40 protein-coding genes (2 of these 40 only partly in view) are annotated in these 57,671 nt (G+C 58.2%); 22 read left to right on the top strand and 18 right to left on the bottom strand.

Features of this window, described 5'->3' with window-relative positions:
• Together JOE34_RS08040 and msrA are read left to right on the top strand one after the other, a co-directional pair.
• Positions 1–1,487 carry the 3' portion of a GGDEF and EAL domain-containing protein gene (locus tag JOE34_RS08040; RefSeq protein WP_003427484.1) on the top strand. 1,207 nt of this gene lie to the left of the window's left edge, so 1,487 of the gene's 2,694 nt are visible here — the last part of the coding sequence; its start codon lies beyond the left edge, outside the window; the stop codon is at positions 1,485–1,487.
• 150 nt (positions 1,488–1,637) lie between these two features.
• A complete protein-coding gene (gene msrA / locus JOE34_RS08035) occupies positions 1,638–2,285 on the top strand; it encodes a peptide-methionine (S)-S-oxide reductase MsrA (RefSeq protein WP_003427481.1) in 648 nt (215 codons plus the stop codon).
• A gap of 259 nt (positions 2,286–2,544) precedes the next feature.
• Here msrA and rlmJ read toward each other — a convergent pair whose 3' ends face one another.
• Positions 2,545–3,381, bottom strand: coding sequence for a 23S rRNA (adenine(2030)-N(6))-methyltransferase RlmJ (rlmJ, locus tag JOE34_RS08030; protein ID WP_003347252.1), 837 nt, complete (start codon positions 3,379–3,381; stop codon positions 2,545–2,547).
• Positions 3,382–3,760: 379 nt separating this feature from the next.
• On the opposite strand from rlmJ, the gene JOE34_RS08025 reads away from it, so the two are divergent.
• Positions 3,761–3,991 (top strand): DUF6124 family protein, encoded by a 231-nt coding sequence (locus tag JOE34_RS08025; RefSeq protein ID WP_003393667.1) that lies wholly within the window; start codon positions 3,761–3,763, stop codon positions 3,989–3,991.
• A 119-nt stretch (positions 3,992–4,110) separates the two neighbouring features.
• Complete coding sequence (locus JOE34_RS08020) at positions 4,111–4,377, top strand: hypothetical protein (protein ID WP_003393668.1); 267 nt, start codon at positions 4,111–4,113, stop codon at positions 4,375–4,377.
• A gap of 230 nt (positions 4,378–4,607) precedes the next feature.
• Here JOE34_RS08020 and gbcB read toward each other — a convergent pair whose 3' ends face one another.
• Positions 4,608–5,708, bottom strand: coding sequence for a glycine-betaine demethylase subunit GbcB (gbcB, locus tag JOE34_RS08015; RefSeq protein ID WP_003393669.1), 1,101 nt, complete (start codon positions 5,706–5,708; stop codon positions 4,608–4,610).
• 309 nt (positions 5,709–6,017) lie between these two features.
• Here gbcB and gbcA point away from each other — a divergent pair, with 309 nt between their 5' ends.
• The 3 genes from gbcA (at position 6,018) to JOE34_RS08000 (ending at position 17,818) form a co-directional block, all read left to right on the top strand.
• Positions 6,018–7,316, top strand: a complete 1,299-nt coding sequence (gene gbcA / locus JOE34_RS08010) for a glycine-betaine demethylase subunit GbcA (RefSeq protein WP_003393670.1) — start codon at positions 6,018–6,020, stop codon at positions 7,314–7,316.
• Between the two features lie 178 nt (positions 7,317–7,494).
• Positions 7,495–9,918 carry a fibronectin type III domain-containing protein gene (locus tag JOE34_RS08005; RefSeq protein ID WP_209995520.1) on the top strand — a complete coding sequence of 808 codons (2,424 nt, stop codon included), beginning with the start codon at positions 7,495–7,497 and terminating at the stop codon, positions 9,916–9,918.
• Between the two features lie 769 nt (positions 9,919–10,687).
• Complete coding sequence (locus tag JOE34_RS08000) at positions 10,688–17,818, top strand: PI-PLC X phosphodiestherase-like domain protein (RefSeq protein ID WP_209996845.1); 7,131 nt, start codon at positions 10,688–10,690, stop codon at positions 17,816–17,818.
• Positions 17,819–17,820: 2 nt separating this feature from the next.
• On the opposite strand, the gene JOE34_RS07995 is transcribed toward JOE34_RS08000, so the two are convergent.
• The 6 genes from JOE34_RS07995 to JOE34_RS07970 form a co-directional block, all read right to left on the bottom strand.
• Positions 17,821–18,618, bottom strand: a complete 798-nt coding sequence (locus JOE34_RS07995; RefSeq protein ID WP_209995501.1) for an electron transfer flavoprotein subunit beta — start codon at positions 18,616–18,618, stop codon at positions 17,821–17,823.
• A complete protein-coding gene (locus tag JOE34_RS07990; RefSeq protein ID WP_024665612.1) occupies positions 18,608–19,828 on the bottom strand; it encodes an electron transfer flavoprotein subunit alpha/FixB family protein in 1,221 nt (406 codons plus the stop codon). Before JOE34_RS07990 ends, JOE34_RS07995 begins: the two co-directional genes overlap by 11 nt.
• A complete protein-coding gene (gene dgcB, locus JOE34_RS07985) occupies positions 19,828–21,789 on the bottom strand; it encodes a dimethylglycine demethylation protein DgcB (protein WP_209995499.1) in 1,962 nt (653 codons plus the stop codon). Before dgcB ends, JOE34_RS07990 begins: the two co-directional genes overlap by 1 nt.
• A 153-nt stretch (positions 21,790–21,942) precedes the next feature.
• A complete protein-coding gene (gene dgcA, locus JOE34_RS07980; RefSeq protein ID WP_004415601.1) occupies positions 21,943–24,003 on the bottom strand; it encodes a dimethylglycine demethylation protein DgcA in 2,061 nt (686 codons plus the stop codon).
• Positions 24,004–24,018: 15 nt separating this feature from the next.
• Positions 24,019–24,549: a DUF5943 domain-containing protein gene (locus JOE34_RS07975; protein ID WP_003393682.1), complete on the bottom strand. Its 531-nt coding sequence runs from the start codon at positions 24,547–24,549 to the stop codon at positions 24,019–24,021.
• 84 nt (positions 24,550–24,633) lie between these two features.
• On the bottom strand, positions 24,634–25,611 hold the full coding sequence (locus tag JOE34_RS07970; RefSeq protein WP_209995489.1) for a dipeptidase: 978 nt from the start codon (positions 25,609–25,611) through the stop codon (positions 24,634–24,636).
• A gap of 227 nt (positions 25,612–25,838) precedes the next feature.
• Between JOE34_RS07970 and JOE34_RS07965 the strand changes: the two genes are divergently transcribed.
• Both JOE34_RS07965 and JOE34_RS07960 read left to right on the top strand, forming a co-directional pair.
• Positions 25,839–26,249: a lysozyme inhibitor LprI family protein gene (locus JOE34_RS07965; protein WP_003347277.1), complete on the top strand. Its 411-nt coding sequence runs from the start codon at positions 25,839–25,841 to the stop codon at positions 26,247–26,249.
• Positions 26,250–26,304: 55 nt separating this feature from the next.
• On the top strand, positions 26,305–26,724 hold the full coding sequence (locus tag JOE34_RS07960; RefSeq protein ID WP_032659344.1) for a DUF3010 family protein: 420 nt from the start codon (positions 26,305–26,307) through the stop codon (positions 26,722–26,724).
• A 1,576-nt stretch (positions 26,725–28,300) separates the two neighbouring features.
• Here JOE34_RS07960 and fba read toward each other — a convergent pair.
• From fba to tkt, 7 genes are all read right to left on the bottom strand, one after another.
• Positions 28,301–29,365, bottom strand: a complete 1,065-nt coding sequence (gene fba, locus JOE34_RS07955; protein ID WP_003316351.1) for a class II fructose-bisphosphate aldolase — start codon at positions 29,363–29,365, stop codon at positions 28,301–28,303.
• 113 nt (positions 29,366–29,478) lie between these two features.
• Positions 29,479–29,805 (bottom strand): MliC family protein, encoded by a 327-nt coding sequence (locus JOE34_RS07950; protein WP_003320832.1) that lies wholly within the window; start codon positions 29,803–29,805, stop codon positions 29,479–29,481.
• A 52-nt stretch (positions 29,806–29,857) separates the two neighbouring features.
• Positions 29,858–30,055: a hypothetical protein gene (locus JOE34_RS07945; RefSeq protein ID WP_003316353.1), complete on the bottom strand. Its 198-nt coding sequence runs from the start codon at positions 30,053–30,055 to the stop codon at positions 29,858–29,860.
• 84 nt (positions 30,056–30,139) lie between these two features.
• Positions 30,140–30,370 carry a lipoprotein gene (locus JOE34_RS07940; RefSeq protein ID WP_003316354.1) on the bottom strand — a complete coding sequence of 77 codons (231 nt, stop codon included), beginning with the start codon at positions 30,368–30,370 and terminating at the stop codon, positions 30,140–30,142.
• A gap of 27 nt (positions 30,371–30,397) precedes the next feature.
• Positions 30,398–31,561: a phosphoglycerate kinase gene (locus JOE34_RS07935; protein WP_004415593.1), complete on the bottom strand. Its 1,164-nt coding sequence runs from the start codon at positions 31,559–31,561 to the stop codon at positions 30,398–30,400.
• Between the two features lie 22 nt (positions 31,562–31,583).
• The gene (gene epd, locus JOE34_RS07930) at positions 31,584–32,627 is read right to left on the bottom strand and encodes an erythrose-4-phosphate dehydrogenase (RefSeq protein WP_003316356.1); all 1,044 of its coding nucleotides are present in this window, start codon (positions 32,625–32,627) and stop codon (positions 31,584–31,586) included.
• A 119-nt stretch (positions 32,628–32,746) separates the two neighbouring features.
• A complete protein-coding gene (gene tkt / locus JOE34_RS07925; RefSeq protein ID WP_209995487.1) occupies positions 32,747–34,744 on the bottom strand; it encodes a transketolase in 1,998 nt (665 codons plus the stop codon).
• Between the two features lie 258 nt (positions 34,745–35,002).
• Here tkt and JOE34_RS07920 point away from each other — a divergent pair, with 258 nt between their 5' ends.
• From JOE34_RS07920 to JOE34_RS07905, 4 genes are all read left to right on the top strand, one after another.
• Positions 35,003–35,998, top strand: a complete 996-nt coding sequence (locus JOE34_RS07920; protein WP_024662035.1) for a metalloregulator ArsR/SmtB family transcription factor — start codon at positions 35,003–35,005, stop codon at positions 35,996–35,998.
• Positions 35,999–36,018: 20 nt separating this feature from the next.
• Entirely contained in the window at positions 36,019–37,209 is a 1,191-nt protein-coding gene (metK, locus tag JOE34_RS07915) for a methionine adenosyltransferase (protein WP_002555698.1), read from the top strand.
• A gap of 461 nt (positions 37,210–37,670) precedes the next feature.
• A complete protein-coding gene (gene ligB / locus JOE34_RS07910; protein ID WP_209995478.1) occupies positions 37,671–39,356 on the top strand; it encodes an NAD-dependent DNA ligase LigB in 1,686 nt (561 codons plus the stop codon).
• Positions 39,357–39,396: 40 nt separating this feature from the next.
• Entirely contained in the window at positions 39,397–39,813 is a 417-nt protein-coding gene (locus tag JOE34_RS07905; RefSeq protein ID WP_003316364.1) for a DUF1090 domain-containing protein, read from the top strand.
• A gap of 46 nt (positions 39,814–39,859) precedes the next feature.
• On the opposite strand, the gene JOE34_RS07900 is transcribed toward JOE34_RS07905, so the two are convergent.
• The 3 genes from JOE34_RS07900 to JOE34_RS07890 all read right to left on the bottom strand — a co-directional run bounded on the left by JOE34_RS07900 (position 39,860) and on the right by JOE34_RS07890 (position 42,439).
• Complete coding sequence (locus tag JOE34_RS07900; RefSeq protein ID WP_024665665.1) at positions 39,860–40,261, bottom strand: MAPEG family protein; 402 nt, start codon at positions 40,259–40,261, stop codon at positions 39,860–39,862.
• A gap of 115 nt (positions 40,262–40,376) precedes the next feature.
• A complete protein-coding gene (locus tag JOE34_RS07895; protein ID WP_074909742.1) occupies positions 40,377–41,768 on the bottom strand; it encodes a heavy metal sensor histidine kinase in 1,392 nt (463 codons plus the stop codon).
• A complete protein-coding gene (locus tag JOE34_RS07890; RefSeq protein ID WP_003420115.1) occupies positions 41,765–42,439 on the bottom strand; it encodes a heavy metal response regulator transcription factor in 675 nt (224 codons plus the stop codon). Before JOE34_RS07890 ends, JOE34_RS07895 begins: the two co-directional genes overlap by 4 nt.
• 251 nt (positions 42,440–42,690) lie before the next feature.
• Here JOE34_RS07890 and JOE34_RS07885 point away from each other — a divergent pair, with 251 nt between their 5' ends.
• From JOE34_RS07885 to JOE34_RS07845, 9 genes are all read left to right on the top strand, one after another.
• Positions 42,691–43,917 carry a TolC family protein gene (locus tag JOE34_RS07885; protein WP_209995477.1) on the top strand — a complete coding sequence of 409 codons (1,227 nt, stop codon included), beginning with the start codon at positions 42,691–42,693 and terminating at the stop codon, positions 43,915–43,917.
• Between the two features lie 67 nt (positions 43,918–43,984).
• Positions 43,985–45,238: an efflux RND transporter periplasmic adaptor subunit gene (locus tag JOE34_RS07880; RefSeq protein ID WP_209995468.1), complete on the top strand. Its 1,254-nt coding sequence runs from the start codon at positions 43,985–43,987 to the stop codon at positions 45,236–45,238.
• A 24-nt stretch (positions 45,239–45,262) separates the two neighbouring features.
• Positions 45,263–48,415, top strand: coding sequence for a CusA/CzcA family heavy metal efflux RND transporter (locus tag JOE34_RS07875; protein ID WP_209995461.1), 3,153 nt, complete (start codon positions 45,263–45,265; stop codon positions 48,413–48,415).
• A 435-nt stretch (positions 48,416–48,850) separates the two neighbouring features.
• Positions 48,851–51,742 (top strand): type VI secretion system Vgr family protein, encoded by a 2,892-nt coding sequence (locus JOE34_RS07870; RefSeq protein WP_209995459.1) that lies wholly within the window; start codon positions 48,851–48,853, stop codon positions 51,740–51,742.
• A gap of 158 nt (positions 51,743–51,900) precedes the next feature.
• On the top strand, positions 51,901–53,766 hold the full coding sequence (locus tag JOE34_RS07865) for a phospholipase D-like domain-containing protein (protein WP_209995457.1): 1,866 nt from the start codon (positions 51,901–51,903) through the stop codon (positions 53,764–53,766).
• Positions 53,766–54,821: a DUF6396 domain-containing protein gene (locus JOE34_RS07860; protein WP_209995455.1), complete on the top strand. Its 1,056-nt coding sequence runs from the start codon at positions 53,766–53,768 to the stop codon at positions 54,819–54,821. Before JOE34_RS07865 ends, JOE34_RS07860 begins: the two co-directional genes overlap by 1 nt.
• 171 nt (positions 54,822–54,992) lie before the next feature.
• Complete coding sequence (locus JOE34_RS07855; RefSeq protein ID WP_122578906.1) at positions 54,993–56,015, top strand: DUF6396 domain-containing protein; 1,023 nt, start codon at positions 54,993–54,995, stop codon at positions 56,013–56,015.
• A gap of 413 nt (positions 56,016–56,428) precedes the next feature.
• Positions 56,429–57,397 carry a hypothetical protein gene (locus tag JOE34_RS07850; RefSeq protein ID WP_245227000.1) on the top strand — a complete coding sequence of 323 codons (969 nt, stop codon included), beginning with the start codon at positions 56,429–56,431 and terminating at the stop codon, positions 57,395–57,397.
• Between the two features lie 191 nt (positions 57,398–57,588).
• Positions 57,589–57,671, top strand: partial view of a glycosyltransferase gene (locus tag JOE34_RS07845; protein WP_209996841.1) — the 5' end (the start) only. The gene runs 979 nt beyond the window's last position; the window shows 83 of its 1,062 coding nt (coding positions 1–83); it begins with the start codon at positions 57,589–57,591; its stop codon lies beyond the right edge, outside the window.

Raw genomic sequence — 57,671 nt, 5'->3', positions numbered from 1 at the left:
TGGAAGCCAACTCCAGTCTGACCAACAGCAACAGCTGGCAGGGCGAGTTCAAAAGCCGGCGCAAGAACCTCGAACCCTACTGGGGCCAGCTGTCGATTTCCAAGGTGTATGGCGATAATCGCGAGCTGACCCACTATATCGGCATCTACGAAGACATCACCCAGAGCAAGCTGGCCCAGCAGCGCATCGAGCGCCTGGCGTACACCGATAACCTGACCAACCTCGGCAACCGTCCGGCCTTTATCCGCAATCTGGACGAACGCTTTGCACGCGACACCGATACGCCGATGAGCCTGTTGCTGGTCGACATCGATAATTTCAAGCGCATCAACGACAGCCTCGGCCACCAGACCGGTGACAAACTGCTGATCAGCCTGGCGCGGCGCCTGCGCAACACCTTGAGCCCGTCCGATGTGCTGGCGCGCTTTGCCAGTAATGAATTTGCCGTGCTGATCGACAACACCGATCAGGAAGCCGGACAGGCCACCGCCACCCAGGTGCTGGCCACGCTGGACAAGCCGATGTTCGTCGACAATCAGTTGATCAGCGTCACCGGTTCGGTGGGGCTCGCCTGCGCGCCGCTGCATGGTCGTGATCCGCAGACCCTGATGAAAAACGCCGGTCTGGCCCTGCACAAGGCCAAAGCCAACGGCAAACATCAGGTTCAGGTGTTCACCGAAGCATTGAATGCCGAGGCCAGCTACAAACTGTTCGTGGAAAACAACCTGCGCCGCGCCCTGACCCAGAACGAGCTGGAGGTGTTCTATCAGCCCAAGCTGTGCCTGCTGACCGGTCGTCTGCTGGGCATGGAGGCGCTGTTGCGCTGGAACCATCCTGAAAAAGGCATGATCCGACCGGACCAGTTCATCAGCGTGGCCGAAGAGACCGGCCTGATCATCCCCATCGGTAAATGGGTCGCGCGTCAGTCCTGTCGCATGAGCAAGGACCTGACCGCCGCAGGGTTCGGCAACCTGCAAGTAGCCATCAATGTATCGCCCAAGCAGTTCTCAGACCCGGAACTGGTGTCGTCGATTGCCGCCATCCTCAAAGAAGAAGAGCTTGACCCTTCGCTGCTGGAGCTGGAGCTGACCGAAGGCCTGTTGCTGGAAGCGACAGAAGACACCCGCCAGCAACTCGACTCGTTGAAGAAGCTCGGCCTGTCGTTGGCCATGGACGACTTCGGCACCGGTTACTCGTCATTCAGTTACCTGAAGAAATTCCCCATCGATGTGATCAAGATCGATCGCAGTTTCATCCGCGATATTCCGGATGATGAAGACGACATGGAAATCACCTCTGCGGTCATCGCCATGGCCCACAACCTCAAGCTCAAAGTGGTCGCCGAAGGCATTGAAACCGCGGCTCAGCTGGCCTTCCTGCGGCGCCATCGCTGCGATGTCGGCCAGGGCTATCTGTTCGACAGACCTATCCCCGGCGAAGAGCTGATCAAGAAACTGAAGCGTTACCCTCGTCGCCCATCCGCCTGACAACCTTCCCTGCACCCCGCTCTCTCGGGCACACTGTCAATCTGTTATTACACGGCAGCACTTGTTTCTGCGTGTAACGGGACCTATACATTTGTATTGATCATCCGTCCTGACCGCCGCTGCCTGTCTCCACACGAGAGGATTTGGTTCATGACTTTGCGCTCGGAAATTCTAGTGAATAAAAACGTACTGCCTACTGCCGAACAAGCACTGCCGGGGCGTGAAACACCTATGGCGCTTCCGGAAACCCACTTCGTCAACGGCAATCCGCTGTTGGGGCCGTTTTCGAGCGATGTCGAATTCGCCATCTTCGGCATGGGTTGCTTCTGGGGCGCAGAACGTCGTCTGTGGCAACAGGAAGGTGTGGTGAGCACTGTCGCCGGCTACGCGGGCGGATTTACCCCGAACCCGACTTACGAAGAAGTCTGCTCCGGGCTGACCGGCCACACCGAAGTGGTGCTGGTGGTCTACGAGCCAGCAAAAATCAGCTATGAAGCACTGCTGAAAGTGTTCTGGGAAGTGCATAACCCGACTCAAGGCATGCGTCAGGGCAATGACATCGGCACTCAGTATCGCTCGGTGATCTACTGCACCACTCCCGAACAGCTCGACGCCGCCAAAGCCAGTGCCGAAACGTTCCAGGCGGAACTGAACAAGGCCGGAAAGGGCACCATCACCACCGAAATCGAGCAGGCCCCGACGGTTTACTTTGCCGAAGCCTACCACCAGCAATACCTGGCCAAGAACCCACAGGGCTACTGCGGGCTGGGCGGCACCGGGGTGTGCATGCCGGCCTGATTCGCGCCTGGCGGCCCGAAAACAGCGTTTTTCAGGCTTCTGCCCGCAGGGCGCAGGAGCGAACTTGTTCGCGAAGATAGTAGTCCAGGTGACGCATTTTCACCGAATATACTGGCCCTTTCGCGAACAAGTTCGCTCCTACGATCTACGGTCAGAATCAAAAGCGGGCTTATGTATAACGCTGAGCTCCGCATGGGAATGCAGCTCTGGACGCTCTGCGTCCGCTAGGCAGCGCAACTCGGCCTTGCCATGAACACGCCTACTCCGCAATCAACCAGTCCATCTTCCAGCCGCCCTGGGTCTGGCCCAGTTTCTGGGCGAGGTACGGCATCAGTTCGCGCAGTTCTTCTTCCAGGCCCCATGGCGGGTTGGCGATGGCCAGGCCTGAACCGTTGAGGCTGGCCGGTGTGTCCAGCGGGTGGACGAACAATTCAACGCGCAACAGCTTGGGCGCGCCAGTTTCCGCCAGGTCCTGATAGAAGCGGCGCAGCAGGCGGGTATCCTTGATCGGGTACCAGATCGCCGCCACTGTCTGACGCATGCGCCCGATGGTTTCCTTGAGCGCAACCGCGCAACGCTTCATTTCATCGAGTTGCTCGAATGGCGGGTCGATGAGCATCACGGCGCGCTTTTCGGCCACTGGCAGCAAGGCACGCGGTACATGCCAGCCTTCTCCGAGATGCACCGCCACGCGGCGGTCGCCTTTCATGTTCTCCTTGAGCAGACGCCCGTCTTCGGGGTGCTTCTCGTTGAGCAGCACACGCTCGCGCTCGCGGGTCAGGCGGCGAGCCAGTTCCGGCGAACCGGGGTAGTAGCGCAGCTCGCCATCCGGGTTCATGTCGTGCAGCACTTGCAGATAGTCGGACGCCAGCGCAGGCAGATCCGTGGCGTTCCACAGGCGGCCGATACCTTCCAGCCATTCTCCGGTACGTGTGGCCTGATCGCCTTTGAGGTCGTACAGGCCGAGTCCGGCGTGGGTGTCGAGATAGGCGAACGGCTGCTCCTTGCGCGCCATGAGGGCGATCAGGCGAGTCAGGGTCAGGTGTTTGAAGACGTCGGCGTGGTTGCCGGCATGGTAGGCGTGACGGTAATTCATGGCAGCTCCTGGCAAGCTGCGCAGTTTAGCAAACCTGAGCAATGAACAAGAATTTGTAACGAATTTGCGGGACTCGTCCCTTTCACTTGAAGGAAATTTCCGAGAAACTCCCGGCCCCTTGTGCCTGTCTGTTTCGATCTCTACTCTGCGCCCGTCGCTGCATATTCAGCGGTGAGGATTAGTAGCCCTCGATGTGATTAGGCGCAATGCGCCACCTTGTGCAAGGCGCTTGTTTACGGCCTGCATCTTTATGGTGGCCGTGCGTGGGGCGTCTTCGGATGCACCGGTTCCTAATCACCGGGCTACTACCTGCGTGCGGCCGCCACCTTCGATTAGTAGCCGAAGTGACGACCTTCCAGAAATTGATTAGGAGTCTCACATGCTGAAAATCGTCCCCGATCCGCCCCTCTTCACCGCCAACCCCGATGTCAGCCCTGAAGACGCCCTGATGCATGCCAGTGACTTGCTGCGCTGCGCAGCCACCAGCGCCTGTGAATTCAGCGACAGCATGACCGGCACCCAGCGCGACATGACGCTGTCGATCATGCACCTGGTGGAAATGGCCAAGGTCATGGTCGACAGAACCATAGACAACCTGCAAACCGAATGACCGCATGAACTGAAAACGACGCACTTGTAGCCAATCCTGCCACTCACGACAGGCAGGGGTTGCCCGCAGGCGGTTGTCCTTCCAGAATCGGAAAAAGCCCGATCAAAGGAACAGACGTCATGATGCACGCGGATTTGATTGACCAGGAAGACCTGCTCGGCCAACTCAGAGCCCTGGGCTTCGAAGCACCCGGCGGCGCAACCGCTGAACAAGCCTGCGCAAACGCCGTCTGCGGCCTCAACGCCGAACGCGCGACCGCCTTGCGACGCCTGGTGGAACAACTCCTGACCGGCAGCGCCACCCTCCTCCCCGCCGTCCGCCAGGCGATCGACCAGCAACTGCTGCCCGCGCTGGCGGCTTATAAGCAGAGTCACAGTGGATCTTAGCCGATAGGCGCCCTCAAGAACGTCTATCGTACCCATGCTCCGCGTGGGTATGCCTTTCCGGACGCTCCGCGTCCTGCCTTGAGCCTGTAGCGCGGCGTAGATTTGTGACGCAGAGCGTCACGCAATGCATTCCCACGCTGGAGTGAGGAACGATAAGGCTCTGACTATCGTGCCCATGCTCCGTGGGTATGCCGTTCGTGATGCTCTGCGTCACAGGGTTTCAGGCGTGCTCAATACTCAATCCGCACATCGCCCTTCGGCACGCTACAGCAGGACAGAATGTACCCCTCTGCAACATCCTCGTCGGTGATGCCGCCGTTGTGCTCCATCTCGACTTCTCCGCTCAGTTTCATGACCTTGCAGGTCCCGCAGATGCCCATGCCGCAGGCTTTGGGGATCATCAGGCCGAGTTTGGCGGCGGCGGCATGCACGGTTTCGCCCGGTCCCACGCGGATGCTCTTGCCAGTGTCGGTGAACTCCACCTGATGCAGGTCAGCAGCATCGACATCCGGCGCGTCGGCAGCGATTTCGGCCTGCTCGACGGCGTCGGCCCTGGCCTCGGGCGGTGTCGCACCGAACGACTCTTCATGGTATTGCGCCATGTTGAAGCCGTTCTCCTGCAACAGACGCTTGACCGCGGTCATGTACGGCGTCGGCCCGCAGCAGAACACCTCGCGCTCCATGAAGTCGGGCGCCATCAGTTCAAGCATCTTCTGGTTCAGGTAGCCGCGATAACCCGCCCAAGGCTCGCCCAGCCCGTGTTTTTCACAGACCAGGTGCAGGTTGAAGTTGTCGATCCGCGACGCCATGTGCTCCAGCTCGCGATGGTAGATGATGTCTTTCGGTGAGCGCGCGCTGTGCACGAAAACCATGTCGACGTTGGCGTTGGTGTCGTAGAACCAGCGCGCCATGGACATCACCGGCGTGATACCGACACCGCCACTGAGGTAGAGAATCTTCGGGTTCGGGAAATCGATGGCGTTGAACAGCCCGACCGGCCCATGTACCGCCAGCTCCTGCCCTTCAATCAGCGTGTCATGCAGGTAGTTGGAAACCCTGCCGCCCGGCACGCGTTTGACGGTGATCGAGAAACTGTACGGTACCGATGGCGAACTGGAGATAGTGTAAGAACGCATGATCGGCAGGCCGTCGATCTCCAGCTCCAGGGTCACGAATTGGCCCGGCTTGAAGAAAAACATGATCGGCTGGTCGGCCATGAAGCAAAACGTGCGCACGTCCCAGGTTTCCTGGATGACTTTGACGACACGTACCAGGTGACGCCCGTTGGCCCATGTCTGGGTCGTGACCGGGCTCAGGAAACTTTGGGACATACTCGATCTCCACGGCCGACTGTCGGCCTCTCATGCTGCGGATTCTGCGTAACGCCCGAGGCGGCCATTTATCTATCAACGACATTCACGTACTTACCGCGACCAGCCCCGTCCAACAAGGCCTGTCGCGTCGGGAACGGATGCGGCCATGTCGCCCATGGATAAGGTTCACTGCGCGCCCGGCTCCACACTCGCCACCAAGGGTCATCAGCATGATCGACTGATCTATCCTCATGCTTGAAACGCGATCACACCCGTATCAGCCACATTCGCAGGCCGCCCATGCCGCGGTCATGAGGGATTCAATCGATGGACGTCACCGCAACCTTGAGCCTGGGCGATCCGCTAGAACCTGCACGCAAGGCCACTGCCGAGATGCTGCAGAATCGCGAGCGCACGTACTCGCTGCCGCAGCCCTTCTACAGTGATGAGCGACTGTTTGAAATCGACATGCAGGAAATCTTTCACAAAGAGTGGCTGATTGCCGGGATGACGTGCGAAATCCCGACCAAGGGCAACTACCTGACGCTGCAGATCGGCAAGAACCCGATCCTGGTCGTGCGTGGCCCGGACGGTGCCGTCAACGCATTCCATAACGTATGCCGCCATCGCGGCTCGCGCCTGTGCACGGCCGAAAAAGGCAAAGTCGCCAAACTGGTTTGCCATTACCACCAGTGGACGTATGAGCTGGACGGTCGCCTGCTGTATGCCGGTACCGAGATGGGCGACGACTTTGACATGAAGCAGTTCGGCCTCAAGCCGGTCCACGTCAAGACCGCGGGCGGCTACATTTTCATCAGCCTGGCCGAGAACCCGCCAGCCATCGACGAGTTCCTGTCGACACTGCGCCATTACATGGAACCCTATGACATGGAAAACACCAAGGTGGCGGTGCAAACCACCTTGATGGAGAAGGCCAACTGGAAGCTGGTGCTGGAAAACAACCGCGAGTGCTACCACTGCAGTGGCTCGCACCCGGAATTGCTCAAGACGCTGCTGGAATGGGACGACGTCACCGATCCCCGCGCCGATCAGACCTTCAAGGATCATGTGGCCGCGTCCGCAGCGGCCTGGGACGCAGAGAAAATTCCCTACGCCCACGCCAGTTTCGGCCTGCGTAACCGTATCGTGCGCATGCCGCTGCTCAAAGGCACAGTGTCGATGACCATGGATGGCAAGGTCGGCTGCAAGAAACTGATGGGCCGGATCCAGAACCCTGACCTGGGCTCGATGCGCATTCTGCATTTGCCGCACTCCTGGAACCACTGCATGGGCGATCACATCATCGTCTTCACGGTGTGGCCGATCAGTGCACAGGAAACCATGGTCTCCACCAAATGGATTGTGCATAAGGATGCTGTCGAAGGTGTGGATTACGACGTCGAGCGTATGCGCCAGGTCTGGGACGCCACCAATGATCAGGACCGTCGTCTGGCCGAGGAAAACCAGCGCGGCATCAACTCCAGCGCCTATCAACCCGGCCCTTACTCGAAAACCTACGAGTTCGGCGTGGTCAACTTCGTCGACTGGTACAGCTCGCGCATGCTGGAAAACCTAGGCGCAGAACCTGCGCCGTATTTGAAAGGCGTAGCGGTCAATCACGAGTAGCGTTTACCCCGCAACGCGATCCTCAAGGGCTGACTCACTTCATTCTGGAAGGGAGTCAGCCCAGACCAAGCCGACATAAAAGCCCTCCCGCCGATACCGTCATTTCTGACAGTTACGTGAAAAAAACTTTCGTGATCAACTCCCGTTGCAGTCAATCCAACGGACGGAGACACGAATCATGCTCAACCCAAAAATCATCAATCAATATAAAAACAAGAAGGTCGACGCCGCATCGACCATGACGGATATATCAGGGAAAAATATCCTCATGGGTTTCTGGCATAACTGGCCCTCCGAATCCGGTCAGGGTTACCAGCAAGGTATGTTCGAGGAAATGGCGCTGACAGGCATACATGAAGCGTACAACGTCGTGGCGGTGGCCTTCATGAAAGGCTCCGGCATACCGACCTTCAAGCCTTATAACCTGAGTGATGAAGCGTTTCGCGCCGAGGTAGCAGCCCTCAATGCACAAGGCCGTGCGGTGCTGATTTCTCTTGGCGGAGCTGATGCGCATATCGAGCTGCATGCCGGTCAGGAAGAAGCGCTGGCGTACGAGATCATTCGGCTGGTCGAAGTCTATGGCTTTGACGGCCTGGATATCGATCTCGAACAGACTGCCATAACCTTTGCCGATAACCGCACCGTATTACCCGCCGCATTGAGAATGGTGCGCGAGCATTACAACACCGAAGGCAAGCACTTCATTATCAGCATGGCCCCTGAGTTTCCTTACCTTAGAGCCAGCAAAAAACTTCCTGTATTGAAAGAAATCACTACGTACTTTCCGTTTCTAAAAGACTTCGTGGCGTTTCTGGAATCGTTGACAAGCGGCGGTGCTTACCTGGCCTACATCAATGCTCTCGAAGACATTTATGATTTTATCGCCCCCCAATACTACAACCAGGGTGGCGACGGTATATGGGTCGATGAAGCCGACAACGGCAGCGGCCGGTATCTTCGTCAAGACGACGACACCGTCAAGAAAGAGTTTCTCTACTACCTGACCGACAGCCTGATCCACGGCACGCGTGGCTTTACCAAACTCCCGGCGAACAGGCTTGCGATCGGCTTGCCCACCAATAATGACGCCGCCGCAACAGGTTATGTGATCAATCCGGACGACGTGAAATACGCCCTGGACAAACTGCAGGACGACGGCAACCCGATTCGCGGCCTGATGACCTGGTCGGTCAACTGGGACAATGGCAAGCCCAAGGTTGGCGACGCCTATAACTGGGAGTTTGCCAAACGCTACAGTTATCTCACTGGCGGCGAAACGCCTGTACCCGGCAAACCAACAGCCCCTGCTGACCTCAGGTCAATCGAGCAAACCCCAACGTCGGTGAAACTCGTCTGGTCGCTGTCAGTGGGCGTGCCCCCGGTATTGCGCTATGAAATGCGCCGCGACAACAGCGACAACGGCGTGTCGTTATTTGCGGACAGTCCTTCGTATGACGATATCGGCCTTCAGCCCGGCACCACTTACAGTTATCAGGTACGTGCCATTAATATCATGGGCAACACCTCCGCATTCTCCGCAGCAATCAGCGTGAGTACCCGAGGGGGGGAGAAACCGACCACACCGGTCTTGAGCCTGTCAGGCGTCACCGATAAAAGTGTATCGCTGAAATGGACACTGTCTTCCAGCGACATCGGGAACGGAATCGACAAGTATCAAATTGGCCGGGATGGCTGGCCTATTGCAGCGGTCCTCGCTGATCAGCCGCCCGAATATACCGATACTGGCCTGACAGCGGGTAAAAAGTACACCTACTACGTAGTTGCAAAAGACACACAGTCTCAGTGGTCAGAGGTCAGTAACCTGTTGGAAGTCTCAACCGATCCAGCACCCGAAAAACCTTCAGTGCCTGTCGACTTCAGGTCAACCGCACGGACCACCACATCGTTGACGCTGGACTGGAGTGTTTCAGCGGATGCCAACGGTCCGTATCACTACGAACTGTTCCGCAATGATATTTCGATAGGCACGGACAAGGTTCCCCCCTTTGTCGATGAAGGCCTTTGGCAAAGCCGACTTTATGGTTATCGCATCATAGCGACCGACGGTCTGGGCAACAGCTCAGAGCGCTCTGAAGAACTTCTGGCCACCACAGACTCCCAGCCATCCGTGGACCGTCCTAGCCCTCCACAAAATTTGCGCCACACAGGCTCGACGACCACCAGTATATCGCTTGCATGGGATGAACCTGCCAGTCACGGGGACCTTGCTTCCTACCAGATTCACACTTTCAACGCGCCTACTGTGTACGTCGACTCAACGGTACTCGCTTATACCGTCGAAGGCCTGAGTCCCGGCAAGAACTATCAGCATCTGGTCGGCGCGCGTGACGCAAATGCAGAATTGTCTGGGCCCAGCAATGTTGTGCAGGCCTCAACCAGCGCCGCATTGCCTGAATGGAAAACAGATACCGACTACGCCAAGGGGGATAAGGTGATGCATGCTGGTGCCTCTTACATCTGCCTCAATCCTCACCATTCACAAATAGACTGGTACCCAGGCGGTGCGCCGACGCTATGGGCGCCCTGGACCGAGCAAGCAGGCGGCAGAGGTTTCCGCGACTGGCCCAAAGAATGGCAGTGAACCTCGTGCATCCCTATCCTGGCTCATAAACAGACGGTGACGATGTAATAATTGAACGACTTATCCACAGCGCCCAAACAGCGTTTATGGGTAAGTCGTTTTTCATGGACCCGGAAATAGCCAGGACAACAACGACTTAACGTGGAACACCTTAGGCACAGAGCCTGTATGTTTTTTAACCAAATCTCTGTAGAGCTTCATTTCATTGGGCTACAGACGAGCACGAACACCTTATCCACAGAAGCGCCAACAGACTTTGGGTACAACTTTATCCAGATCCCTAATCCGCTGTGGACAATATCTGAAATGGCCAAAAAAACCTCGCTTTCTAGAAGATTTCACGAGCAACACACGACTCTGATCATTTTTTGAACAATAGTTCAAGACCCTCTAAATATAAGGCCTGCAGACAACCACGAACAAGTTGTCCACAGCCAAACCAACAGAGATTGTGGGCAAAGTGAGCGTTTGAAGGAACGCACCTGCACGCTTATCCACAAAAAGCTCAATGGAAATAACAACTTGGAATTGATCAATTTTTGAGCGCTATGACACAAGCCACGTCCCACCGGAGTTTCAGGGATTAACGAACACTTTATCCACAGGCACACGCACAGGGATTGTGTGTAAGTCCACCCAGGCGGGGAGTCACGTCAACCTATCAAGGTTGCGAGTATCTCGATGCGCGCCATGCGCATAGGTTCGTCTTAGCGCTCTTCTATTCAATCAAAGACGCAATTCCGAGCCACTGCGAATGGACGCGATCACCATGAAAAAATACCAAAGGACTGTATGGTCAGTGGCGTTCGTCACAGGCCTGCTAGTGGCCTGGCTCGTCAGTGCTGCACCAGATAAGGGCCCCTCCTCTACAGCATCACCAGCGGCGTCGGCTGCGCAGGTGCAGGCCGTCGGCGTAGAAGTGAATGCGGGCACGTTCGAACAACCACGACTGGCCGGAGAACCCGCTTTCAAGGGAGCCGTGTTCTTCGCCCAAACGGGCCAGTTTGCTGCGTTCTACATCGCAGCCTTCGACAGCCAGCCTGAGCAACTCGATCCAGCCCTTCCAGACACACCCCATTCGACGGAATTCTGGACCTATGCAGGTCAGCATTCAGGTCTGGGCCCTGACCTGAAGCCATTCGACGAGCCAACCCGAGAGGGGGCACTGCACCGGGCAATGATCGAAGGCAAAAACGCCTTGCTGAGCTCGAAAATCAACGGAGCCCCCGGTCCGCAAACGCCCTATCCGGTGACAGCACAGAGCAATGATTTTTGGGACTTCATCGGATTCTTTGACAAGCCCGGCACGCCTGAAGCGATGAAGACCGATCAGGATCTGGTATGGCCTGGCGTCTTCGTGTATTTCGAACAGTCCAAGACCGTATATCTGGCGCAGCACACCGGACGCCCAAGCGTCGATAGATGGCCTGCACCCGACACAGAGCAAGGCGCTGGGTACTGGAAGTTGGCGGGAACCCGGTCAAACATTCCGGCCGCCCTTACCAAGCCCTGGACCGACATGAGCGTGTCGCAAGGCTCTTATTACCGCAACCCGCTGACCCCGCTACGCAGTCGCTACTACGCCTCCACGTTTATCGGATTTGCGCCCCTTCTGAACGCAGAATTCCCAAGCGGCCCGCAAAGCAATCAGTACTGGGATTATCGGGGTGTACATGAAGGCTCAAACATAGACCAGAAGGCCTTTGGAGAAAACACGGCGAAAAAACTGCATCGGGCCAAAATGCAGGGCAAATGGGTTTCGTTCGTGGCCCATTTCTCAGGGCCGGTTGAACAGCCTTACCCGACGTCGCCCACCAATACCACTTATTGGGGAGTGCATCACATCACCCAGAATGCCGGAACCTGGTGGGACCCCAGGACTGATCTGGACACCGACACTTGGGTAGGCGCTATCCATTCAACACCGCTGGGCCAGGGGAAAGCACTGTACCGAGCGCTGAAATCCTGGACCGCGCCCGAAACCGGCTGGGATTACAGCCAGACCGACGAGTTTCAGTCACTGGGGACTTCCCTCCATGCAGGAACAGTAGCCGACCCGAAGACCCAACAAGAATTTACCTGGCCCGGTGCAGTGCATGAAATGCTGATCGACCACAACCCGGTCTATTTTGTCTCGCTGGCAGAAGGCTTTCCCTCCGAGCATGACTGGCCGCTGCCAGTCACACCAGAAAGCAACGAGCATTGGTCATATATTCCGGAGATAAAACCGCTGGGCACTTTCGAAGCCCCGAGGCGCTTCGATGACTACAGCCAGGCAGGTTCGGTCTACGTGGATGACACTGTTCCAGGCTCGCGCACATTCTATGTTTCCAATTACGAAGGCTATCCCGCCAACGATCTCGACAGCTTCTCGACGGTGGGTACCGTCGATCCTTATTGGATCTACGCAGGCAGGCATGCAGGCACATGGAGTGACTTCAAGCCTTTCGATGACATCACCCGGGTCGGTGCACTGCACGAAGCCTCGATCAAGGGTCAGCGTGTAGCGCTGCGCTCACTGTTCGACGGCATGCCCTCTGCCGCGACGCCTTACCCAAGTGATCTTGCCAGTAACACCCACTGGGAGTTCGTCACCGTGTTCAAACACGCCGGTACGGCAGACGATTTCAAAGGCCGTGATGACGCCACATGGCCGGGCGCGCTGCACCTGGATGAAGATCAGCACCTCATTTTTGCGGCCCGGCAGCAGGCTCAACCGGTTGCAGGGGGGTGGGTTTATCCGGTGGGCGAAACAAGTGATGATCAATGGAGCTACGTGTCCTCACTCAACGGCGGCACCGCCGAAACGCCACGCGAACGTAACGACATCAACACGCCCGGCGCAATCTTTGCCGACCAGCTTGGCCTGACCCGTCAAAAACTCTTTCGCAGCAGGTTTTCCGGATTTGCCCAGGATGCAGGAGCGATATATCCCGCCGGTGAAGAGTCCAACGACTTCTATGAGTACGCCGGAGAACATGCAGGCACTTTCTCTGACCCCAAACCCTTCACCGACCCTACCTGGCCGGATGCGGTACACGTGGCCACCATCAATGGGCAACGGGCGTTTCTCAAATCGAAGATGACCGGAAAGCCCTCTTCGCAAACACCCTACCCCGAAGGGCTGACAAGCACAGACTTCTGGGAATTCATGTTTACTTCCGATCAGGCCGGCACTTACGCCGACCCCAAATCATTGAGCGGCCAAACCTGGATTGGCGCTGTTCATGAGTACAGCTCATCAGGCAGGAGCCAGCTTTACATCGCTCAGCAGTCGGGAAACCCGATCGCCGACAATTGGCCTCTCCCGACTGCGGGCGACACAGAGTATTGGAAAGTGATGGGCCTGGTGCGACACAAAGGTACTTTTGCCGATCCGAAAGGCTTGGATGAAATGACCAGCCAAGGGTTGATTCACGCCACTACTATTGAAGGCCAAGACGTCTACTACCGCTCCCTCGCACGAGGCGTACCTCAAGCCAATAACTGGAGTTACCCCGCGCCCGGGACTGACAACGAACACTGGGAGTCTCTGGGCGCAAACGTTCCAGAAGGCACCTGGGCCGATCCGAAAGGCTCCTCCGGTTTCACATCGCCCGGAAGAATTCATGCGGTGCAAGCCAGAGACCGTACGCTGTATCTGCTCTCCAAAGTCGATGGGCTGTTTGCGGAGAACGACTGGCCGATCCCGCTGGACGGAGAAAATGATTACTGGACAGTGGTCGGGGCATCCAGGCATTCGGGCGAGATTATCGATCCCAAGGACCAGCAGGAAGTGACCTGGACCGGTGCCATCCACATGAGGCAAGACGAAAACACCAGACGCTATTACAGCTCGAAAATTGTGGGCAACCTGGCAACAATCGGCGCCGACCATCCCCTGCCTGCGGCGGAAACCGACAATGCCTGGTGGTCCTTCATAGGCCGGGCTGCCCACGCTGGCACGCAGAGCGATCCGGTCCAGTCGGGTGAGGTGATCAGACCTGGAGAAACCGTCAGGGTTACCCGCACAGCAGACGAGTATTATCAGGCTCGTTTTGCCGGGGTTTTCAACGCTGAACGCGCACTGCCCGACTCGCAGAAAGACAATGAAGACTGGTCGTATATCGGCAAAAGTGCGTTCGCCGGCACCTTGCAATCACCCAAGGATGCTTACGAAATCACCTGGCCTGGCGCGATTCACCGCTTTGAAGTCGATGGAAAGGCTTACTTCGCAAAATCCCTCGTAGAGGGCGCACCTGGCCAGGACGGATGGCACTATCCGGCACCGCCTGACAGTAACGAGCAATGGTCTTATCTGGACATGGGCATTCACGCGGGCAATTGGCTCGATCCGAAACCTGACTTCGATGCAACCTGGCCCGGCGCACTGCATGTGTTGAAGCTCCCCACCGGCATTGGCGAAGGCTTTACCCGATGGTTTTACAGATCGAAAATCTGGGGGTATGTCATGGACGATGAATACGGCTATTTGAACCCGAACAACTTCGAACACGTTGGTTATTCGATTTTCCAGGGCACGCTGAACAGTCCCAAGATGTTCGATCAACCCACCTGGGTGGGCGCCATCCATCAGGATCTGAAAACACAGTTTCTGTTCGAGGCCAAAAAATCCGGCCAAATGGGTGTAGAGGTAGGCGAACACCCAACGACGCCGACGGATAACGAGTCCTGGCACTTCCTGGGCATCAGCAAGCACTCAGGCGTCTTGCGCGATCCCAAAGAATGGGACGAATATACCTGGCCCGGCCGGCTGCACCGCTATGAGCATGGTGGCAAAACACTCTATTTCCATGCACAGATGACGGGGACACCCTCAGACCATTACTGGTACTACCCGACCGATGAAAGCAGCACAGAGCAGTGGGCCTATTACGGCACGACGTTGCATGCAGGCACTTTTGCCGACCCTCATACAGCTGACGAAGTCACGTGGGGCGGAGCGATTCATCGCGTAGAAAAAGACGGCATACGCTTCTATTTCAAAGCGAGGATCGCGGGTATACCCAACGAGCAGAACTGGGCCTACCCCACAAGCGCCACGAGCAATGAATATTACATATACATAGCAACCGCAAGACACGCCGGTACCATCAGCGATCCCAAGGAGGTGAACGAGCCCGTCATACCCGGCGACTATGTAATAAAAGCGCGTAAGGACGGTGATTATTATTTTATAGCCAAAAACAGCGGCGTTCCTTTAGCGAACAACTGGCCGTTCCCCGCGGGACAAGTAGACACCGAAAACTGGGTTTTTTATGGTATTTCGAGAAACCCAGGTACGCTCGATGACCCCAAGGAGTGGGACGAAGTCAGCTGGCCTGGTGCCGTGCATGTGCGAAAAGTCATAGGGATGCGTTTATTTTTTAGCGTAAATTCCGATAGGGAAGGCATACCTTCTCAGGACAAATGGACCCTGCCTCCGAGCCAGCCGCTGGACGCTGACGAAGTGAAGCCTCCGGCTCCAGAACCAAAGTATCCCGCCTGGAAATTTCTTCAGGTCACGCACCTTAACGGAACACGCGACCAACCCAAAAGCCTGTCTGACTGGACGCAGAACGGCCTTATCCATCAGACAAGCATTGATTATCAAAACATGTTGTTCACGTCGAAATTTACAGGGAAAAAAGACTACCCCCAGGATAAGCCGGCTAAAGAAGATCCCGTTGACGACAAGAGTTCTACGTGGTGGACGTTCTTCAGCAAGGGACAGGGTACCTTCAAAGAGCCCAAAACCTGGTACGACTACGCCTACCCGGATGATATCTACAGCTACGACTACCAAGGCGAGCGGCTGTTATTCCGCGCTGAAAAAGAAGGTCGTCCAGCCGCCCATGGCCGGTACTTTCCAACCTCGGAATACAGTACGGCAGACTGGACATACCTCTACAGAAATGAAGGTAATTACGCCGATCCCAAAACATGGAACGAATTTACGCGTAAGGGGGAAATTCATCGTCACGAGGTTAATGGCCAAGCCTTGTTCTTCCAGGCCTTGCACGAAGGCAGCCCAGCCAGACTTAACTGGTACTACCCGGCGGGTGGCACCAACAACATGTACTGGACCTATGTCGGCAAGCATGCGGGAACATGGCAGGATCCGAAGGAATGGGACGAACCTACTTACCCCGGTGCCATTCACGCGCAGAATAACATCACCTTTTACCGTTCGAAATTTTCCGGCAACGCGGCCGCGCATAACTGGTCTTACCCGACCTCCGGAAAAGAAAACGCCCAGTGGTTCATTGTCAACAAAGATGCCTATGCAGCACCGGGCATCAATGACTTTACCAAGACATTCGATCAGTACACATGGGTCACCGCGCACAACGCCTATCTGGACGCCTATAACCCGCAATTGGAACGTGGTATCAGAGGGTTCATGCTGGATATCCACTTGGATAGGGGCGATTACAATGGGCAAAAACAAGTTCGGGTATGCCATAAACCGGCGGACGGCGGATGCTGGTCGACCGCTCCCTTGTTAAAAGATGTGCTCAAAGAGTTCATTGTCTATTTGAAGAAAGACCGAAACGCCGTTATTTCCCTGCTGTTCGAATCGACATTGACCTCAGACCAGCTGCGCCCGGTGCTGGAACAAGTCCCTGAAATAGCCGACTACAGCCATGTGTCCAACGGCGACAGCTGGCCAGTACTGGGGGACATGATCGACACTAACAAGCGCCTCGTCATGTTATCGCAAGGAGAGGTGGCGAAGCGGTACACGCTGGCCGGCAAACAAGCCGAGGTTCTTTGGGCACCCAAAACGCAGGTTGAGAATACCTACGATCTGGGTGCAACGTCGCTGGTTCATGACTGGCAATGCAAAAGCCGCTTCCCTTCCATGGACCTTTCACTGCGTCGCCGTGACGGCCGCCTGCCACGGTTATTCGTTCTCAATCAATTCCATTCCTGGGGCAGTACCACGCTGCATGCAGGAGACATGGACAATAACCTGACCTGGTTGCAGCGCCGGGTGGAAAACTATTGCGGCGAAGCGACCGGTTGGCGCAAACCCAACTACCTGGCCATTGATTTCAACCAGGTGGGTGACGCACTTCCCTATGCCGCAACGCTATCTCAAGGCGGTCTTTATTTCTATGAAGACAACCGGGCCAACCGTGCAGAGGACACTTCCTGCGTAGTGCCGGTCAATCAGAGCGGGGGTACCAGCGGCGTTCAATATGACCTGAAGCTTGCCTCGCGCGGGTGTGAGAACGACGAACTCAAGTCAATGGAACTTGAGGGTGTTCGAGCGGGCACACGTATTGAACTGTACGACAACCCCAACGGTGACCGGCAGGATGACTTCACAATCATCGACGTCAAACAATCGATCCCCATGGGCAAAAGGGTGAGAATCGATTCATTCGAGGGCACAAGCGATACGTTCTATTACCGTAAGCTCGCCTCTCGCAATAACGGGCTCGACGGTAAGGTTTCACGAATAAAAGTGTTTAACAAGCCAGACGACAACGACATCAGCGACGCGAGTATTGTGTTCTATGAAGGCAATGGGGCAACAGAGAATATTGTCTGCACGGTCCCCTTCAACGTCGACAGGCAATTCAAGATGGGCAGTGGCAATAACAGCTACGGCTGCGACAACGATGAAATGCGCTCTGCCAAAATACTCAAGGCCGGCAAGGGATCGTGGTTTTCGGTAACTGGCAAGCCGGATGGAACCTTTGGTCAAGGCTTCACAGAAGTGAGGTTCAAACGAGCCATTTTGGTACCCATCACGATTCCGAGTTTCAATCGCAGTTACGAAAACGCGGATGTCAAAGTTGCAGTCAGCCATGGCGGTGGTCTGGACGGGAGTGTTTCCTATGCCTACTTCGGGCCCGCCTCCGAACAGAAAGGCAAACCGCCCATCAAAGAGGCCAGCACAGGACCCTAGTCTTACTTTACGACGCCCTCATCAATCAACAGCTTCAGAATCGCGGCTGCGCCCTCTTCAGGGCGCAGCCCCTTAAGCACCTGGCCCCCGCCGCCACTGGCCTTGGCAGTCGCGGCTTTCATACGGTCCGCGCCGCTCTTGGCCTTGATCACTTTCAGGCGTTTGGGCCGCGGTCTGGCGGGCTGCAGCGATTGGTGCGTCAATAACTCATCGGCAACGACCTGAACGATTTCGGTGTCCAGCGTGCCACGCTGTGCAGGCCCGAACGCGCTCTGTCGAGGTTTGGGAGCTGCGTTATCCACAGTGGCCAGAAACGGCAGACGAACCTTCAGCCGGCGACGCTGGCCGCGAGGCAGAGCCTGCAAGACCAGCGCGGTGCCGTTGTTCAGCGACTCGACTTCAGCCAGACCGGTCACCAATGGCCAGCCCAGCCTCTCAGCCAACAGAAAGGGCAGCATGCCCGACCCTTCACCGGTTTCAGCCTGGCTGCCAGCCAACACCACCTGTGCGGCAGAATCCCGGAGGTAGTCAGTCAACGCAACCAGCGCATCGGCGCCCTCGGGTTGCTCCAGCACATGCAGCTCGTTGAGCCCCATGCCAAGGTAAGCACGCAGCGCCGGTTCTTCGGCATTGCCGGCGTGCAGCACCTGCAAGTTATCCCCAGCCAATTGCAAACCGAGCTCGACGGCCCGCGCATCCTGTTCAGCGCGGCGCGCACGACCTGATGTCGGATGCGCCCCGATGGACACCAGACTGATGATCTGTACCGCATGCTTATCCACAGACACTTCAGGCTGCATCGCGTTTACCTCCGCTGCGCCAGGCTTCGACTGCGGCGATCAGCGCCGTGAGCACTTCGGCGCTCTCGCCGATGACCGATAGATCAGCGCGCTTGACCATGTCGCACCCCGCATCCAGATTGATCGCAATGACCTTGTCACAGGCGCCGATACCCTGCAGATGCTGGATGGCCCCAGAAATACCGACGGCAACGTACACCCTTGCGGTCACCCAGGTGCCACTCGCGCCGACCTGCCGCTCGCGGCCCATGAAACCGTCGTCCACCGCCACCCGCGACGCCCCTTCGGTGGCCCCGAGTGTCGAAGCGGCTTGATGAAACAGGTCCCAGTCCCTGACGCCATTGCCGCCAGACAGAATGAATTCGGCCTCAGCCATGGGGATAACTCGGGGATCGACGGCTACCGCCCCCAGGTCCTCGATACGCGACAGACTGCGCGCCACGCCTGTGGACAACTCGACCGGCAATACCTCGTGGCGGGTTTCGCTGACCGGTTCGGCGCACTCCACAGCGGCAAGAATCAGGCGCGCCAGAGGCCGGACCAGGTCTTCGCGGCCAGCGCCTGCCCGACTTATGCACAATTGGTCCTTGACCTGCCAGACCCGCGTTGCAGGTCGCTCGCCGATGCTGGCGGCAAAACGTCTTCCCAGCTCGCCACCGCCGCTGCGGCTGTCCGGCAACAGCCAATGGCGCGGGTTGAACTGATTATCCACAGCCCGCAAACCCTGCACGCGCTGTTCCGGTGAATAACCGTCGAACCCGGCACCGTCGATAAGCAACAGCCGATCCACGCCGGCGGTGTCGAATGCAGCTTCCTTGTGTTCGCCGAACACCACCGCCAGCACGGCACCGTCGGCCCCCGCCAACTGACGCGCCAGCCCCAGCAAGTCGCGGTCGTGGCTGCTCAGGCGACCGCCGACCATATCGGGCACCACCGTGATATAGAACGCTGGCTCGGCCACCGTATGCAGCGGCAGCTGCACATCGGCAGCAACCGAACGCTTGACCGCGCCGCCCTGCTGCAAGCCGCTGCGGTCAATGCGCTTGATACCGTTGGGGCCGATAAAACCCTGACCATGCACGTTTTTGCGCATCAGGCCGTTCGGCCCCATCCAGCTGTTTTGCGCCGGCTGCATGGCCGCATGCAGTGGGTGCAGTCGATTTCGGGCGATCCACTCGGCGCGTGGATCACGGCGGATAATGTCACTCATCAGAGCACCTCCGCGGGTTCACGTTTGGCAGGCGTTGGCGTGCTGGGGACAACGTCCTCAATCAGAGCATCGGCCACCAGTTCGGCAATGTCCTTGATCAACGGTCGCGGTTCGACAACGCCTTCGAGCATGGCCGTGCACTGTGGACAACCTACCGCGACCAGCTCGGCAGCCGTTTCACGGATGTCGTCCATGCGCATGTCGGGAATCCGTTGTCTGCCGGGAATGTCAGTGATCGGCGCGCCGCCACCGCCACCGCAGCAGCGGGAACGGAAGCCCGAGCGCTGCATTTCCCTGATCTCGATCCCCAGCGCATTCAGCACTTCACGCGGCGCCTCGTACTCGCCGTTGTAACGGCCCAGGTAGCACGGATCGTGATAGGTCACGCTGGCGCCTTTGTGCTGGCCCAGCGTCAGGGCGCCGTTGCGCACCAGCTCGGCCATGAAGGTGCTGTGATGCTGCACCTGATAGTCACCGCCAAAAGCGCCATATTCGTTTTTCAGCACATGAAAGCTGTGCGGGTCGCAAGTCACGATACGTTGGAAACTGTACTGGGACAGGGTCTGAATGTTGCGTCGGGCGAGCGTCTGGAAGGTCGCTTCATCACCCAAACGTCGCGCCACGTCGCCGCTGTCGCGTTCTTCGAGGCCCAGCACGGCGAAATCCACACCGGCCGCCTTGAGGACTTTGACGAACGCGCGCAGGGTGCGTTGGTTACGCATGTCGAACGCGCCATCACCCACCCAGAACAGCACATCCACGGTTTTTTTCTCGCTGAGCAGCGTCAGGTTCAGATCCGCCGCCCAGTTCATTCGCCCGCCCGGCGCAAACCCGCCGGGGTTGTCGGTGGCGATCAGGTTGTCCAGCACTTCGGCGCCCTTGTTCGGCGTTGCGCCTTTTTCGAGGGTCAGGTGGCGGCGCATATCGACGATGGCATCGACGTGCTCGATCATCATCGGGCACTCTTCGACGCAGGCCCGGCATGTGGTGCAGGACCACAGCGTTTCGGCATCCACCAGCCCGTTGACGATGGGTTGATGAGGATTGCCGCCATGCTCGCCCAGCGGCTTGCCTTTGCCGTCCAGCGATGGATACGGACTGCCCGCAAATTTTGCGTCAGTGCCACCGGCAAGGCCGACCACCATGTCCTGAATCAACTTTTTGGGGTTGAGTGGCTGGCCTGCCGCAAACGCCGGGCAGGCAGCCTCGCACTTGCCGCACTGCACGCAGGCGTCGAAGCCCAGCAGTTGATTCCAGGTGAAATCCTGGGGTTTCTCAACGCCCAGCGGCGCGCTGCGATCGTTCAGGTCCAGCGGTTTCAGGCCCGTAGAACGTCCGCCACCAAAACGCTCGGCCCGGCGATGCCAGGCCAGGTGCAGCGCCCCGGCGAAGGCGTGCTTCATCGGCCCGCCCCAGGTCATGCCGAAAAACAGTTCGCTCACGCCCCACAGTACGCCCAGCCCAAGAACGACCACCAGCACCCAGCCGCCGAAGTGCTCTGGAAGAATGCCCGCCACCGGCAACGTGACCAGAAAAAAGCTCGCAGAAAACGCCATGAGGCTTTTCGGCAGGCGCATCCACGGCCCTTTCGACAGACGCGCAGGCGGGTTGAGACGACGAAGATAGACAAACACCGCACCGACAAACATCACCGCCGTCATCAACAGCAGCGCATAGCCAAGCAGGCGATTATGCAGACCGAAACCGTGCACCAGAATCGCCAGCACAATCGAGGCCACCGCGCCGCCTGCGGTGGCCACGTGGGTGTTGGCGATGTATTTGTCACGCGCGACCACATGATGCAGATCGACCATGTAACGCTTGGGCATGGCCAGCAGCCCACCCAGCCAATCGACTTTCGAGGACCGACCGTTGCGCCACAGGGTTACCCGCCGCCAGGCGCCCAGCGCCGCAAGGGCCAGGGCGCTGAACAGCAGGATCGGAAGAAGGGTGTCTAGCATCTGAAGCTCCAGGTACCAAGCGGTCTTGCAGTCCGGGTGACGCTTCGCTGATTCGCAAAATTGTGGATCAGACAACCCGTATGTCGACTGATCCATCGCATTCGCGAACGAGTTCGCTCCTACGGCCTGCGGCCAGAATCAAAGCCGCGAGCCTTAAAAGTCTTTGCACAGCCGCAAGCCGTCATAGATCGCCGCGTGGGTATTACGCTGCGCCACGCAATCGCCGATACGAAACAGCAGGTAACCGTCACCCGGCTGGCTCAACGATGGCTGTGGCTGAATGGCGAACAGCGCGTCGATGTCAATCTGGCCCTTGTTGCGCGAACCCTCCTTGAGCGCGTAATAGATCGCTTCGTCCGGGCGCACGCCGTTTTCCACCACTACCTGATCGACGACCCGCTCTTCCTTGGCGCCGGTGTATTCGTTCTCCAGCACCGCCACCAGCTTGTCGCCCTCGCGATAGACCTTTTCCAGCATCATGTCGCCAGTCATGATCACTTCCTTGGGGTACATGCTGCGGTAGTAGGTCGGGAACGAGGTTCCGCCAATCGCCACGCCCGGCTTGATGTCATCGGTGACGATTTCAACCTGGCAGCCCTTGTCGGCCAGAAAGTCGGCCACCGACATGCCGGTAAACTCGCAAATCGTGTCGTAGACCAGCACGTTCTTGCCCGGCGCCACCTTGCCGTCCAGCACATCCCAACTGCTGACCACCAGGCCTTCAGCGGCCCCCCAGTGTTCGTTCTGCTCCAGAAACGGATGACCGCCGACCGCCAGCACCACGATGTCCGGGCGCAGGTCGAGAATGGTTGCCGCATCCGCGGCGGTCCCCAGACGCAGGTCGACTTTCAGGCGCGCCAGCTCCAGCTGGAACCAGCGCGTGATGCCGGCGATCTGGTCGCGCTGCGGTGCCTTCGATGCGGTGGTGATCTGCCCGCCGATGAAGTCCTTTTTCTCGAACAGGGTCACGTCATGGCCGCGTTCTGCAGAGACGCGCGCAGCTTCCATCCCGGCAGGACCGGCGCCGACCACCACGACCTTGCGCCTGGGTCCGGCGGATTTCTCGATGATGTGCGGCACGCCCATGTATTCGCGGGACGTGGCGGCGTTCTGGATGCACAGCACATCCAGGCCCTGATACTGGCGATCGATGCAGTAATTGGCGCCGACGCATTGTTTGATCTGATCGATCTGGCCCATCTTGATCTTGGCGATCAGGTGCGGATCGGCAATGTGCGCACGGGTCATGCCGACCATGTCGACATAACCGCCTTCCAGAATTCGGGTTGCCTGGTTCGGGTCCTTGATGTTCTGCGCGTGCAGCACCGGGGCCTTGACCACTTCCTTGATCCCGGCCGCCAGGTGCAGGAACGGCTCCGGTGGATAACTCATGTTGGGAATGACGTTGGCCAGGGTGTTGTGGGTGTCACACCCAGAGCCCACCACGCCGATGAAGTCGATCATGCCGGTGTCGTCGTAATACTTGGCGATCTGTTTCATGTCCTCGTGGCTGAGGCCATCGGGATGAAACTCGTCGCCGCAGAGGCGCAGCCCCACACAGAAGTCGGGGCCGACTTCCTTGCGCACCGCCTTGATCACCTCCAGACCGAAACGCATGCGGTTCTCGAAACTGCCGCCCCACTCGTCGGTACGCTTGTTGACGCGCGGGCTCCAGAACTGGTCGATCATGTGCTGATGCACCGCCGACAACTCGACGCCGTCCAGACCACCGGCCTTGGCACGCGCCGCAGCGCTGGCGTAATTGCCGATCACCCGCCAGATTTCTTCGGGCTCGATGGTTTTACAAGTTGCCCGGTGTACCGGCTCGCGGATGCCCGATGGCGACAGCAGGGTCGGCCAGTGATCGCCATCCCAACGTGAGCGACGGCCCATGTGGGTAATCTGGATCATGATCTTGGCGCCATGCTTGTGCATGGCGTCGGCGAGGTTCTGGAAGTGCGGGATGATTCTGTCGGTCGCCAGGTTGACCGACTTCCACCAGCTTTGCGGGCTGTCGATGGCCACGCTTGAAGAGCCGCCACAAATGGCCAGACCGATGCCGCCCTTGGCTTTCTCCTCGTAGTACTTCACGTAACGATCCGTGGTCATGCCGCCATCGGTGGCGTAAACCTCGGCGTGCGCGGTGCTCAGCACGCGATTGCGGATGGTGAGTTTGCCGATCTGGATCGGCTGGAACATCGCTTCGAAAGCCATAACCCGATCCTCGATTTACAGCGGCTTAACGACGAACAGACCGTCGTCATGACCTTCTTCGGAACCACCGTAAACCTGCTCGGCAACCGTGCGCACAGCGCTGCCGCTGGCAGCGAGGATCTGATCCATGGCCCCGGCGAACCAGCCGGTGAACATGTAATCGACCTTGCGCCCGACCTTGCCGTAGACGTACACGAAACAGGAGTGTTCCAGCTTCACACTGGCAGTGCCTTTCTCGATGTCGATGTCCTGGATCTTGAACAGGCCCCAGCCACGCTGCGACAGGCGCTTCATGTAGTGCTCGAACACCGCAACGCCTTCCAGGCCATGGCATTCGGCTTCCTTTTCGCACCAGTGCCAGGCGGATTTGTAACCCGCCTTGTAGAGGATGTCGGCGTAGGCATCGGCGCCCAGCACCTCCTCGATGCCCCTATGGTTGTTGACGAAAAAGTGCCGTGGCACGTAGAGCATCGGCAACGCATCGGAGGTCCAGACGCCGGTTTCGCTGTCGACTTCGATGGGCAGTTGCGGGGCGATTTTAGCCATGGCGGTCAAACTCCAGATGATTCGGGCTACACCCACCGCTCGAAGGGCCGTGGGGGTTCAATTCGATAAGGTATGGCGGGCGGGTTACTCGCCCCAGACGTCGGCCAGAACGTTGACCCAGTTCTCGCCCATGATCTTGCGCACCACGCGTTCGGAGTGACCGCGCTTGAGCAACGTTTCAGTCAGATTGGGAAACTCCCCCACGGTGCGAATGCCCAGCGGGTTGATGATCTTGCCGAAGTTGGTCAGGCGGCGGGCGTAACCTTTGTCGTGGGTCAGGTACTCGAAAAATTCCTGGCCGTGACCCTGGGTGAAGTCAGTACCGATGCCGATGGCGTCTTCGCCGACGATGTTCATCACGTATTCGATGGCTTCGGCGTAATCGTCGATGGTCGACTCGATGCCCTTGGCCAGGAACGGCGCGAACATGGTCACGCCGACAAATCCGCCGTGGTCGGCGATGAACTTCAGTTCGGCGTCGGACTTGTTGCGCGGGTGTTCCTTGAGGCCGGACGGCAGGCAGTGGGAATAGCAGACCGGCTTTTTCGATTCGAGAATGACTTCTTCCGAGGTTTTCGAGCCGACGTGGGACAGGTCGCACATCACCCCGACGCGGTTCATTTCAGCGACGATCTCACGACCGAAACCCGACAGCCCGCCGTCGCGCTCGTAGCAGCCCGTGCCCACCAGATTCTGGGTGTTGTAGCACATCTGCACGATGCCCACGCCGAGCTTCTTGAAGATCTCGACGTAGCCGATTTGGTCTTCATAGGCGTACGCGTTCTGGAAGCCGAACAGGATACCGGTCTTGCCCAGTTCCTTGGCCTTGCGGATGTCGGCAGTGGTATGAACGGGCATGACCAGGTCGCTGTTTTCGCGCATCAGTTTCTGGCTGGTGCAGATGCTGTTGATGGTCGCCTGAAAGCCCTCCCAGACCGACACGGTGCAGTTGGCCATGGTCAGGCCGCCCTTGCGCATGTCTTCAAACAGCTCGCGGTTCCACTTGGCGATGATCAGCCCGTCAATAACGATGCTGTCGGCGTGTAATTCGGCTGGGCTCATCAGGCTGTCCCCTTTTTGATTCCGGTGCGCCGAATCGGCTGTCGGCGCTAATGGGGTCAGCATATGCCGGAGGGTCAGGGGAACCGGGTGCAAAAACGACAGGGGGTTTGCCGAAAGCGTCAAGATGCGACAAAGGGGGACGGCGTGTCGTCGTGCGATGTCGTAAACCTGTTCAATGTCTCGCGCTTGAGACAGAATCGAGCCTATCAATGGATCGGAGCGACTCGATGAAAACGTTTTTGCTGACCCTGGCCCTTATGACGACGGCTGTGACTGGCGTACACGCCGCTCAGAACCCTGACGCGTCGCCGTGCGACGGTGTCGAGGACGACAAGCAGACCCTTGAATGCTCGGCCTACAGCCGCACCACTGCCGAACAGTTGCTCAAGGAGAACTTCGACAACCTGCTCAAGCGCGTTCAGTCGCAGTTCGTTGCCAACAAGACGCAGTTCAACGACTTTACCAGCAAGCTCAAGACCGCCCAGCAAGCCTGGGAGAAGCTGCGTGACGCCGACTGCGCGGTTGAAGTCTTTCCTTCTGCAGCAGGCAGCAAGGCCTTCACCATCAGTGAAAACGATTGCGTTGCACGCATGAGTGACGAGCGCTCGGAGTATCTGGAGTCGATAGCTCAGGAATAACGTCTACGATGAGATAACCTGCCTCTTTATATGAACGAGCTCATCAGGTTTTCTCATGATTATTTGCGGTGTAGAAATCAAAGGCAGCGAAGCCATCTTCGCCCTCGCCACTCGACGTAATGGCGACATCGAGCACTTGCCGCTCGCCACGAAGAAGCTTGCACTGGAGGACGATGACGAGGCCGCCAACGTCAAAGCCTTCTCCACGCAACTTGCCGGTTTCGTGCGTGAAAACGGCATCAGCCATGTGGTCATCAAGAAGCGCAGCAAGAAAGGCGAATTCGCTGGCGGCCCGACCACTTTCAAGATCGAAACCATCTTTCAACTGATGTCCGATTGCAACGTGGTGCTAATCTCACCGCAGACCGTCAATGCGCAGAACAAGAAACACACCTTCGTCCTGCCCGACACCCTGAACAAGTATCAGCACGAAGCGTACAAGGCGGCGTGTGCGGGGGTGATGAAGAGCGTTTAGACGCTTCAAGAGCTTCCGGAACCGCATGCCCACGCGGAGTACCCATCGTTACGCACAAGTCCGCTTTTGATTCTGACCGGAGGCCGTGGGAGCGAACTTGTTCGCGAAGACGGTCGTTCAGAAAATGCATTTTCGGAGAATGTACCGGCCCTTTCGCGAACAAGTTCGCTCCTACGCCCGCCGGGCAGAAGCGAGATTGCTCAGGCTCTTCAGCTTCAAGAGCTTCCGGAACCGCATGCCCACGCGGAGTACCCATCGTTACGCACAAGTCCGCTTTTGATTCTGGCCGAAGGCCGTGGGAGCGAACTTGTTCGCGAAGACGGTCGTTCAGAAAATGCATTTTCGGAGAATGTACCGGCCCTTTCGCGAACAAGTTCGCTCCTACGCCCGCCGGGCAGAAGCGAGATTGCTCAGGCTCTTCAGCTTCAAGAGCTTCCGGAACCGCATGCCCACGCGGAGTACCCATCGTTACGCACAAGTCCGCTTTTGATTCTGGCCGAAGGCCGTGGGAGCGAACTTGTTCGCGAAGACGGTCGTTCAGAAAATGCATTTTCGGAGAATGTACCGGCCCTTTCGCGAACAAGTTCGCTCCTACGCCCGCCGGGCAGAAGCGAGATTGCTCAGGCTCTTCAGCTTCAAGAGCTTCCGGAACCGCATGCCCACGCGGAGTACCCATCGTTACGCACAAGTCCGCTTTTGATTCTGGCCGGAGGCCGTGGGAGCGAACTTGTCGCGAAGACGGTCGTTCAGAAAATGCATTTTCGGAGAATGTACCGGCCTTTTCGCGAACAAGTTCGCTACGCCCGCCGGGCAGAAGCGAGATTGTTCAGGCTCTTCAGCTTCAAGAGCTTCCGGAACCGCATGCCCACGCGGAGTACCCATCGTTACGCACAAGTCCGCTTTTGATTCTGGCCGGAGGCCGTGGGAGCGAACTTGTTCGCGAAGACGGTCGTTCAGAAAATACATTTTCGGAGAATGTATCGGCCTTTTCGCGAACAAGTTCGCTCCTACGCCCGCCGGGCAGAAGCGAGATTGTTCAGGCTCTTCAGCTTCAAGAGCTTCCGGAACCGCATGCCCACGCGGAGTACCCATCGTTACGCACAAGTCCGCTTTTGATTCTGACCGGAGGCCGTGGGAGCGAACTTGTTCGCGAAGACGGTCGTTCAGAAAATACATTTTCGGAGAATGTACCGGCCCTTTCGCGAACAAGTTCGCTCCTACGCCCGCCGGGCAGAAGCGAGATTGCTCAGGCTCTTCAGCTTCAAGAGCTTCCGGAACCGCATGCCCACGCGGAGTACCCATCGTTACGCACAAGTCCGCTTTTGATTCTGGCCGGAGGCCGTGGGAGCGAACTTGTTCGCGAAGACGGTCGTTCAGAAAATGCATTTTCGAAGAATATACCGGCCCTTTCGCGAACAAGTTCGCTCCTACGCCCGCCGGGCAGAAGCGAGATTGTTCAGGCTCTTCAGTACTTGTGTCTAACCATGAGCGCGGAGCATTCATTCGCCTGGCAGGTGCTTTTGGCCGGACATAAAAAAACCCGCATTTCTGCGGGTTTTTTCAATGCTCAGTCAACTCAGTTGACCTTGGCATCCAGTTCGCCACGCGCGTAGCGTTCGAACATGGCGTCCAGGGAGATCGGTTTGATCTTCGAGGCGTTGCCAGCGGTGCCGAACGCTTCATAACGGGCGATACAGACGTCACGCATGGCCGAAACAGTCTTGGCCAAGTATTTGCGCGGGTCGAACTCGCTCGGGTTTTTGGCCATGAATTCACGGATGGCACCGGTCGAGGCCAGACGCAGGTCGGTGTCGATGTTGACCTTACGCACGCCATGCTTGATGCCTTCAACGATTTCTTCGACCGGCACACCGTAGGTTTCTTTGATGTCGCCGCCGAACTCGTTGATGATCTTCAGCCATTCCTGTGGAACGGAAGAAGAACCGTGCATCACCAGGTGAGTGTTGGGGATGCGCTTGTGGATCTCTTTGATACGCTCGATCGCCAAGATGTCGCCGGTAGGCGGCTTGGTGAACTTGTAAGCGCCGTGGCTGGTGCCGATGGCGATGGCCAAAGCATCGACCTGAGTGCGCTTGACGAAGTCAGCGGCCTCTTCCGGGTCGGTCAGCATCTGGCTGTGATCCAGAACGCCTTCCGCGCCAACCCCGTCTTCTTCACCGGCCATGCCGGTTTCCAGCGAACCCAGCACGCCCAGCTCGCCTTCCACCGAAACGCCGCAGGCGTGAGCGAAAGACACCACGCGACGGGTAACGTCGACGTTGTAGTCGTAATCGGCTGGGGACTTGCCGTCTTCACGCAGCGAGCCGTCCATCATGACCGAGCTGAAACCCAGCTGGATCGAGCGCTGGCAGATGTCAGGGCTGGTGCCGTGGTCCTGGTGCATAACCACCGGGATGTGCGGAAATTCTTCGATCGCGGCGAGGATCAGGTGGCGCAGAAACGGCGCACCGGCGTATTTGCGGGCACCGGCAGAAGCCTGAACGATCACCGGGGAGTCGGTCTTGTCGGCCGCTTCCATAATGGCGCGCATCTGTTCCAGGTTGTTTACGTTGAAAGCTGGAACGCCGTAGCCGAATTCGGCTGCGTGGTCCAACATCTGGCGCATGCTGATAAGTGCCATTGTCTGTTTCTCTCCCGGTAGGGTCGTTAGTCGAGCAAGCCTGCCGTAGTGGCGGCTGCCATTCAAGTTATAAGCTCAGCCGCGAGGCCGTGCGTGTGTGCCCGAGATCCGACTTATCTGGCCTTGCAGCCGCGACCGATCAGATCGTTGGTAGCGTCCCAGTAAATCAGGCCCTCGCTACCCTTGTTGACGAATGCCAACACATTGTTGCTGTACAGCGTACCGCTGGCAGCGCCGGGTTCGGCCTTGAGCCTGAACACCTGATCGCTCTGATTCAGACGCACATCGACTTCCTTCTTGGCCGAGTCGATGTAGCGCCAGTTGACCTCTGCATTGCTGTCGCATACCCAGCGATTCCAGGGGTCATTCTGCTGCGGTGAACTCATGCTCGAACAACCGCCAAGCACTGCCAAAACCCCAAGGGCAATCACGCCTTTCATTACGTCTCCTGGCTGCCCTGCGAAACGCGGCACGTGCCGGTCGTTTCAACTGTCAGGGGCAGTTCTGTTCCTGATTTCGGTCATCGGCCGGCTCACCGGTGACATGTGCCTCGACCCGTTGACTGTTTTCAGTCGTCGGCACATTCACGGCGGCCGGGCTGAATATCTGACAGGTCTTGGCACGCGAGCCAGAACCGGTACAACCAGCCAGTACAATGCAGCTCATCAGAGCCAGGGCAGCGATCTTCATGGCGAAACTCCTTTCGCGGAAAAATATCCACCCTTTAAAGACCGCTGAAGCCCGTCAATGTTGCCAACGGGTTTCAGACCTGGCTCACAGACAGCCTACATTGCCGGTCCGCGGCATGAATTCATAACGATCCCAAACCTCCGGACCGCCACGCTTGTAGACCACCGGCACCGTTTCTGCCTGCCAGCCCGCCTGATAGCAGCTTAGCTGGAGCGGTTGAGTCGGGGAGTCGCTCTCCACCTCTTCAGCCGCAGGCTTGCCCGCGCAACCGGCCAGTAAACCTGCGATGAGAAACCACGGTAACGCCCTGACCATTGACCACTCCTTGTCCAAAGCTTTCACTCAAGCCTTGGCGCGTTGTTCGAGCACTTCCACCGCTGGCAGAACCTTGCCTTCCACGAACTCGAGGAACGCACCGCCACCGGTCGAAATGTAGGAAATCTTTTGCGCAACACCATACTTGTCGATGGCTGCCAGCGTGTCGCCGCCACCCGCGATGGAGAACGCCTGGCTTTCAGCGATGGCCTTGGCCAGCGTTTTAGTGCCTTCACCGAACTGATCGAACTCAAACACGCCGACCGGACCGTTCCACAGGATAGTCCCGGAAGATTTCAGTAATTCGGCGAAATGCGCAGCAGTCTGCGGGCCGATATCGAGAATCATGTCGTCATCGGCGACCTCACCGATCAGTTTGACGGTAGCGGCAGCGCTTTCGGCGAATTCTTTGGCAACCACCACGTCAGTCGGCAACGGCACGCTGACTTTGGCGGCGATGGCGCGTGCGGTGTCGAGCAGATCAGGTTCGTACAGCGATTTACCGACCTTGTGACCGGCCGCAGCCAGGAAGGTGTTGGCGATGCCGCCGCCGACGATCAACTGATTGCAGATGCCGCTCAGGCTGTTGAGCACGTCCAGCTTGGTGGAGACCTTGGAGCCGGCCACGATGGCGGTCATCGGCTGAGCCGGAGCGCCCAGGGCCTTGCCCAGTGCTTCGAGTTCGGCGGCCAGCAGCGGACCTGCGGCGGCCACTTTGGCGAATTTGGCCACGCCGTGAGTAGAACCCTCGGCACGGTGCGCGGTGCCGAAGGCATCCATCACGAACACGTCGCACAGCGCTGCGTATTGCTGCGCCAGCTCGTCGGTGTTCTTTTTCTCGCCCTTGTTGAAGCGAACGTTCTCGAACAGGACGACATCACCGGCCTTCACGTCGACGCCGTTCAGGTAATCGGCAACCAGAGGAACGTCACGACCCAGCGCCTTGCTCAGGTAGTCGGCAACCGGCTTGAGGCTGTTCTCGGCAGAAAACTCACCCTCTGTCGGGCGGCCAAGGTGCGAGCAGACCATGACGGCCGCGCCCTTTTCCAACGCCAGCCTGATGGTCGGCAGCGAAGCGAGGATACGTGCATCACTGCTGACCACGCCGTCCTTTACCGGGACGTTGAGGTCTTCGCGGATCAGTACACGTTTACCTTGCAGATCGAGGTCGGTCATCTTCAAGACGGTCATGAGCATTCCTGTTTTTTTACTGTTATTGGTCAGCGACGCGCAGAAAGTGATCGGCGACGTCGAGCATTCGATTGGCAAAGCCCCACTCGTTGTCGAACCAGGCCAGCAGATTCACCAGCCGGGGTCCGGAAACGCGGGTCTGACTCGCATCGACAATGGCCGAATGCGGATCATGGTTGAAATCGCAACTGGCGTGCGGCAATTCAGTGTAAGCCAGCAGCCCCTTGAGCGGGCCGCTGGTGGCGGCCTCGCGCAGGATACGGTTGATCTCCACGGCATCGGTGTCTCGCGACATCTGCAAGGTAATGTCCAGACAGGACACATTCACCGTCGGCACGCGAACAGCTTTGGCCTGAATTCGGCCGGCAAGTTCCGGAAGCAGCCGTTCGATTCCGCGCGCCAGACCGGTGGATACCGGAATGATCGATTGGAAGGCCGAGCGGGTACGGCGCAGATCCTCGTGATGATAAGCGTCGATCACCGGTTGATCGTTCATCGCCGAGTGGATGGTGGTGATGGTCATGTATTCCAGGCCGATGGCCTGGTCCAGCAAGCGCAGCAGCGGCACACTGCAGTTGGTGGTACACGAGGCGGCCGAGACCAGCAGCTCGCGGCCAGTCAGCTTGTGCTGGTTGATGCCGAACACCACGGTGGCATCGACATCCCGTTCGCTGGCCATCGGCTGGGAAAACAGCACCCGCGGCGCACCGGCCTCCAGAAAGCGCAGGCCGTCTTCGCGAGTGTTGTAGACGCCGGAGCACTCAAGCACCAGATCGACTTCCAGACCGGCCCAGTCTATGCCTTCCGGCGTCGCACTGCGCAGCACCTTGATCCGGTGGTCATTGATGTGCAGGTATTGCCCTTCAACCCTCACTTCGCCGGGGAACCGGCCGTGTGTGGAGTCAAAGCGCGTGAGGTATTCAAGACTGGCCATGTCGGCCAGATCATTGATGGCAACCACTTCAAACCCGGCCTTGGCCCCTCGCTCGCACAGCGCGCGAACGACACAACGACCAATACGGCCGTAGCCGTTCAGAGCAACTTTGTAAGGGCGGGGCTGGGGCATGAAATTTTCGCCAGGGGCTGGATCTGATTGCGCAAACGATAAAGCCTGTGGGAGCGGCCGGTGCGGCGATCCGCCCCGGTCGCTCCCACAAAATCAACTACCAACCATGAGGCAGTTGATCAGTCTTCCAGCAGTTCTTCAGCAGTGCTCAGGACGTTTTCCAGCGTGAACCCGAACTCTTCGAACAGCGCTGGCGCAGGGGCCGACTCGCCGAAGGTGGTCATGCCGATCACGCGCCCTTCCAGGCCGACGTATTTGTACCAGTAGTCGGCATGAGCCGCTTCGATCGCAATACGCGCGCTGACCTGCAACGGCAGCACTGCCTGCTTGTACGCAGCATCCTGAGCTTCGAAAATGCTGGTGCATGGCATGGACACCACGCGCACGTTGCGACCCTGCTCGGTCAGCTTGTCGTAAGCCTGCACAGCCAGACCGACTTCCGAACCGGTTGCGATCAGGATCAGCTCAGGCTCGGCCGCGCAATCACGCAGCACGTAGCCGCCACGCGCGATGTACGACAGTTGCTTCTCGTCACGCGCCTGGTGAGTCAGGTTCTGACGGGAGAAGATCAGTGCCGACGGGCCATCGTCACGCTCGATAGCGTGTTTCCAGGCCACGGCCGATTCCACGGCATCCGCAGGGCGCCAGGTGTCCAGGTTCGGCGTGGTACGCAGGCTGGTCAACTGCTCGATCGGCTGGTGAGTCGGGCCGTCTTCGCCCAGACCGATGGAGTCGTGGGTGAATACATAGATCACGCGCTTCTTCATCAACGAGGCCATACGCACCGCGTTGCGCGCATATTCCATGAAGATCAGGAAGGTTGCGCCGTAAGGCACGAAGCCGCCGTGCAGGGCGATGCCGTTCATCATGGCGCCCATGCCGAACTCGCGAACACCGTAATGCAGGTAGTTGCCGTTAGGGTCTTCGCCGGTGATGCTCTTGCAGCCTTTCCAGATGGTCAGGTTGGACCCGGCAAGGTCAGCCGAACCACCCAGAATTTCAGGCAGCAACGGGCCCAGTGCTCCCAGCGCGTTCTGGCTGGCCTTGCGGCTGGCGATGGTTTCGCCCTTGGCGTTGACTTCGGCGACATAAGCCGCTGATTTTTCGGCGAAATCAGCAGGCAACTGCCCACTCATGCGGCGAATGAAATCGTTGGCCAGCTCCGGGAAGGCGGCGGAATAATCAGCAAAACGCTGATCCCACTCGGCTTCGGCAGCCAGGCCTTTTTCCCTCCCGTTCCACTCGGCATAGATGTCAGCCGGGATTTCGAAAGGACCGTAGTTCCACTTCAGTGCAGCACGGGTCAGGGCGATTTCGTCAGCACCCAGCGGCGCACCGTGGGACTCTTCCTTGCCCTGCTTGTTCGGCGAACCGAAACCGATGGTGGTCTTGCAGCAGATCAGCGTTGGCTGATCGCTCTTGCGAGCGGTTTCGATGGCCGTCTTGATTTCTTCAGGGTCATGACCGTCGACATTGCGGATCACCAACCAGCCGTAGGACTCGAAACGCTTCGGCGTATCGTCGGTGAACCAGCCTTCCACTTCACCATCGATGGAGATGCCGTTGTCGTCGTAGAACGCGATCAGCTTGTTCAGTTGCAACGTACCGGCCAGCGAGGCCGCTTCGTGGGAAATACCTTCCATCATGCAGCCATCGCCCATGAACACGTAGGTATGGTGATCGACGATGGAGTGGCCTGCACGGTTGAACTGCGCGGCAAGCGTTTTCTCGGCAGCAGCGAAACCGACGGCGTTGGCAAAGCCCTGACCCAGCGGACCGGTGGTGGTCTCGACGCCAGGCGTGTAACCGTATTCCGGGTGGCCTGGAGTACGGCTGTGCAATTGACGGAAGTTTTTCAGGTCGTCAATGGAAAGGTCGTAGCCGGTCAGGTGCAGCAACGAGTAGACCAGCATCGAGCCGTGGCCGTTGGACATGATGAACCGGTCACGGTCGGCAAACGAAGGGTTTGCCGGGTTGTGTTTCATATAATCGCGCCAAAGAACCTCGGCGATATCCGCCATGCCCATGGGGGCACCCGGATGGCCGCTGTTGGCTTTTTGCACGGCATCCATGCTGAGGGCACGAATAGCGTTGGCACGCTCACGACGGCTTGGCATCGCTGATCTCCTGGGAATTAAGAAATAGGATTGAGAAAAAGAAGGCTATTTTCCCTCACGGACAGGCCGGGGGCAATCACAGATAGACGACCATAGGCTTTTTTCCGGGGTTGCGGACATTATTTGCCACGCAAAGACTGGATCACCCGTCTGCACGACAAGTTCACAACGCCTGACCGGCGCCATCCATCCAGCAATATCAAAACTTTTTGATATTGCCCTTGCGACACTCTGGATCGCTCTCTAGACTGCGCAGCTATGAACCTGCGTGTACCTGCCATTCGCCATGATGCATGCGACGACCTCTCTGCATTGTGCAAGGCCGGCGGCGATCCCTTGCGGCTGAATGTGCTGCGTGTGCTGACCAACGACTCGTTCGGCGTGCTGGAACTGGCGCAGATTTTCGCCATCGGCCAGTCCGGCATGAGTCATCACCTCAAGGTGCTGGCGCAGGCTGATCTGGTCGCGACACGGCGTGAAGGCAACGCGATTTTCTACCGGCGCGCCCTGCCCCATACCGAGTTGCCGGGTGGCAGGCTGCATGCGGCGCTGCTCGATGAAGTGGATACGCTGGACTTGCCGGACGACGTACAAAGCCGTATTGGCCTGGTGCATCGGCAACGGGCATTGGCCAGCCAGGATTTTTTCGCCCGTACCGCAGAAAAGTTTCGTGCCCAGCAGGACCTGATCGCCGGTTTGGCGCAGTACAGCGAAAGCCTGCTGACCTTGCTCGACAAACTGAGCTTCGGCGCCCAGGCAACCGCTCTGGAAGTAGGCCCCGGTGACGGCGGCTTCCTCCCTGAGCTGGCGCGACGCTTCGCTCAGGTCATCGCGATGGACAACAGTCCGGTGATGCTCGACCTGGCGCGTGGCGTCTGCGAGCGCAAGGCACTGGCTAACGTTGAGCTGAGGCTGGCCGATGCACTGACCGACGCTAAAGTCAGCGCCGATTGCGTCGTCCTCAACATGGTGCTGCATCATTTCGCGGTACCGGCCGAAGCCTTGAAGCAACTGGCCGAACATGTAAAACCCGGCGGTAGCCTGCTGGTAACAGAATTGTGTAGTCATGACCAGAGTTGGGCCAGGGAGGCCTGTGGCGATCTCTGGTTAGGTTTCGAGCATGAAGACTTGGCCCGTTGGGCCATCGCTGCGGGGCTAGTTCCCGGGGAAAGCCTCTATGTAGGCTTACGTAATGGTTTCCAGATCCAGGTTCGCCATTTTCAGCGACCGGCTGGCGACACTCACCATCGGTAAAATGAAGGAAACCCGTAGAGATGAGCGAATACTCACTTTTCACCTCCGAGTCCGTGTCCGAAGGGCATCCGGACAAGATCGCCGACCAGATTTCCGACGCGGTTCTGGACGCCATCATCGCTGAAGACAAATACGCCCGTGTGGCGTGCGAAACACTGGTCAAGACCGGTGTGGCGATCATCGCTGGCGAAGTGTCGACTTCGGCCTGGGTCGATCTGGAAGACATCGTGCGTAACGTCATCCTCGACATCGGCTACAACAGCTCCGACGTCGGTTTCGACGGCGCCACCTGTGGCGTGATGAACATCATCGGCAAGCAGTCGGTAGACATCGCCCAGGGCGTTGACCGCAGCAAACCTGAAGATCAGGGTGCTGGCGACCAGGGCCTGATGTTCGGCTATGCCAGCAACGAGACCGACGTGCTGATGCCAGCACCGATCACCTTCTCCCACCAGTTGGTGCAGCGTCAGGCCGAAGCGCGTAAATCCGGCCTGCTGCCGTGGCTGCGCCCGGATGCCAAATCCCAGGTTACCTGCCGTTACGAAAATGGCAAGGTGGTCGGCGTCGACGCCATCGTCCTGTCGACCCAGCACAACCCGGATGTGTCGTACAAGGACCTGCGCGAAGGCGTGATGGAGCTGATCGTCAAGCACGTCATCCCCGCGCACCTGCTGCACAAGGACACCCAGTTCCACATCAACCCGACCGGCAACTTCATCATCGGTGGCCCGGTAGGCGACTGCGGTCTGACCGGCCGCAAGATCATCGTCGACACCTACGGCGGCATGGCCCGTCACGGTGGCGGTGCATTCTCCGGCAAGGACCCATCGAAGGTTGACCGTTCGGCCGCCTACGCCGGTCGTTACGTCGCCAAGAACATCGTCGCTGCCGGCCTGGCCGAGCGTTGCGAAATCCAGGTGTCCTACGCCATCGGCGTCGCTCAACCGACCTCGATCTCGCTGAACACGTTCGGCACCGGCAAGCTGTCCGATGACAAGATCATCAAGCTGGTCCGCGACAACTTCGACCTGCGTCCTTACGCAATCACTACCATGCTCGACCTGCTGCACCCGATGTACCAGGCCACTGCAGCCTACGGCCACTTCGGTCGTACCCCGGTCGAAATGACCGTTGGCGATGACACCTTCACCGCCTTCACCTGGGAAAAAACCGACCGCGCCGACGCCCTGCGCGCAGCTGCCGGCCTGTAAAAACCCAGAAAAAAGCCCCGGACGACCTGGTCGTTTCGGGGCTTTTTTTCGTCTGGAGATATGGACGGTCCGAGTCCGATCAAGAAAATGCGGCGCGCCGCAGACTTGTGACGCAGAGCGTCACGCAAGGCATTACCACGCTGGAGCGTGAGGAATGAGAGCCAGGCGGGAGAACACTATCGTGCCCAGGCTCCGCGCTCATCGCTATACACAAGTCTTGCTCACGAAAAGGCCGGCGCAGTCACTGAGCACCCTGCGTGGACATGCCCTTCGGCAAGAGCAATGCGTACCAAACTCCTGTGGGAGTGAGCTTGCTCACGAAGACGCCGGTGCAGCCACTGAGCACTCTACGTGGACATGCCGCCCTGCTCCATCGCAAAACCCGGTAACCAAGCCCTACCCCATCACCACGCGACAACGACTAGCCTCATCGGGCCCATTCCTAAAGCAAGGATGCTTCGATGCTGCCAACCTTTCGCCTGATGACGTGTGCTCTTGTGTTTCTTCTGCCCGGCCTCGGCCATGCCAGCCAATGCCCTGACTGGCCTACAGCCAAGGCGCACAGCGAGGTCACGGCCTTGCAACAGCAGATTGCCGCGTGGGATGACAGCTACCACCGGCAGGGCATTTCGCAAATCCCGGATGAGCTCTACGATCAGGCGCGGCAGAAGCTGAGCCTGTGGCGCTCGTGCCTTGCCGTTTCCAGCCCCGAGTCCAATCCGCTGAAGACAGCAGTCGGCCCGTTGCCTCATCCCGTTCCGCACACGGGGGTCAACAAGCTGGCCGACGAAGGTAGCGTCAAGGACTGGCTCAAGGGCCGCAACGATCTGTGGATTCAACCCAAGGTCGATGGCGTAGCCGTCACGCTGGTCTATGAAAAAGGCCAGCTTGTGCAGGCGATCAGTCGTGGTGATGGGCGCAAGGGGCAGGACTGGACCTCGCAGGCGCGACTGATCGAAACCATTCCTCAACAACTGCCCCAGGCTGAATCCCCGGTACTGCAAGGCGAGCTGTACTGGCGGCTGGACGACCACATTCAGTCAGCATCCGGCAGCGTCAACGCGCGCAGCAAGGTCGCAGGATTACTGGCGCGGCAGACGATCAGCCCGCAGCAAGCCGACGCCATCGGGCTGTTTGTCTGGGACTGGCCGAACGGGCCGGCCGATATGGCGCAACGTCTCGCAGGCCTGCAAGCCATGGGTTTTGAGGACAGCGCGGCCTATACGCATCCACTGCAAAACTACGCCCAGGCCGCACGATGGCGCGAGCATTGGTATCGCAATCCCCTGCCGTTCGCCACGGACGGTGTGATCATGCGCCAGGGTCAACGTCCACCCGCGCAACGCTGGCAAGCCAGTGCGCCTTACTGGATTGCCGCCTGGAAACATCCCTACGCCCAGGCGCTGGCCGAGGTGCGCAATGTCAACTTCAAGATCGGCCGCAGTGGCAGGATTACGCCGGTGCTGGAGCTGACCCCGGTACGCCTTGACGACCGTACCGTCAGCCGCATCAGCACGGGCTCGCTGCAGCGCTGGCAAACACTGGATATCAGGCCTGGCGATCAGGTCGCCGTGAGCCTGGCCGGGCTGACGATTCCACGACTCGATGGCGTGGTGTCCCGTGCTGCTGAACGAGCTGACATGATCATTCCACGAGCCGACGACTTTCATGAACTGAGCTGCTGGCAAGCCACACCAGGCTGTGAAAGCCAGTTCCGCGCCAGACTGGCATGGCTCAGCGGCAAGAAAGGCCTGGCGTTGCCCGGCGTTGGTCCGGGGACCTGGAACACGCTTATCGAGAACGGCCAAATAATGGGCTTACTCGATTGGATGACCCTGAATCATGCTGAGCTTGTTAACATTCCCGGCTTCGCTGAACGCAGTAGCGCTAAACTGCTCGACAGCCTGCAAACCGCACGCGAACGGCCGTTTCAGACATGGCTCAAGGCCATCGGACTGCCGCCCACGGGAGGCGCCAGACTGCCCGACAACTGGCACGAACTGGCTGACCGTAGCGTTGAGCAATGGCAAGCAGAGCCAGGCATTGGTCCTGGTCGTGCGGCCAGACTGAGGGCTTTTTTTCAGGACCCACAGGTACAGGCACTGAGCCAGCAATTGCAGGCACAGAGCATTTCAGGTTTTAAGTAGCGGACGTTCATTTTTCTGTCCGTATTCAAACGGAGTTCATATGCAGTTTTTATCGCCACTGATTCTTTTCACCAGCTGCACGCTGCTCGCTACAACCGTGTTCGCAGACGCACAGGCGCCCTCCCCCGTGCAGTCCGAATGCCAGATCAAAAGCCAGGAAATCAGCAGCAAGATTCAGTATGCCAAGACCGAGGGTAACAAGGCGGAACAGTCCGACCTTGAAAAGGCACTGGCCGAGGTCAATGCCAATTGCACCGAAACGTCATTGATCAAACAGCGCAAGCAGAAAGTGCTCGACGCCAAGCAGGAAGTCAGCCGCCGTCAGACCGACCTGAACAAGGCCATGGAAAAGGGCGATCCGGAGAAGATCAACAAGCGCAAGGACAAGCTCGCCGATTCGCGCAAGGAATTGCAGGAAGCCCAGACCGAACTCGAGAAAGTCCAGTCAGACGACTGATCAGGTCGCGACGCTGCCCATGATCGGCAGCGTCGCGAACAGCCTGTCAGGACACGGCCGAGAAAGCCGACACCCCGAACAGCGCGATGATCAGGCCCATGCCCACCAGCCAGACAAGCGAGCGCAGTGCGGCCAGATCGGCCAGGTAGAAAATGATGTACAGCAGGCGGCTGGTGATAAACAACACCGCCAGCACATCAATCGTCACCAACTGCGCGTTACCGGCAATGTGCGCAATGATCACCGCCGCAGCAAATGCCGGGGTCACTTCAAAGCTGTTCATCTGGGCAGCATGCGCGCGGCGCGGAAACCCTTCCAGCTTGTCGAGAAAGGCCCGCGGGTCATGGTTATGCCCGCTGCCAAATTTGCCGCTGCCGAACTTGGCGATACCGGCACAGATAATCGGCAGCAAGATCGCGACCAGCACGCACCAGAAAGCAACTGTCATACGTCCATCCTTATAGGGTTCAGCTTCATCGGAAGCATCCGGGCAATACCCGCTCACAAGCTATGAGCCGGGGGTCAGCGAAAGGTTCTTGAAGAACGACCACCAACCTGACGCATTACACCAGTTTAGGAAAGATCAGGCTGAACGTGGTGAATTGGCCTGGCTCGCTCTGCACCGTAACCTGCCCTTCGTGCAGGCTCATGATGGAACGCACGATCGCCAGCCCGAGCCCGGTCCCGCCCTGCTGTCGCGCTCGGCTGACATGCACCCGATAGAAACGATCGAACAGGCGTGGCAAGTGCTCGGCATCGATGCCATCCCCCGCATTGCGCACCGCCAATGACACTTCATCCTCATGCGTGGCAAGCGTGAGGGTAATGACGCTGCCCGACAGACCGTGACGAATGGCGTTGGACAGCAGATTGGAAATCGCTCGCTGAATCATCAGCCGGTCACCGCTCGCCCTGGCGTGCCCCTGAACCTGCAAGGTGATGTCGCGATCCTCCGCCGAGGAGGAAAACAGTTCGGCAACCTTGTCTGCCTCCTCACGAAGATCGATGACCTCGACCGGCAAGGGCGCTGCGGGCTGGCTGACGCTGGCCAGAAACAGCATCTGACTGATCATGCGCGACATGCGCTCCAGCTCTTCGGTGCAGGATTCGAGTGCCTGCTTGTATTCCTCCGACGGGCGCGGTCTGGACAGCGTGACCTGCGCCCTGCCCATCAGGTTGTTCATTGGTGAGCGCAGCTCATGCGCAAGGTCGTCCGAGAACTGCGCCAGTTGCTGCACATCACCGTCCAGCCTGTGCAACATGAAGTTGACCGCATGTGCCAGGTCGCGCAACTCGTCAGGCAGGCCCTTCACTTTCATCCGATGAGAAAGGTCGCGGGCCGAGACCAGCGCAGTGACTTTCCTGAACGCCCCCAGCGGCCTGAGCCCGCGACGCACCACCCACCAGACGCCAAAGCCGACCAGCAGCAGAATCACCGGCAAGGCCAAACACGTCGATCTGACGTAAGCGTGCAGCAGCACGGTGTCGCTTTCCCTGTCCATGGACAGCCTGACCAGCACGTCCTGACCGGTCTTGAGGCGTACGGTCCTGTAACCCAGCAGAATCTTATGGCCCTGCTCGGATTTCAGTTCCTGAAAGCCTTGCGGCAGCGAATCGGTATCAGGAACCGGCAGACTTCGTCCTTCTTGGCTACCGACGCTCATCAACTCTTGCCGAGGGTTGCCCACGTCGAAAATGGTCAGCGAGAAGCTGTCATGCCCGACGATCTGGTCACGCAGCGTGTGGGGGTACTGGACGATGTCGACGACCCCCAAAAAACCCTCGCTCATGCTGTGTTCGATCTGCCTGAACTTCTCGTTCAACGCGTCTTCGGCACGTATATCGAGCTGACGGGAAATCGCCGCATAGGCAAGCATTTCCATCATCAGCACCAGGCACCCGATGAGCGCCGCGACCGTCAATCCGAGACGGGTCGAGAGACGGGTCAGCTTCATTCACGCACTTCCAGTACGTATCCGACGCCACGCAACGTGTGAATCAGCTTGGTCTCGAACGGATCGTCGATCTTCGCGCGCAGACGGCGGATCGACACCTCCACCACATTGGTGTCGCAATCGAAGTTCATGTCCCAGACCAGAGAGATGATCTGGGTGCGCGACATGACTTCGCCGCTGTGCCGCATCAACAGGTGCAACAGCGCGAATTCCTTGGTCGTCAGGTCGATGCGCTGGCTGCCGCGAAACGCTCTGTGGCGCCCCTGATCCAGCTCCAGATCGCCGACCTGCAACACCTTGGAAGTGCTGGTCTGCTCGCTGCGGCGCATCAGCGTGCGGACCCGAGCCAGCAATTCGGGAAACTCGAACGGCTTGACCAGATAGTCATCAGCGCCCATTTCCAGGCCCTTGACCTTCTCTTCGAGACGCCCGCGTGCAGTGACCATCATGATGCGCGTACTGACGGTCTTCCTCAGGCGGCTCAACACCTCCCAGCCGTCCATCTCCGGCAGGTTCACGTCCAGGATCACCACATCGTAAGCCTGATGCTGCGCGAGATAGAGCCCATCGAGACCCGTTGCCGCGATATCGACGATATAGCCGCTTTCGGTCAGACCCTGATGCATGTATTCGGCAGTTTTCGGCTCGTCCTCGACGACAAGGATTCGCATAACCAGGCTTCCTGTTTGATGAACGGTGGATGACGATGCCGTGCAGTGTACTGAAAAGAAACGCCCATCCCGCTGGATAACAAAATCGTAATTTTGCAGCAATCCCTCTGATAACTCCGGTTGCATACAGTCCCCTCAGCCAACTTCAGCGCCCTGGTGCCTGTTTGTTTTTTGTTTTCGATGGGGTGAGTCATGCGACTGGAGAATAACGTGCACGCTCAGCGTACAGATCGATTGGCAGGGAGTGCGCTGTGAGAGTCGCCGCACTTTGCCTGGTGTTGTTACCGTTTGTTGCCCCTGGCATTGCCGCTGCCCAGGGCATCAGCCTGGCTCAGGCACTGGAGGCAGCCTTCGCCCGTAACCCGGAACTGGCCGCAGCTCAGTGGGAGATCGGCGTCGCCGAGGGCGATCGACAGCAGGCCGGACTGATCCCCAACCCGACCGTGTCATGGGAAGTGGAAGACACCCGCCGCGAGACCAGCACCACCACCGTGATGCTCAGCCAGGCACTGGAACTGGGCGGCAAGCGCGGGGCGCGCATTGAGGCCGCCAGCAAGGGTCAGGACGCTGCGCGTCTGGAGCTGGAGCGTCGCGGCAACGAGCTGCGTGCCGAAGTGGTTCAGGCGTTTTACGCAGCCGCGCGGGCACAGGCTGGCCTGGAGCTGGCGCGCCAATCCAGAACACTGGCCGAGCGCGGCCTTGAGGTTGCCGAAGGGCGAGTCCGGGCGGGTAAGGTATCGCCGGTGGAAGCCACACGCGCCCAAGTGCAGCTGGCCGAAACCGACCTGCTGGTCCGTCGCGCCGAGACCCTGAAAATCAACAGCAACCGCGAGCTGGCGCGCACCACTGGTTCGCCGGTCGCCTCTTTCGAACGTCTGGACTACAACGACCTGTCGCCAGGCAAGCTGCCACCGAGCGCAAAGCTACTGACCGCCCTCAATCAGTCCGCCGAGCTGCGCCTGGCGCAGACCCAGATCGAGCAGCGCGAAGCGGCGCTGGGGTCTGAGCGCGCCAAGCGCATCCCGGACCTGACTGTCAGCGTCGGCAGCCAGTACAGCCGTGAAGAGCGCGAGCGAGTCAACGTCGTGGGCCTATCGATGCCACTGCCGCTGTTCGACCGCAATCAAGGCAACGTGCTCGCGGCATCACGCCGTGCCGACCAGTCGCGCGACCTGCGCAACGCCGTCGAACTGAAGCTGCGCACCCAGACGCAGTCCGCCCTCGATCAATGGAACACCGCCGCGCAGGAAGTCGAGTCCTTCGACCGCGTGATCCTGCCCGCCGCGCAACGTGCCGTCGACACGGCAACGCGCGGTTTCGAGATGGGCAAGTTCGGTTTTCTCGAAGTGCTGGATGCGCAACGAACGCTGATCTCGGCGCGCAGCCAGTACCTCGAATCGCTGGCCACCGCCACCAACGCCAGAGTCGCCATCGAACGAATCCACGGTGATCTCAACCGCTTCAGCCTCAACCCCTGACTTTCCTTTTCCGCCTGTATCGAGTGTATCGAAAGGTGCTGCACGCACCTGATCGCCGGGAGCCTTCATGAACAACAAACGAAGCATTGCCATCGCGCTGGCGGTGGTGGTCATCATTGGTCTGGGCAGTCTGACCCTGAACCCGCAGATACTGCCGTTCGCAGCCGGACCAGAACCGTCAGCCGATGAGCACGCGCATGAATCCGGGCAGGGCCATGCTGAAGAGCCAGGCCACGCCGACGAGTCGAAAAAACCGGACGCCGCAGCCTCGGAAGCTTCTCACGAAGAGGAAGAGGGACACATCGAGCTGACTGCCGAGCAGATCAAGGCAGCAGGCATCGAGCTGGCCAGCGCCGAACCCCGGCAGATGAGCACGACCGTGACCTTCCCCGGTGAAATCCGCTTCGATGAAGACCGCACTGCGCATGTCGTGCCGCGGGTCAGCGGCGTGGTCGAAGCGGTGAAGGTCGATCTGGGTCAGTCGGTGAAAAAGGGCCAGGTGCTGGCAGTGATTGCCAGCCAGCAGATTTCCGATCAACGCAGCGAATTGAACGCTGCACAACGACGTCAGGAACTGGCGCGCCTGACCTTGCAACGCGAAAAGAAACTCTGGGAAGACAAAATCTCGGCCGAGCAGGATTACTTGCAGGCGCGTCAGGACTTTCAGGAAGCCGACATCAACCTGGCCAACGCGCGGCAGAAGATCAGCGCCATCGGTGCCAGCACCCATCCTTCGGCGGGAAGCCGCTACGAGCTGATCGCACCGTTTGACGCCGTGGTCGTGGAAAAGCACCTGGGCATCGGCGAGATGGTCAGCGAGGCGAGCAACGCCTTCACGCTGTCCGACCTGTCGCGTGTCTGGGCCACCTTCGGCGTAGCGCCCAGGGATCTGGACAAGGTGGTGGTCGGTCGTCCGGTCATCGTCAGTGCGCCCGACCTGAATGCCCGGGTCGAAGGACGAGTCGGCTACGTCGGCAGCCTGCTGGGCGAGCAGACCCGCGCTGCGGCCGTGCGCGTGACACTGGCCAACCCGCGGGGCGCGTGGCGTCCCGGCCTGTTCGTCTCGGTGGAAGTCGCCGCCGAGCAGGCCAGTGTGGCGGTCAGTCTTCCCGAAACGGCGATCCAGTCGGTCGAGGACAAGCCCTCGGTCTTCGTGCGCAACGCTGAAGGTTTTCAACTGACGCCGGTGACACTTGGCCGCCGCGATGGTGGCCACGTGGAAATCGTCAAGGGCCTGGCGGCCGGCACACAAGTGGCCACCGCCGGCAGCTTCATCCTCAAGTCGGAGCTGGGCAAAGGCTCCGCCGAGCACGCCCATTGATCTGCGTCCCACGAGTACACCCACATGTTTGAACGGTTGATTCAATTCGCGATTGAACAGCGCATCGTCGTGATGCTTGCTGTGCTGCTCATGGCTGGGCTGGGCATCGCCAGTTACCAGAAACTGCCCATCGATGCGGTCCCCGACATCACCAACGTACAGGTGCAGATCAACACCTCTGCGCCCGGCTTCTCGCCGCTGGAAACCGAGCAGCGCATCACCTTCGCCATCGAGACCAACATGGCGGGGCTGCCCGGTTTGCAACAGACGCGCTCGCTGTCGCGCTCGGGCCTGTCGCAGGTCACGGTGATTTTCGAGGATGGCACTGACCTGTTCTTCGCCCGCCAACTGGTGAACGAGCGCCTGCAGATCGCCAAGGACCAGTTGCCGGAAGGCGTCGATGCGATGATGGGGCCGATCTCCACCGGCCTCGGTGAGATTTTCCTGTGGACAGTCGAGGCCCGCGAGGGCGCGCTGAAGGAGGACGGCACGCCGTACACGCCGACCGACCTGCGGGTGATTCAGGACTGGATCATCAAGCCGCAACTGCGCAATGTGCCAGGTGTGGCCGAGATCAACACCATCGGCGGTTTCGCCAGGCAGTACCAGATTGCGCCTGATCCGAAAAAACTGGCCGCCTACAAGCTGACGCTGAACGATCTGGTGGCAGCGCTGGAGCGCAACAACGCCAACGTCGGCGCAGGCTATATAGAACGCGGCGGCGAGCAGTTACTGATTCGCGCACCGGGTCAGTTGGGCACGGTGGACGACATCGCCAACATCGTCATCGCCAATGTGCAGGGCACGCCGATCAGAATCAGCAGCGTGGCCGAGGTCGGCATCGGCAAGGAAATGCGCTCTGGCGCAGCCACCGAAAATGGCCGTGAAGTGGTGCTCGGCACGGTGTTCATGCTGATCGGTGAAAACAGCCGGACCGTTTCGCAGGCGGTGGCCGCCAAACTCGCCGAGATCAACCGCACACTGCCTGCTGGTGTGGAAGCCGTAACGGTTTATGACCGCACCACGCTGGTGGAAAAAGCCATCGCGACGGTCAAGAAGAACCTGATCGAAGGCGCGATTCTGGTCATCGTGATTCTGTTTCTGTTCCTCGGCAACATCCGTGCTGCGCTGATTACCGCCATGGTGATTCCGCTGGCCATGCTGTTCACCTTCACCGGCATGTTCACCAACAAGGTCAGCGCCAACCTGATGAGCCTGGGCGCGCTGGACTTCGGCATCATTGTCGATGGCGCGGTGGTGATCGTCGAAAACGCGATCCGCAGGCTGGCGCATGCCCAGCAAAAGCACGGCCGCATGCTGACCCGCAGCGAGCGTTTCCACGAGGTCTTCGCCGCCGCCAGAGAAGCCCGTCGGCCGCTGATCTTTGGTCAGCTGATCATCATGGTCGTGTACCTGCCGATCTTCGCCCTCACCGGTGTGGAAGGCAAAATGTTCCACCCGATGGCCTTCACCGTGGTCATCGCCCTGCTCGGCGCCATGATTCTTTCGGTGACCTTCGTGCCTGCCGCCATCGCCATGTTCGTCACCGGCAAGGTCAAGGAAGAAGAAGGCTTGGTGATGCGCACCGCCCGCCAGCGCTACGCGCCGATCCTGAGCTGGGTACTGGGGCATCGCTCGATAGCGTTCGGCATGGCCTTCGTGCTGATCGTGCTGTCCGGCTTCACCGCCAGCCGCATGGGCAGCGAGTTCATCCCCAGCCTGAGTGAAGGCGACTTCGCCCTGCAGGCGCTGCGGGTGCCCGGCACCAGCCTGACCCAGTCGGTGGACATGCAGCAGCGTCTGGAAAAAGCCATCATCGACAAGGTCCCGGAAGTGCAGCGCGTGTTCGCCCGCACCGGCACCGCCGAGATCGCCGCCGACCCGATGCCGCCCAACATCTCCGACAGCTACGTGATGCTCAAACCGCAAAGCGAATGGCCTGACCCGGACAAGTCCCGTGAAACGCTGATCGCCGACCTACAAAAAGCCGCCGCCAGTGTGCCGGGCAGCAACTACGAACTGTCCCAGCCGATCCAGTTGCGCTTCAACGAACTGGTTTCGGGGGTGCGTAGCGATGTGGCAGTAAAGGTCTTCGGCGACGACATGAATGTGCTGAACCAGACCGCAGCAAAAATCGCCGCCACCCTGCAAAAAGTGCCAGGCGCCTCGGAAGTCAAAGTCGAGCAGACCACCGGGCTGCCGGTGCTGACCATCAACATCGATCGCGACAAGGCCGCGCGTTATGGCCTCAACGTGGCCGACGTGCAGGACGCCATCGCCATTGCGCTGGGCGGTCGTCAGGCGGGCACGCTGTATGAGGGCGACCGCCGATTCGACATGGTGGTGCGCCTCTCCGAGCAACTGCGCACCGACGTGGACGGGCTTTCCAGCCTGCTTATTCCGGTGCCTGCAAGCGCTGGCAATCAGCAGATCAGCTTCATCGCCCTGTCTCAGGTCGCCAGTCTCGACCTGGTACTTGGGCCGAACCAGATCAGCCGCGAGAACGGCAAACGTGTGGTCATCGTCAGCGCCAACGTGCGCGGTCGGGACCTCGGCTCGTTTGTCGAAGAAGCGGGCACCACCATCGACAACGGCGTGCAGATCCCGGCCGGCTACTGGACCAGCTGGGGCGGGCAATTCGAACAACTGCAATCGGCCGCCAAACGCCTGCAGATCGTCGTGCCGGTGGCGCTGCTGCTGGTACTGGCGCTGCTGTTCATGATGTTCAACAACCTCAAGGACGGCCTGCTGGTCTTCACCGGCATCCCGTTCGCCCTGACCGGCGGCGTCATGGCCCTGTGGCTGCGCGACATTCCGCTGTCGATCTCCGCAGGCGTGGGCTTCATCGCCCTGTCGGGTGTGGCGGTGCTGAACGGCCTGGTGATGATCGCCTTCATCCGCAGCCTGCGCGAACAAGGCCACTCGCTGCACGACGCCATCAACGAAGGCGCCCTCACCCGCCTGCGCCCGGTTCTGATGACTGCGCTGGTCGCCTCCTTGGGCTTCATCCCCATGGCCCTCGCCACCGGGACTGGGGCTGAGGTGCAGCGACCTCTGGCGACGGTGGTGATTGGCGGGATTCTGTCGTCGACGGCGCTGACGTTGTTGGTGTTGCCAACGTTGTATCAGTGGGCACATCGGCGGGAGGATGAGGAGGCGGTTAAGGCGTTGAAATAGGGTTTTAAGTAAAGATTGCGCTGATCCAGCTGATGTTACCGTCAACTGGCCCAGCGCAGTCGGCACTGTCTGTAGCCAACGTCTTACTCCATTTCCAGAAACGCAGCACACTTACTGGCGAACGATTCAGGTAGACACCGCAGCTTTGAGCAATGATATTTCGAACCATGAAACACGTTACTAACTAGTTGCCAAATGTGTTGAAATGCAGCCTTATCACCCAGCGCAGCGCGCGTTGCGCCGAAGATACTTAAGATCGTGAATTTCCTGCCACTGTGGGAACTCACTCCCCGGATCGGCAACTAACAGCGCAGTTGCTCGCGCATTGGCGGCAAACAGGATCGACGCTGAACGTTGTGTGTTTTTCAATTCGCCGCACGAAATGGCCATTTGAAAAACAGGACGTACAGTTTGCGCAAGTAAAGGAGTTACACAATGGACCTGACCTTTGGCACCCCTCTCAGCCAGAGCGGACGCCTGCTGCAACTCACCACCCCGCTGGGCGAGCATCAGCTCCAGGCCCTGCGCGTACACGGGGTCGAGCGCATCGGCCGTGTGCCCCGCTACACCCTCGACGTGGTGGTGCAGGACACCGAATACGATCCTGAAAAACTCATCGGCCAACCCGTCAGCCTGGCCATCCTCTGCGATGACGGTTCTCCCGCGCAGCGTCATGGCCTGGTCGAGAGCGTGCGCTATCTGGGTAATGACGGTGGTCTGCATGACTGGCAACTGGTCTTCGCGCCCTGGTTCAGCCTGCTCGAATACCGCCTGGATTGCCGTATCTGGCAGGACAAGAACCTGCCGGCGATACTTGAAGCCGTTTTCTCACTGTACGAACAGGCCAAGGGCAACTATCGCCTGGACCTGCGGCGTGAATACGCCCCGCTGTCCTACGTCACCCAGTTCAATGAAAGTGATGCCAACTTCGTGCAGCGCTGGTGCGAACAGGAAGGTCTTTTCTGGTACGTCGAACATACCGCTGACAAACATTGCATCGTTTTTACCGACACAGTGGACACCCTCCCCGCGCTGGCCCCGCAGAGCATTCGCTTTCACACCCAGAACGCCACCGAGAAACAGGACGGCATTACCCAGTGGAGCAGTGGCTCGCAGTTGCTCAGCGGCAAGCTGCATTGGCGCAGTGTCGATTACCTGGCCCACGGCCAGCCACGCGAAACCGTGATGCCTGCTTTGCAGGCGGCTTCGGCGCCACAGGCGCTGGAACGTTACGAGTATCAGGGCCAATACGGCTGGCAGAAGCAGGACCGGGGCGAATGGCTGAGCCGCGTACAGATCGAGCAGCGTGAATCGCAGGCACGTCGTGTGCAAGGTCAAAGCGGCGTGCGGCAGATGGAAGCCGGACGCTGGTTTGAGCTGACCCAGCATCCGCTGTACGAACGCAAGGCGGCTGAAGAGCGACAGTTTTTGCTGATCGAAGTCGAAATATTCGCCGAGAGCAATTTGCCGCTGGCCAAGGAGAGACGCGAAGTGCCGGGTAGTCTGGCAGCGCTGTTCAGATCTGTTCGTCCTGAGCCATCACCCCTTACCGGTGTGGCAGATACGCTGGGCGTCGGCAGCCACGGCTTCTTCCTCAATCGCTTTGAAGGCCAGTTGCACAGCGTGCCGTTCCGCAGCCCGTCGGAGCATTTCAAACCCAAGAGCCTCGGCCAACAGACCGCCGTGGTCGTCACACCCAGCGGCCATGAAGTGTTTACCGACACCTTGAACCGGATTTGCGTACGCTTTCACTGGGACCGCCTGTCTCAGGATGGCGAGTTAGGCTCCTGCTGGCTGCGCATGATGCAACCGAGCAGTGGTCCGGACTGGGGCAGTGTGCATGTGCCGCGTGCCGGTGAAGAAGTGGTCATCACTTTTCTGGACAATGACATTGATCGGCCACTGGTGATGGGGCAAGTCTACGGCGGCCACAAACCCGCCTGGCACTCCAGCGGCTTGATGGCCGGCTACAAGAGCAAGGAAGTCGGCGGCGGAGGTTTCAACCACTGGGTGATGGACGACTCGACCGGCCAGGTCCGTACCCAGATCCACAGCAGTCACGGCCACACCCAGCTAAACCTCGGTTACCTGATCGACCAGCGCGGCAACAACCGTGGCGGCCTGCGCGGTACCGGGTTTGAACTGCGCACCGATGCTTACGGTGCTTTGCGCGCCCAGCAGGGTTTGTACCTCAGCACCTGGAAACGCAGCGGCGCACAGGGCGCACAGATCGATGCCAGCGAAGCGCAGCAGCAACTGAAAAACAGCGAACAGCGCGTCAAGACCTTGTCCGACACCGCGCAACAGCACAATGCCCTGCCCATGCAGGAAGGCCTGGACAGCCTGACCCAGCTCAACAGCGATGCCGACGTGACTTACGGCAGCGACGACGGCGCCCCGAGCCAAGGGCCAGGCGAGCAACAACGCAACGGCGGCGACACCGCCTGGGCAATCCGCAGCGGCGGACGCGGCAAAACACCGGGCTACCAGCAGCCATTGCTGATCGCCTCCTCCCCTGCCGACATCGCCACCGCCACGCCGAAAAGCACCCACCTGCACAGCGGCAAACACCTGACCCTGAGCACCGGCGAAGACGTCAGCATCGCCAGCGGCAAATCCCTGCTGGCCAGCGTCGCGCAAAGCATCAGCCTGTTTGCCCAGAATGCGGGAGCGAAGCTGTTTGCAGCCAAGGGCAAGATCGAGCTGCAGGCGCAGAGTGATGCGATGGAGCTGACCGCGCAGCAAGGGGTGAAAATCACCTCGACCGCTGCCGGAATAGAAATCGCCGCTCAGGACGGCATATTGCTTACCAGCGGTGGTGGCTACATCCGCATCAAGGACGGCAACATCGAGATTCACGCGCCGGGGACGATTGATGTCAAAGGGGCGAAGAAGACGTTTAGCGGGCCAGCACAGCTTAATCGCGACCACCCTGCCTGGCCCGAGTCCTCTGTGACCCAAGCGCTTACCTTTTATGCAGGGCAAACCAACGCCGGAAGCTCCAGTGCGTGGGCTGGTATGCCTTACACAGTGCGTGACGGGGCATCAGTCGTCAAAAAAGGCGTCATGGATAAAACCGGGGCAATTGGCATTGATCACCACCCCACAACCAGCAGATACACGCTCGAACTGGCTAATGGCGTGAGTTACGACATTCCGGTCGGCGGGCAGTACCAAGGCGAGCAAAGCAATGCCGAATTCGCCAACAGCGGATTTCATCGCCATAGCAACCAAACGGGTTCAACGAGCGCTCGGTCAGGAACTGAGAGTAAGTTCCGTGCCCTGTACACCTCGCTGAACAATCCAGAGTCAGAATCGGAAACGTGAACAATGGGGACACCTAGCCCAGCCAGGAACAGGTTTGCAACCGGCACGGTTACTGTTGACCGTGCAGAACGGCCATGGCTTGTGCAATCAACTGTCAGCCATCCAGCTTGCCATCCCGGTCAGGCAGCGTGTCAGAACCTATAAGGAACGGAACTCCCATGGAATCGCCACTCCCCAGCCTCTCCAACATAACAGTGCCTGTCGCACTCTCGCACACCAACAGCGCCAGGATTGTCCAGCGCTGGTTCGTCGAGAACAGTGAATTCAGCCCGATTCCGGCCACCTATAGACCGCTGGTCAACGGCGAAGAAGCATTCAGAGCTGTCTTTGAGGCGATTGCAAAAGCCGAGAAATCCGTCGAAATCATCTGCTGGGGCTTCCAGCCTTCCATGTACTTCATCCGCGACGGATCCCACCCCTGCATTGGCGAACTGCTCAGGATCAAGGCCGCCAACGGTGTGAAGGTGCGCATACTGGGCTGGGAAATGCCCTTCAACTCCGCAGGCATGGCAGGCGAAGGCAACCTGCCGGGCAAGGGCTCGCTTCGACTGAATTCTCGAGCCATGCAAAGCTCGACCAAGGATCAGTTCAAGTACGACCGCGAATGGTTCTCTGAATACGCAGTGTCCGATGGCAAGGCGGCTGAGCGAGTCAATGGTAAATCCCCCGTGTTCGTGAGTCGTGGCTTCAGCGCTAATGAAAGGTTAGAGATTAAGCACTGGGTGAAGTATGAAGCGCTCGATCCCAATATCAGCGTAGGCATGCAACTCGTCCTGAGCGCCAGCGCTTCGCACCACCAGAAAAGTGTACTGGTCGACTATGAACTCCCCAGCGCGGTCGGCTTTGTCATGGGTCACAATTCGCTGGACGAGTATTGGGACACCGATCAACACTCGGCACTGAACCGTGAAGAAGGCACCAAGCCTGCGCCCTATCTAGGCTCGCGCGGCTCCACGCCACGCCAGGACATCTCGTGCATGTTGTCCGGGCCGATCCTCCACGATGTGCACCAGAACTTTGCCATCGCCTGGCGCAAGGAAACCGGCGAGGACCTGCTCGCCTGCCGCGATTGCGATCCGACCTCCAATCGTCTCCAGTTCCAGAACGGCACGCGGTTGATGATGCAAGTGTTGCGCACCCAGGCTCAGGTGGGCCAGCCCAAAACCAACCGCAAGCACAAGGATGACGTGGGCGACCATGAAAAACCCGTTCGAGACATCCAGAGCGGTTACATGGTGGCTGCCAACAACGTCACCCAGTTCATCTACATCGAAAACCAGTACTTCCGCTGGCCGCCGCTGGCAGATCACCTCAAGACCCTGGCAGGGAAATACTTCGAGGCAGGCCGCAAGGAGCCCCTCTATCTTTTTGTCGTCACCAATGACACCAAGGACGGGGTCGGCATGGGCACGGCCAAGACCCAGGAAATGCTCGCCAGCCTGGGTCGGGCAGAAACCATTCCGGCCATCACCAAGCTGCGAATGATCAAGGAGATGAAAAGTGAAGCCCCGGTCAGACCTCGGCCAGATGGCCCAAATGATCGGGCCGGGCAGAGAAAGCTGGACGAATGGCAAGCGGAGATGGACAGGAAAACCAAGGAGATTGAAACTTCCACCTTGGTAGCCAAGGAAGTGCCAGGCTTGAAGATTCATGTCTGTTCGCTGGTCGCATTCGACTCGCCGGCGAGCAAGCCCTGGATGCCGGTTTACATCCACTCCAAGCTGATGATCGTCGATGACGTCTACACCACACACGGCTCGGCCAACATCAACACTCGAAGCATGATGGTCGATAGTGAACTGAACATCTGCCACGAGCATCCAGAGTTTAGTCAGCCGTTGCGGCGGCGATTGTGGGATTTGCATACAAACAAGATAGGGGCACAAGATGATCCTAAAGAAGCTTTTACAGCTTGGCAGGAAATCATTGATATAAATAGAGATCGGCAACAAGCCCGGAAGATTCCATATGCTTCTTTAGTGGAATTCTATTACAGCAAAACTTCCATGACGGACCTTGACTAATGCGCTTGACTCTTTTGCTCTCAAGCCTGCTACTGATCGCCTGCAGCTCCGGCAACGCCATAACTTTACGTACAAAGGACACGCCTTTGAATCAGCTGAGCGAAATTAAAGCCAATCTGGCATTTAACTGCGTACACGAGAAAATTCCGGCCCCTTCGGCAGAAACGGACGTGCTGTTCAAGTACGCCCGCTGGTTGCAGAAAAACAATCAGATTCAGCAGGATGAAACGGTCGATATCGAGATCGGAAGACTTTACCGCATCGCGGCAGAAAACAACCACTACAAGGCCAACGTCAACCTGCAGAACGGCGCCATGCGCGGCCAGTTCAAGCTCACTGGTGGAGAACGACTGCGCCTTAGCCAGCAATTGATAGATGCACACGTAGCTACCGGTTACTACATGATCGCTATCTATCTCCAAAAGGGCGCGGCTGGACTGCAACAAGACGAGGATATGTCCCTGCGCTACTTTCGCAAAGCGGCGGATGAGGGAAGTGCGCAAGCACAAGCCTATGTTGCTGAAAAGCTCGCACCCATTGACACTGCACCGGATATTGCAAGACAAATGCGTCGTTGTGCTGCCGAGCAAGGCAATGGCAAAGCAGCTCGCGCACTTGGTGTTAATCTATCAGAGAGAGGAAATTATCAAGCTGCGCTCGAAGCTTTTCAACTTGGCGTAGCGGCAGGTGATGAAACCTCTGCCTCCTTTTTGAGCAAAGGTTTCCATGGCACTAAATCTGACAATCGTCTGTACCATATAGGCCAAGAAGAGGACTTAGAACGCGCCGAACGTTATAAAAAAATCTGGAGCCTTCTGGCAGATTGGTCATATGCCAATCCAAGCGTCCCTGAAATCAACGAAATCGTCCCCCTGCCACCAGCCAAACTCCCTGTATGGGATGGAAAGCTGAAATGGGTTGAAGAGCGTGAAGCCAACATCCCGCCGCCCAAGCCTTCCGAAGCGCTGATCGAGCAACTGGCCAAGGCCATGATGCTTGACCCTAAAACAGGTAAGCCGTTGCCGGGCTCTCCGGTTTATAGCAAGGAAGACTGATCATAGGTTCAAGTAGCAGACCGGGTTTTGCATGTGCCGACAGTGGTCGGTGCATGCAAATCCGCACTCATATCCCACTCCGCTCCGTATGCCAGCGATGCGTTTGCTCTTTCTGAAAAATAATGTTGGGCAGCAGACGCACAACACACCCACACCGACATGGACAACGCGATGCACACCCTCATCTATTTATCGCTGGCCGTTCTTCCTGCTATAGCAATGGCCGAAAAAAACGACTCGCCTCCTGCGAGCTCGGGGGGGCGTGCTTTACAGAACAACGTCAGGTTTGAATGTCATCGTGAAGCTGACGTGCTGCCGCCGGTAAGTCAAGACGCAGATACGCTCTACCAATACGGCTTATTTCTTCAACAAGGAGAACGCCCGAGTGATATCGGTGGTGCAACACGCTACTACCGAGTTGCAGCCGCTCACGGGCACTACAAGGCTGCAACTAACTTGCAGGCATTGATCACACAAGGCCTTGCACGCTCTCCCAACGGACAAGAAGAACCCTTAGCACTGGTGGAAAAATTTATGACCTTCGGTGTTCCAGGTGCTTACTACGACATGGCACACTATCTTGAATCTGGCTATGGCGTCGAGCAAGATCAAGAAAAAGCAAATGCATATTTTCGAAAAGCAGCTGACTTAGGTAGCCCTGACGCTCAGTACTATGTAGCAACGTTACTAGGAAGATTAAAAGGTGGAGCACGAGTCATGGAGCAAATGCTGCACTGTGCTGCCTATCAAGGACATGCACAATCAGCCCGAGAGCTAGCGGCTTATCTGCGGACAGGAAAAAAGTATAAAGATGCTGTTGACGCTTATCAGCAGGCTACGAGATCAGGAAATACAATTTCAGCAAGAATGCTAAGCGAAGCATTCAAAGGAGTTTCTTCACCAGACAGTTTGTTTTACATGAACTTGGAAGCAGACGAGGAAAGGTCGAAGCGATATGAGGCTATCCATAAGTTTCTAAAAGCAAATGAAGCACTAGGAGCAAAAGTTCCAGATTTAGATATTATTGCTCCCTTGCCACCAACTAAACTTCCTGCATGGGACGGCACCTTTCAATGGCAAAAAGAGCGTGACGCAAAAACCGCGCCTGACAAGCCGGACGATACACTACTGCAAAGATTAAGTAAGGAAAAAGACCTGGATCCGGCCACAGGCCTGCCTTTAACAAAAAATTGAAAGTCAGATGTCATTGATGCCTGCCGTCGTCGTTGCAGCAGGCATCAAAAAGGGCCGGACGTCGGCGATGGCTGAACGGCCAGACATGCAAAAACATGGATAACGTTATGCAGACCTTGATTCATTTTGAGCAAGCCGCTCTTGCTGCATTAGCAGTGACTTGTAAAGTCAGTCGCTCATCTGTTGGGGCTTCAAGCCTTCCATGTATTTCATCCGCGACTGATGCCACAACCGCATTGGCGAACGGTTCAGACTCGAATCGATGTATTCTGAAAGCAGGCTTTCGACCCATCAACTCTTTCAAGCACAGGCAGTCGGGGCTTACGCGCCACAATTCACTTACATCACGGACTGTATCAAACGCCTATTTGAAAATAGGCCTGAAATTTTATATTTGATGAAAGGACGCTAAAGTGAAACTAATTAACATAGCAAAGCTCACAACCGGGGCTGCGATCGCATGCATGCTGACGAGTTGCTCCGGGCAGCGATCCACCGAGGAAATCAAACCTTTTGTGATTTGCAAAGAGAGGATTGAAGGGCGTTTCAATAAGCAAGGTGGTGTAGAGGAAACGCCCGGGCCCGTTGGACGCTGCTCAACGAATCTGCGCAAAATTTCTACACATTACGTGGCGAAGGATGGAAAAATCTATTGGATGAGGCAAGAACACTCCAGAAATACACATTGCATCTCAGGAACTGGAGATGCATCGGCATTAATATATAATCTATCACCTGCCTGTCTATTTTCAAGGCCTGGGCAGTACGATGCGATAGAAGATAGATGGCTTAAATTAGTTACACACGACTCAACCGCATTTCAGTCACTGGAAGACACTGACCAGACCCTGCCCTATTGGCAACAGGACCAGCTTTCACACTATACAAAAGATGCAAGTTCTGTTTATCACTATCAAAATAGAATAGAAGGCGCGACACCAGCCTTATTCAAAGTGTTCTTCCCATTCGGAGATGATAGAAGCTGGCACAAATATGAATTTTCAAAAAGTGATAAGGATATATTTTTAGGAGGCAAATCGATTGGCAAACTTGACCTGAGTCAGTTAGGACCTCTGAAACCCGTCAGGTGCCCAGGGCACGGCCTAATCACGTGTACTTACGCCGCTGAAATAGATGACTTACTCAATCGCGGCTGGGGAAACGGATCACTGGGAAAACTGGGAAATGATTTGATTTTTTTACGAGAGCACGGGGCTGATTACTTTCAAGGCATGGCATCGCCCGATATGTTTATGTTTGTAACAACAAAAAAAGTCTACTTATATACTCATGGGACGTTTTATGAGCTGGCAGCGAGTTCGCCGTCATCAACCAGAGTACTCGTACCTATGGATGTTGATTATTATGAAAACAATAAATGATCGCCGGCCTCCAAGCACCGCCCCCAAAGCCCCCGACAAAACTCATCATTTGAATAATCCCAAGGATCATGCTGTCATTGCCCCCAACAACACCCCCAATTTTGCGCGCCCAGCCCGACAAGTCGGACGCGCAAACACCCCCGTTTTTCCAGAGACACTCAGGCATGGATAGCAAAGAAGCGACAGTCAGGATGTCGGTGCCGCCTCTTGGCGACGGCGCCGGTCATCGTCTGGCTGGCATTGCGGCAACCACGGCGCTGGTGCTGGAGACCAA

The organism is Pseudomonas sp. PvP028, from assembly GCF_017832255.1.
GTDB classification, from domain to species: Bacteria; Pseudomonadota; Gammaproteobacteria; order Pseudomonadales; family Pseudomonadaceae; genus Aquipseudomonas; species Aquipseudomonas syringae.
The sequence above is the reverse complement of the archived record's forward strand: the minus strand, read 5'-3'. Positions and strand labels throughout refer to the sequence as shown.

Coding starts and splice junctions, on each gene's coding strand:
- msrA (WP_003427481.1), top strand. CDS start 1,638: ATGACTTTGCGCTCGGAAATTCTAGTGAATAAAAACGTACTGCCTACT.
- rlmJ (WP_003347252.1), bottom strand. CDS start 3,381: ATGAATTACCGTCACGCCTACCATGCCGGCAACCACGCCGACGTCTTC.
- JOE34_RS08025 (WP_003393667.1), top strand. CDS start 3,761: ATGCTGAAAATCGTCCCCGATCCGCCCCTCTTCACCGCCAACCCCGAT.
- JOE34_RS08020 (WP_003393668.1), top strand. CDS start 4,111: ATGATGCACGCGGATTTGATTGACCAGGAAGACCTGCTCGGCCAACTC.
- gbcB (WP_003393669.1), bottom strand. CDS start 5,708: ATGTCCCAAAGTTTCCTGAGCCCGGTCACGACCCAGACATGGGCCAAC.
- gbcA (WP_003393670.1), top strand. CDS start 6,018: ATGGACGTCACCGCAACCTTGAGCCTGGGCGATCCGCTAGAACCTGCA.
- JOE34_RS08005 (WP_209995520.1), top strand. CDS start 7,495: ATGCTCAACCCAAAAATCATCAATCAATATAAAAACAAGAAGGTCGAC.
- JOE34_RS08000 (WP_209996845.1), top strand. CDS start 10,688: ATGAAAAAATACCAAAGGACTGTATGGTCAGTGGCGTTCGTCACAGGC.
- JOE34_RS07995 (WP_209995501.1), bottom strand. CDS start 18,618: ATGCAGCCTGAAGTGTCTGTGGATAAGCATGCGGTACAGATCATCAGT.
- JOE34_RS07990 (WP_024665612.1), bottom strand. CDS start 19,828: ATGAGTGACATTATCCGCCGTGATCCACGCGCCGAGTGGATCGCCCGA.
- dgcB (WP_209995499.1), bottom strand. CDS start 21,789: ATGCTAGACACCCTTCTTCCGATCCTGCTGTTCAGCGCCCTGGCCCTT.
- dgcA (WP_004415601.1), bottom strand. CDS start 24,003: ATGGCTTTCGAAGCGATGTTCCAGCCGATCCAGATCGGCAAACTCACC.
- JOE34_RS07975 (WP_003393682.1), bottom strand. CDS start 24,549: ATGGCTAAAATCGCCCCGCAACTGCCCATCGAAGTCGACAGCGAAACC.
- JOE34_RS07970 (WP_209995489.1), bottom strand. CDS start 25,611: ATGAGCCCAGCCGAATTACACGCCGACAGCATCGTTATTGACGGGCTG.
- JOE34_RS07965 (WP_003347277.1), top strand. CDS start 25,839: ATGAAAACGTTTTTGCTGACCCTGGCCCTTATGACGACGGCTGTGACT.
- JOE34_RS07960 (WP_032659344.1), top strand. CDS start 26,305: ATGATTATTTGCGGTGTAGAAATCAAAGGCAGCGAAGCCATCTTCGCC.
- fba (WP_003316351.1), bottom strand. CDS start 29,365: ATGGCACTTATCAGCATGCGCCAGATGTTGGACCACGCAGCCGAATTC.
- JOE34_RS07950 (WP_003320832.1), bottom strand. CDS start 29,805: ATGAAAGGCGTGATTGCCCTTGGGGTTTTGGCAGTGCTTGGCGGTTGT.
- JOE34_RS07945 (WP_003316353.1), bottom strand. CDS start 30,055: ATGAAGATCGCTGCCCTGGCTCTGATGAGCTGCATTGTACTGGCTGGT.
- JOE34_RS07940 (WP_003316354.1), bottom strand. CDS start 30,370: ATGGTCAGGGCGTTACCGTGGTTTCTCATCGCAGGTTTACTGGCCGGT.
- JOE34_RS07935 (WP_004415593.1), bottom strand. CDS start 31,561: ATGACCGTCTTGAAGATGACCGACCTCGATCTGCAAGGTAAACGTGTA.
- epd (WP_003316356.1), bottom strand. CDS start 32,627: ATGCCCCAGCCCCGCCCTTACAAAGTTGCTCTGAACGGCTACGGCCGT.
- tkt (WP_209995487.1), bottom strand. CDS start 34,744: ATGCCAAGCCGTCGTGAGCGTGCCAACGCTATTCGTGCCCTCAGCATG.
- JOE34_RS07920 (WP_024662035.1), top strand. CDS start 35,003: ATGAACCTGCGTGTACCTGCCATTCGCCATGATGCATGCGACGACCTC.
- metK (WP_002555698.1), top strand. CDS start 36,019: ATGAGCGAATACTCACTTTTCACCTCCGAGTCCGTGTCCGAAGGGCAT.
- ligB (WP_209995478.1), top strand. CDS start 37,671: ATGCTGCCAACCTTTCGCCTGATGACGTGTGCTCTTGTGTTTCTTCTG.
- JOE34_RS07905 (WP_003316364.1), top strand. CDS start 39,397: ATGCAGTTTTTATCGCCACTGATTCTTTTCACCAGCTGCACGCTGCTC.
- JOE34_RS07900 (WP_024665665.1), bottom strand. CDS start 40,261: ATGACAGTTGCTTTCTGGTGCGTGCTGGTCGCGATCTTGCTGCCGATT.
- JOE34_RS07895 (WP_074909742.1), bottom strand. CDS start 41,768: ATGAAGCTGACCCGTCTCTCGACCCGTCTCGGATTGACGGTCGCGGCG.
- JOE34_RS07890 (WP_003420115.1), bottom strand. CDS start 42,439: ATGCGAATCCTTGTCGTCGAGGACGAGCCGAAAACTGCCGAATACATG.
- JOE34_RS07880 (WP_209995468.1), top strand. CDS start 43,985: ATGAACAACAAACGAAGCATTGCCATCGCGCTGGCGGTGGTGGTCATC.
- JOE34_RS07875 (WP_209995461.1), top strand. CDS start 45,263: ATGTTTGAACGGTTGATTCAATTCGCGATTGAACAGCGCATCGTCGTG.
- JOE34_RS07870 (WP_209995459.1), top strand. CDS start 48,851: ATGGACCTGACCTTTGGCACCCCTCTCAGCCAGAGCGGACGCCTGCTG.
- JOE34_RS07865 (WP_209995457.1), top strand. CDS start 51,901: ATGGAATCGCCACTCCCCAGCCTCTCCAACATAACAGTGCCTGTCGCA.
- JOE34_RS07860 (WP_209995455.1), top strand. CDS start 53,766: ATGCGCTTGACTCTTTTGCTCTCAAGCCTGCTACTGATCGCCTGCAGC.
- JOE34_RS07855 (WP_122578906.1), top strand. CDS start 54,993: ATGCACACCCTCATCTATTTATCGCTGGCCGTTCTTCCTGCTATAGCA.